This is a genomic window from Mesorhizobium sp. P3_A8 (assembly GCF_056402995.1).
Map to the genome: position 1 here is coordinate 1 of NZ_JBFUGI010000021.1, position 56,877 is coordinate 56,877.

Below are 56,877 nucleotides of genomic sequence, written 5' to 3' on the forward strand. Positions count from 1 at the left end.
GGATCAACGGTGGCCAGGCAGCCCGACCCGGTCCACCATCGCGCAGCGGGTTGAGTAGCTTCTCGAAGCGGTACCACTTCACCAGACCTGACAATCGATCGAGTGGCGAAGAACCGCCTGCCAACTTGCCGCCCAGAAAGGCTTCCGCCAAGCTCAACTGACCCGTCTGCTTCACTGCCATCGTGATTCCCTCCGAGCGTCAATCTCAGAGAATCACAACCAGCGAATTACGCAACAGGCCCGCAAGGAGGGAGATCGGCCGCTCGGCCGACCGCAGCGCCCCTGGCGCGGTTGCACGGATCGCCAAGACCGCCTAACAGAAGGCTGAAACCAACCTTAGGTGCAAATTCCGCATGGCCCTCAAGCTTATCGCGCTCGACGACCAGGATCTGAGCATCGTTTCGGCTCATGTCCAGGACGCCGTCCTGAAAGTCAGCGACCTCGAATACCTGCCTGCGGCCAAACGTTTCGTGCTGACCATGAACCGTTTCGTCTGGGAGGCGAAGTCGGGCCTGTTTCGCCAGCACAATGAGCGGCGGCAGGCCGTGCTGCATTTCGACCGGGTGCTCGGCGCCAAGACCAACGGCATTGCCCGCAACAAGCCGGCCGAGGTGCTGTCCCTGCTGGCGATCAGCTTCATCGAGATCAGCAAGCCTGCCGGCATCGTCGAGCTGATCTTTTCAGGCGGCGGCACGATCATGCTCGATGTCGAGTGCATCGAGGCCCGCCTTGCCGACATCGGCGGCGCGTGGGAAGCCACGTCGCGTCCCGTCCACAAGGCTTGAGCGCCCCATGGCCATCACGCTTGCCCACTCCGATGCCGATTTCGAGCAGCGCTTCGCCGCTTTCCTCACGACCAAGCGGGAAGTGTCCGCCGATGCCGAGGCCGCGGTGCGCGCGATCATCGCGCGGGTCCGCGCCGAGGGCGATGCCGCGCTGATCGACTATTCCAGCCGATTCGACCGCGCCGACCTCAAAAGCGTCGGCATTGCCGTATCGAAGGACGAAATCGCCCGCGCCTATGACGGCGCCGATGCGCAGACGATCAAGGCGCTCGAATTCGCGCGCGACCGCATCCGCGCCTATCATGAGCAGCAGCTGCCGAAGGACAATCGTTATACCGATGCCGCCGGGGTCGAGCTCGGCTGGCGCTGGACGGCGATCGAAGCCGTCGGGCTCTACGTGCCGGGCGGCACCGCAAGCTATCCAAGCTCGGTGCTGATGAACGCCATACCGGCCAAGGTTGCCGGCGTCGACCGCATCGCGATCTGCGTGCCGGCCTCGGGCGGCGCCATACCGCCGCTGGTGCTGGTGGCGGCCGATATTGCCGGCGTTTCCGAGATCTACCGCGTCGGCGGCGCCCAGGCGATCGCTGCCCTTGCCTATGGCACCGAAACGATAAAGCCGGTGGCCAAGGTCGTCGGCCCCGGCAATGCCTATGTGGCGGCGGCCAAACGCCAGGTGTTCGGCACGGTCGGCATAGACATGATCGCCGGACCCTCGGAAGTGCTCGTGGTGGCCGACGGCAGCAACGATCCGGACTGGATCGCCGCCGACCTGCTCGCCCAGGCCGAACACGATGTGTCGGCGCAATCGATCCTGATCACCGATGATCCGGCCTTCGGCAAAGCGGTCGAACAGGCGGTCGAGCGCCAATTGCAGAGCCTGCCGCGCAGCGAGACGGCGGCGGCGAGCTGGCGTGATTTCGGCGCTGTGATCCTGGTCCCGACCATCGAGGCCTCGCTGCCGCTGGTCGACCGCATCGCCGCCGAACATGTCGAGCTTGCCATCGACGATGCCGAAGGTTTCCTGTCGCGGATGCGCAATGCCGGTGCCGTCTTCCTCGGCCGCCACACGCCGGAGGCCATCGGCGACTATGTCGGCGGCTCCAATCACGTGCTGCCGACAGCACGCTCGGCACGCTTCTCGTCGGGCCTGTCAGTGCTCGACTTCGTCAAGCGCACCTCGGTCCTGAAACTCGGGCCGGAGCAGTTGCGCATGCTGGCGCCGGCGGCGATCGCGCTCGCCAAGGCGGAAGGGCTCGACGCGCATGGCCGCTCCGTCGCCATACGGCTGAACATGTAGGCTGAGATGACGGGCTCCGATCAAACCCGCGCAAAACTGATCGATGTCGAACTCGATGAATCGATCGGCCGTTCGACGCCCGATGTCGAGCATGAGCGGGCCGTGGCGATCTTCGACCTGATCGAGGAGAACCGTTTTCAGCCCGTCAACGACAGCGGCGCCGGTCCCTACCGGCTGAAACTGTCGCTGGCCGAGCAGCGTCTGGTTTTCGCCGTGGCACGCGAGGATGGCACCGCGGTGGTCACCCACATCCTGTCGCTGACGCCGCTTAGGCGCATCGTCAAGGATTACTACATGATCTGCGAAAGCTATTATGACGCCATCCGCTCCTCGACGCCGAGCCATATCGAGGCGATCGACATGGGTCGGCGCGGTTTGCACAATGAAGGGTCGCAGACGCTGATGGACCGGCTCTCCGGCAAGATCGACATCGACTTCGACACGGCGCGACGGCTGTTCACGCTGGTCTGCGTGCTGCACTGGCGGGGCTAGTCCTGGCACCCCTGCCCCGATCGATCCTGTTCCTGTGCGGCATGAACGCCGTGCGCTCGCCAATGGCCGAGCAACTGGCGCGCCAAATGCTGCCCGCCACCATCTTCGTCGCCTCGGCCGGTGTTCGCGCCGGCGAGCGCGACCCGTTCGTCGATGCCGTGCTGGCCGAGGAGGGTCTCACGCTGGGCGAGCGTCATCCGAGGACGCTTGACGACCTCGAGGACGACTATTTCGACCTGATCGTCACACTGGCGCCTGAGGCGCACCACGCCGCACTGGAGCTCACCCGCTCACTTGCCGTCGAGGTTGAATACTGGCCGACGCAGGACCCGACCGGTGCCAGTGGCACGCGTGAGCAGATCATGGCCAGCTATCGCGACGTGCGCGAGCGGCTGAAAGCCCGGATCAGCCGCCGGTTCGTCGCTCTGGACCGTCCGGATTAAGCGTGTTCACAAGCGAACGATTATCATATAGGTTCCGCCGAAATTCCGGCCAGGCGCCGGAACTGTAATCCAAGCAAAGGTATCGAATGCCGAAGGAAGAAGTCCTCGAGTTTCCGGGTGTCGTGACGGAATTGTTGCCGAACGCGATGTTCCGGGTGAAGCTCGAAAACGAACACGAGATCATCGCCCATACGGCCGGCCGCATGCGCAAGAACCGCATCCGCGTGCTGACCGGCGACAAGGTTCTGGTCGAGATGACGCCATACGACCTGACCAAGGGCCGCATCACCTACCGCTTCAAGTAAGATCAAGGCTCGACTGGTCCGCGATGAGCATTTTGCAGAAGCTGGTGCTTGCCTCGGGTTCGCCGCGCCGCATCGAACTCTTGCAGCAGGCCGGCATAGAGCCGGACCGTATCCTGCCAGCCGACATCGACGAAACGCCGCTGCGTGCCGAGCATCCGCGCTCGCTGGCCAAACGGCTGTCGAAGGAAAAGGCCGAGAAGGCGTTCGCGTCGCTGAAGACCGAGACGGACTATGCGCCAAGCTTCGTGCTGGCCGCCGACACGGTGGTTGCGGTCGGGCGACGCATCCTGCCCAAGGCCGAAACGCTGGATGACGCCGCCAACTGCCTCGGGCTATTGTCCGGCCGCTCGCACCGGGTCTACTCCGGCATCTGCCTGATCACGCCGGGCGGCAAGCTGCGCCAGCGGCTGGTCGAGACGCGGGTGCGTTTCAAGCGGCTGCCGCGCGAGGAAATCGACGCCTATGTCGCCTCGGGCGAGTGGCGCGGCAAGGCCGGCGGCTATGCCGTCCAGGGCCTCGCCGGCTCATTCGTCGTCAAGCTGGTCGGCTCCTACACCAACATCGTCGGCCTGCCGCTCTATGAGACGGTGGCGCTGCTATCGGGCGAAGGCTTCAAGATCCATCAGAGCTGGCTGTCCGCCCGGCCATGACTTCCGATCCCAAAGTCACGCCGCTGCGCCCAAAGCGCCCCTGTCCCGAATGCGGCAAGGCCTCGGCACGCGACACTTTTCCGTTCTGCTCGACGCGCTGCAAGGACATCGACCTCAACCGCTGGCTGAAGGGGGCCTATGTCATCAGCGCCCGCGACGATGAGGAAGAGACGGACGCAGAGGAACCGAAGTAAGGTGAGCGCCGCCGATCAGGCGGCCTCGGTCTTGCGCCCCACGCGCGCCCAGGCCGGCAGCCAGTCGCCATGAGCGGTGAGAAGCTCGTCGACCAGTGACCAGATCTGATCGAGATCCAGCTCGGCCGCCGTGTGCGGGTCCATCATCGCCGCATGGTAGATGTGCTCGCGGTTCTCGCTCATCAGTGCCCGCACCGTCAGTTCCTGGACGTTGATGTTGGTGCGGATCAGCGCCGTCAGTTGCGGCGGCAGGTCGCCTATATAGGTCGGCTGGATGCCGGAGGCATCGACCAGGCACGGCACTTCGGCGGCGCAATCGCGGGGCAGCGAGGTGATGCAGCCATTATTGCGGACATTGCCGTAGATCACCGACGGTTCGCCGGTCCAGACCGAGTTCATGATCGAGGACGCATATTCCCGGGACTGCTCGACCTCGATGTTGTCGGCCGAACGATAGGCTTCAGCCTGGCCTTTCCAACGCTCGATCTGTTCGATGCAGCGTTTGGGATATTCATCGAGCGGAATGCCGTATTTCTCGATCAGATCGGGGCGGCCTTCCTTGATGAAATAGGGCGTGTATTCGGCAAAATGCTCCGAGCTTTCGGTGACGAAATAGCCGAGCCGGGTCAGCATCTCGTAGCGAACCTTGTTGGGGCAGCGCGGATTCCAGCCCGGCTTGGGCGCGCGGCCTTCCCGGTAGGCGCGCACCAGATCGGGATAGAGGTCGCGGTAGGAACCGTCGGGCTGGCGGTGCTCGAATTTCAAGTAAAAGGCCATGTGGTTGATGCCGGCCGAGCGATAGCGGATCTCGTCGTAGGGAAGGTCGAGATCGTGGGCCAGTTCCATCGCCGTGCCCTGTACCGAATGGCAGAGGCCGACCTGCCTGATCTCGGGATATTTCTCCGATATCGCCCAGGTGTTGATCGCCATCGGGTTGACGTATTGCAGCATGATCGCTTCGGGGCAGACGGCGAGCATGTCCTCGCAGACCTTCCACAGATGCGGCACGGTTCTGAGGCCCCGCATGATACCGCCGACGCCGAGCGTATCGGCGATCGTCTGGCGCAGACCGTATTTCTTCGGCACCTCGAAGTCTGTGATCGTGCAGGGCTCGTAGCCGCCGATCTGGAAGGCGACGACGACGAAGTCGGCGCCGGCAAGTGCCTTGCGCTGGTCGGTATAGGTTTCGGCCCTGGCCTTGACCCCAAGCGTCGAGATCAGCTTGTTGACGACAACGGCACTCTCTTCCAGCCGCTGCGGGTTGAGATCCATCAGCGCGATCGTCGCACCCGAAAGGGCTGGCCGCTGCAGCACGTCGCCGACAATGTTCTTCATGAACACCGTCGAGCCGGCGCCGATGAAAGTGATCCTGGGATGTCTTGCCATGCTGGTCTCCGGGGTATGTTCAGGCCACGTCGAAGGCGGCCCTGACGAGCCGTTCGGTGTAGGCGGTCTTGGGATGGGTGAGGACTTCGTCGACGGGCCCCTGCTCGACGATCTTGCCGTTCTGCATAACGATGACGCGGTGGCACAGCGCGCGCACCACTTTGAGGTCGTGCGAGATGAAGAGGTAGCTCAGGCCGCGCTCGTCCTGCAGCTTGCGCAGCAGGTCGATGATCTGCGCTTGCACGGAAAGGTCGAGCGCCGATGTCGGCTCGTCTAGCAGGATGAATTCGGGTTCGAGCGCGATGGCACGGGCAATGGCGACGCGCTGCCGCTGGCCACCGGAGAATTCGTGCGGGAACCGCGACAGGATATCACCGGGCATACCGGCGCTGACCAGTGCCTCACGCACGCGGTCGACCCGCTCGGCCCGCGTCGCGCCGATGCTGTTGACGATCAGCCCTTCCTCGATGATCTGGCCGATCGTCATGCGTGGATTGAGCGAGGAGAACGGATCCTGGAAGACGATCTGCATGCGCGAACGCAGCGGCCGCATCTCGTTGCGTGACAGGCCGTGGATCGGCTTGCCGTCGAAATGGATCTCGCCACGCTTGGCGTCGGTCAATCTCAACAGCGCCTGGCCAAAGGTGGTCTTGCCGGAGCCGGATTCGCCGACCAGCCCCAGCGTCTCGTGGCGGCAAAGCTTAAGGCCGAGATCGTCGACGGCGACCAGTTCGCGCCAGTCCGGCTTCAGGAAGCTGCCATGGCGCAGCATGAAGCAGACGCGCACGCCATTCGCCTCGAGAATGGTGCCGCTGCCCTCGGGCAGTGGCTGCGGCAGGCCGCGCGGCTCGGAGGCGAGCAGCCGCTGCGTGTAGGGATGCTGTGGCTCGGCGAACAGCCGTTCGGTGACGTTGTGCTCGCACATCTCGCCATGCTGCATGACATAGACGTAGTCGGAGAATTTGCGCACGACGGTGAGGTCGTGGGTGATCAGGATCACCGCCATCCGCAGCTCTTTCTGCAGATTGCGGATCAGGTTGAGGATCTGCGCCTGGACGGTGACGTCGAGCGCGGTGGTCGGCTCGTCGGCGATCAAGACGTCGGGATTGTTGGCCAGCGCCATGGCGATCATCACGCGCTGGCGCTGACCGCCCGAGAGCTGGTGCGGGTATTGCTTGAGCCGCGCTTCCGGTTCGGGGATCTGCACATGCCGCAGCAGCTCGAGCGCCCGCGCCCAAGCCGCCTTGCGGCTCACCTTGCGATGCACCCGGATTGCCTCGACGATCTGGCTGCCGACCGTATAGATCGGGTTGAGCGAGCTCATCGGCTCCTGGAAGATCATCGAGATCCGGTTGCCGCGCAACTTGCGCCGCTCGCGCTCAGGGAATTTCAGGATGTTCTGTCCGTCGTAGCAGATGCTCGATCTCGGCGACATGGTGGCCCGCCTGGACAAGAGCCCCATGACGGCGCGCGCCGTCACCGATTTGCCGGAGCCGGATTCGCCGACGATGGCGATCGTCTCGCCGCGATAGAGCTGGAACGAGATGTCCTTGACCGCTTCGACGACACCGTGCTCGACCTTGAAGGCGACCTCGATGTTGCGGGCGTCGATGATCGGCTGGTCCTGGCGCCCGTTATGGTCGAGGCGGAAGGCTGGTGCGAAGGGCTCGGCGAGTACGACGGTCATCCCAGCCACCTCAATACGGATCGACGGCGTCGCGCAGGCCGTCGCCCAGCGCGTTGAAGGCAAAGACGGTGGCGAGCACGAAACCAACAGGCGACAGGATCCAGGGATAAGTGCCGATGACGGAGTAGGTCGCGGTGTCCTGCAGCATCAGCCCCCAAGAAATCAACGGCGGCTTCACCGCAAAGCCGAGGAACCCGAGAAAGGATTCGAGCAGCACCACCGTCGGGATCGCCAGCGTCACGGCGACGATCACATGGCTCATCACATTGGGAAAGATGTGCTGGAGGATGATGCGCCGGTCGGTGGCGCCGACCGCCATGGCGGCGCGCACATATTCGATGCGCGCCAGCGCCAGCGTCTTGCCGCGCACCTCTCGCGACATCTGCGCCCAGCCCAGGGCCGACATGACGATGATGACGAAGGCGAGGAAGACATTCGTCGGCGCGGTGACCGGGATCAGTGTCGTCAGCGCCAGATAAAGCGGCAGCTGCGGGAAGGCGAGCACCAACTCGACGAAGCGCTGCATCCAGACGTCGAACCTGCCGCCGAAATAGCCGGAGACCATGCCGACAGTGGTGCCGATGACGGTGATGATGAAGACCACCGTCAGCGCGATCATCAGCGAGACGCGCGAACCGTGAATGGCGCGCGACAGCACGTCGCGGCCGAACTTGTCGGTGCCGAGGAAATGCACCGGCTGGCCGTCCGTCGAGGCGAAGAAATGCCGGTCGGCCGGGATCAGCCCGAAAAGCTTGTAGGGCGCGCCCTCGACGAAGAAGCCGAGCAGCCTTGGATGGTCGTAGTCGGGACCGACGATCGGCTGGAAGGTGACCGGATCGAGGTCGGCCGAATCGGACAGCGCATAGACCCGCGGCCGCGCGACGAAATTGCCGTCCTTGTCGTGGAAGGAAGGCAGCTGCGGCGGGGCGAAGCCGACATCGGTCGCCTTCGGGTCCATCGGCGCCAGGAACTCGGCGAACACGGCCATCACCAGCAGCAGCACGACCAGCCAAAGCCCGGCCATGCCGGTCCATGAGCGCTTCAACCGACGCCAGACGAGCGCCATGTAGCTCTCATTGCCGCGCGCCGGTTTGGTGACGATAGGTCCTTCGGCCGGCAAGGGTGGCGGTGATGGATCGCGCGCCAGCATCTAGCTCTCTCCGTACTGGCGGATGCGGGGGTCGAGCAGGACGAGCAGCATGTCGGCGATGATGTTGCCGACGATCAGCGTCGCCGAGAGCACCATCATGAAGGTGGCGGTGACATAGACGTCGCCGACCGCCATCGAGCCGACGATCGCCGGGCCGACGGTCGGCAGCGCGAAGATGATCGCCGTCTCGATCTCGCCGGTGAGCATATAGGGCAACACCACGCCCTGATACATGACGAGCGGGTGCAGCGCGTTGGGCACGGCGTGGCGCATGACGACGGCGGCGCCGGTGAGGCCCTTGGCTCTCGCCGTCTCGACATATTGGGCGTTGAGCGTATCGAGCAGATTGCCGCGCATGACACGCATATTGTAGGCGAGGCCGCCGAAGGTGGCGATCGCCACCACCGGCCAGACATGCTTGACCAGGTCGACGAACTTCGCCCACGACCATGGCGCGCCGCCATATTGCGGCGAGAAGAAAGAGCCGATCTCCGACACGTTGAACTGGAAGACCAGGAGATAGACGATGATGAGCGCCATCAGGAAGCGCGGCACCGTCATACCGAGGAAGGAGATGGCCGACAGCGTCGTGTCGATCCAGGTGTATTGCCTTGTCGCCGCCCATATACCGAAGGAGATGCCGAGGACCGAGGCGAGGATATGGCAGACCAGCGCCAGGATGAGCGTGCGCGGCAGGCGCTCGCCGACGACGTCGGCCACCGGCTTGTTGTAGTAGAGGCTGTAGCCGAAATCGCCGCGGGTGACGATGCCGCCGATCCAGTTGAGATACTGGACGGGCAGCGGCTTGTCGAGGCCGTGCTCGACGCGGTAGGCCTGGGCCTGCGCATCGGCCTCGGCGAAGGACGCGCCGCCCTGGTTGATCAGCTGCGAGCGGATGTAGTCGGCATAGTCGCCCGGCGGCGCCTGGATGATGGCAAAGGTGACGAGGCTCAGGATGGCGAGGACCGGTATTGCCGACGCTATGCGCATAGCCAAGAATCGCAGCATGGACGGTCCGCTTCCTCATCTCGCCGGACGCTCCCATTGAGGGACGTTCGAAGGGTTGGTCTGTCCCGGCCGCGCCAGCAGCGCGGCCGGGTCTCTCTTGGTCAGGGGAGGTAAACCTACATCGGACCCTTGTCTCCAGGCTTGCCTGGAAGCTCCTGCGGGAACAGTTCGTATTTCGCCTGCTTGTCAGCCTTGACGAAGACGCGTTCGCGGATGATCGAATCCTCGGCCCAGTTGAACATGAAGATCGGCGTGCCCTGCGGAATGTTCGAGAAGCGCTTGTTGACGATCAGTGCGCCGGGATATTCCGTCAGGCCGACATTGTAGACGTGTTCCGTCGAGATCTTCTGGAAGTCTCTCATCAGGCTGGCGCGCTTGTCATTGTCCTCCGACGCGACGAACTTGTTGACGATGTCGACAAGGTCCTTTTCGAAAGGCATCAGGTCGACCTCGCCACTTTCCGGTGCGCGGTGGTTCCAACTGGTCTTCGGGCCGACCGGCGCGAGCTGTTCGGTGTTCTGCACGACGGAGGTCAGTTCCTGGTCGTTGCGCCTGATCAGCCAGTCGAAGCGGCCGGAATATTGCGAGGCATCGCGCTGGGTGCCGTTGAGACCGTTCAGCACGACCCGAATCCCAAGCTTTTCCATTTGCGCGACGACGCCTTCGGCGAGGCTCTTGTCCGTGCCGTAGTCGTTGTTGACCAGCATGACGATCTCGACGTTCTTGCCGCCCGCGGTGCCGGCCGGGAAGTTCACGAAACCGTCGCCGTCGGTATCCTTGAGGCCGGCCTTGGCGAGCTCGGCCTTGGCGCCCGCGAGGTCGAAGGGATAGTAGACGGTCGATTTGCGGTCATAGAAGCTGGTGCCCGAGGAGAAGCCACCGGGGTAGATGGCGGTGAACGGCCCCTTGACCAGGGAGTCGCCCAGCGCCTTGCGGTCGAGCGCCATGGTGACAGCCTTGCGGAAATCCTCGTTGCGGTTCAGCTCACGGACCGCCTGGCTGCGCTCGTCCGGGTTGCCCCAGCCATTGGCGGAATAGTTCAGGCGCAGATTGTAGCCGATGAGGCGCGGGCCGAAGGCGAGCCGTGCTGGCGCGTTCGCCTCCGCCGCACGCTTCAGCGAGGCGACGAAGTTTTCCGGTTGCTCCAAATTGGAGAAGTCGGCCGAGCCGGCGACCGCCTGGACGTCGCGGTCGGCCCAGGTCGACAGCTTGTACTGCAGCTCGTTGAGGTAAGGCAGCTGGTTGCCCTTCTCGTCGACCTTCCAATAGTAGGGGTTGCGGCGCATGACGACGATGTCGTCCGGCCGGTACTCGACCGGCACCCAGGCGCCCATCACCGGCATGTTCATATATTCCGGCGGGAAGGCGTTCTTGAACTGGTCGTAGGTGTTCTTCGAATATTTCGGATGCTGCGGCTTCAATATGTGGGCGGGGCCGGGGCAGAAGGTGCCGTAGGCCATGGCGTAGAGATACTGTTTCGGGAAGGCGTCCTTGAAGGTCCACTCGACGGTGTAGTCGTCGATCTTCTTCAGCGTCGTGCCGACGCCGAAGGTTTCCTGCGTCGCGCCGTTGAGCGGCGAGACGTTCGGATCGACGACCTCGTCATCCCAGTAGAACATGAGATCGTCGGCGTTGAAGGCAACGCCATCGGACCATTTGGCGCCCTCGACCAGATGCATGGTCAGCTTGTGGCCGTCCTTCGACCAGTCCCAGCTCTTGGCCAGGTTCGGCAGCGGCTCGGTGTCCTTGGCTTCGACCTGGAACAGCGGCGCCGTGCGTGTCAGGCACTCGGAGAGGCCGATATCGATGCCGCCCCAGCCTTGCGTCTGGCCGGCGCCATAATTCCAGCCTTCCGGCCGCCCGCCAATGACATGGCGCATCGTATCACCATAGACGCCGATGCCATCAGGCATGTTGGCCGTCTTGAAGACCAGCGGCTCCTTCGGCAGCCTGTCCTTCACCGGCGGCAGCTTGCCGGTCTTGACGTATTTCTCGGTCACCCAGTCCGGCTCGTGATATTCCGGCAGCGCCTTGAACTCCAGGATGGAGTCGCGCGCCACGTACTTGATCTTGCCTTCGGCCGGAAATGTCGCCGGCGTCGGCGGGACCGTCGGTTCGGAAGCGAAAGCGTTGAGTGCCGGAACGGAGACGCTCAGCGCCAGTCCGGCGGCAATGCCAATGCTGCGTAGGTTCCTCATTAACTCCTCCCTCGTGTTCAGATGTTTGCTGCTCGTCTTCTGCCTGGACGCCTGCTGCGGTGGACCTGCCTCCCGTGGATCCGCCGCCGCGCCCGGGTTTCAGCCGGTTTGCTTCAGCGCGGCCTTTTCGGCGCGCAATTCCTCGATCGAGCGCACATTTCGCCGCGCCGCACCGGCCCATTCGCGGGTCTTGACCACGGATTTCGACAGCCGCTCCTTGGCCGCCGGAACCGCATGCGCGTATTGCGGCAGCCAGGCGGCCTGGGCGACGACCATTTCGTCGACCATCTGCCAGACTTCCTCCGGCGTCGACACCGCACCGACCAGCGGGTCGTGCAGCACGGCAAGCTTCAAGAGATCGATGTCGCCTGATATCGCGGCATGGACCGACATGCGCTGGACATTGATCGAGGCGATGCAGGTGGCCGCACAGGCTTCCGGCAGCGTGATGCCGGCGGCCATGTTGATGCCGAAACGGTCGACGAAGCCGGGCGACTCGATGATGGCGTCCTGCGGCAAATTGGTGATCACGCCGTCATTCCTGACGTTGAAATGGCCGCGATAGACGCGGTTGGTCTCCAGCGCCTCCAATATGTGGCTGGCATGCTCGTTGGAGCGTTTTGTGGGATCGATCGGCTTCGACGCCGCTTCGAGGAATTGCGGATACTCGGTCTCGAACCAGTTGCGGGTTTCGGTGGAGTGGCGGAGATAGCCGCCGGTCTCGCCATGAATCCAGTCCGACATGTCGATCCAGCGGGTGATCTCATCGGGCCGCTTGCGGTACCAGGGCAGATATTCCGACAGATGGCCGTTGCTTTCGGTCGAATAGACGCCGAAGCGCTTCAAGACATCGATGCGCAGCTTCTCCTGCTGCGAATAGACCGGATGCGCCTCGAAGGCGGCAATCAGCTCGTCCTTGCTGATCTTGCGGCCGTTCAGCCGCAGATCGATGAACCAGGTCTGGTGATTGATGCCGGAGCAGACATAGTCGAGCTCGTGCCTGGACTTCGCGCCCAGCACCTCGGCGATCTGCTCGGCGCCGTGCTGGACGCCGTGGCAGAGGCCGACCGTGTCGACCTTGCCATACTCGATCGCTGCCCAGGTGTTCATCGCCATCGGATTGGCATAGTTGAGGAACTTGGCGCCGGTCGCGGCGACCTCGCGGATATCCTTGCAGAAATCGAGGATGATCGGGATGTTGCGCTGGCCATAGAGGATGCCGCCGGCGCAGATCGTGTCGCCGACACACTGGTCGATGCCGTATTTCAGGGGAATGCGGATGTCGTCGGCATAGGCCTCGAGACCGCCGACCCGGACACAGCTGATGACATAGCGCGCGCCTTCGAGCGCCTTGCGGCGATCGGTCGTCGCCGTCACTTTTGTCGGCAATCCGTTCGCCTCGACGATCCTGTCAAGGATCGCCTTGATCATTCCGAGATTGTGCTCGCTGAGGTCGGTCAGCGCGAATTCGATATCCTTGAATTCGGGCACGCACAGTATGTCGGTGAATAGTTTCTTGGTGAATCCGACGCTGCCCGCGCCGATGATAGCGATTTTGAAACTCATCAGCCGCACCTCATCTTGTTCGAATGATAGGCCGGGAATGACAGGGGCGGGCTGCAGCCACATGCCATGACATGTGTGCGCGACAAGCCGGATTCCGGCCTGCCAACCTCCCTGTCCACTCCTCGCCTGCGGATCTCTCTCGCTTTTCCGGGGCGATTATGCCCTTATTCACGAGCGCGACCAGAGAAGGATTGTGCTTTCAAGGGTAATTTTGTGCTGCGGGATTTGATCGCCAACGGACAGTCGATGCGCACGATCTCGCTGCCACGCGGGCGCCAGCGCCTGCATGCCATGCCGACCAGCACCGGCTATGAGGTGCGCGAGGACGAGACCTACGACTGGGACGGGCGAAAACGTGGCCAGACGCCATTCACCGTGCTCCAGCACACGATCAGCGGAACCGGCCGGCTGCGCTACGAGAACCGCAACTACCGCCTGCAAGAGAACGACACGCTGCTGGTGCTGGTGCCGCACAACCACCGCTACTGGCTGGGTAGCGACGAGCGCTGGGAATATTTCTGGATTTCGATGAATGGCGAGGAGGCGCTGCGCATCCACAAATCGATCCTCAGCGTCTCCGGTCCGGTGTTCCGGCTGAAGCCGACAACGATCGATCACCTTGCCGATTGCAGCCTGCGTCTGGTCAAGGGGGCGGCGTCGCCGGGTGCCGCTTCCGCTATCGCCTACGAGGCGGCGATGGCGCTCTATGACGATGTCTTCGGCTCGCATGCCTTTGCCGAGAAACAGAGCGCCATGCAGCCGGTCATCGACCATATCAACGCCAATCTCGACAAGCCGCTGCCGGTGGCGGATCTCGTCCAGATCAGCGGGCTCAGCCGCGCCCATTTCTCGCGCTGCTTCGCCGAGAGCGAAGGCCTGCCGCCGGCCGAATTTGTGCTGCAGCAGCGCCTGCAACGGGCGGCGAAGCTGTTGACCAAGGCGGACTTCCTGCCGGTGAAGGAAGTCGCCATCCTATGCGGCTTCGAGGATGCGAACTATTTTTCGAAGGTCTTCCGCCGCCTCTACGGCACCACGCCCAGCCAATTCCGCACCACCGGCATGTATGCCAATCTGCGGACCCCGGCCAGGCGCGGCGTCAGGATGTCTGACGACGAGACCTGACGCCGCTTTGAGGCCTGTTTTATCAGGCCGCGTGCAGGCTGCCGCCGTCCAGCCATTCGAGATCGGCCGGGGAAAGCGCGATGTCCAGCGCCCGCAGGCTGTCTTCCAGTTCGCCCAACGTACGCGGCCCGATCAGTGGAACCGACGGGAAAGGCTGCTTGAGCACATAGGCCAGTGCAATATGGATCGGGCTCTTGCGCAGTCTGGCGGCGAGCTCGATGGCGCGGTCGCGGCGGCCGAAATTGCGCTCCGAATACCAGACCCGTACCAGTTCCTCGCTGTCGCGCCGGTCGCGCCCCGCGCGGTCGGTGAAGAAGCCGCGGCCCTGGCTCGACCAGGCGAAGTTCGGCATCTGCCTGGATGTCAGCCAGGCTTTCCAGTCATCGGTAGAGGAGGTGACGCAACCCGCCCAGATCGGCTCCAGCATTTCGGCCAGCGAAAAATTGTTGGAGAGGGCGCCGGGCTTCTGCTTGCCGGTGCGCTGCGCATAGGCAATCGCCTCGTCCATGCGCTGCATCGTCCAGTTCGAGCCACCGAACGGGCCACGGATGCGACCGGCCTTCACCTCACGGTCCATGGCATCGACGAATTCGCCGACCGGCACGTCCGGATTGTCCCTGTGCATGAAATAGATATCGACATGGTCGGTCTGCAGCCGATCGAGCGACTGGGCAAGCTGCTTGCCGATCACGTCGGGATAGCAGAGCGGCGAATGCGCGCCCTTGGCAATGATCACCGACTGCTCGCGCACGCCGCGGTTTTTCAGCCATTCGCCAAGCAGCTTTTCGGTGTAACCGGCGCCATAGACAAAACCGGTGTCGAAGAGATTGCCGCCGGCCTCGAAGAAGGCATCGAGCAGGATCGAACCCGAGGAAAAGGTGCGGAAATCCTCGAAGCCGAGCGCCACCACCGACGCCGGCTTCGCCAGGCCGGGGATGGCGCGCTTGCCGATAGCGGTGCCGCCGGAACGCAGAGGCCGGCCGGAGATGGTGCTGGTGCGCAGCGGCGCCTTTTCGATCTCATACTCCAGCCCGACGGCAGCGCGCCATCTGTCGAGCACGCGCAAGGTGCCGAGACTGTCGGCCCAGTCCATGCCCGGCCAGGCGAATTCCTGCCGCCCGGCAAGGATCGCCTCGCCGGCGCCGTCGACCTCGAAGGAATAGACATGGCGCTTTTCGTCGACGCTGATCGTCTCGCTAGAACCATCCGATCTGATCACGTCGATCCGGCCGAGGCCGACATCGCGATTTCCCCCGGCGAACCAGAAGTCCGGCACTTCGACGCGGCCCTTGGTGCCGAGGATGCGCAGGACATTGTCCTGGTTGAGCGAGATGCTGCAGGAGACCTCGGCGACGATGCCGCCGGGAAAATGCAGCAGCGCCGAGGCCCATTCATCGACGCCGGACTGGCCAAGATGAGCGGTGCCCACGACCTTGTCGGGCTCGGCGAAGGGAAGTCCTGCTGCCGCCCCGGCAATCAGCCGCGCCATCGAGACGGTATAGCCGCCGACATCGAGGATGCCGCCGCCGGCGGAATCGTTGGCGTAGAGCCGGTGTTCCGGCATGAAGCCCGGCATGGCGAAACCGAAGCTCGACTTGATCATCCTGATCTCGCCAATGACGCCGGACTTGATCAGCTCCACCAGCTTCAGCGTCTGTGGATGCAGCCGGTACATGAAGGCCTCACCGAGAAAGGTGCCGGCCTTGCGCGCGGCATGCATCATGGCGTCGGCCTCGAAGGCGGTCAGCGCCAGCGGCTTTTCGCACAGCACATGCTTGCCCGCTTCCGCCGCCCTGATCGCCCATTGCGCATGGCCGGGATGCGGTATCGCGATATAGACTGCATCGATTTCGGGATCGGCAAGCAGCGCTTCATAGCCGTCGACAATGCGGGCGCCGGGAAATTTCTCGGCGAGGCCCGGCTTGGCGGGATTGCGCGCGCCGATGGCGACCAGTTTTCCGGTGCGCGAAGCGGCCACGCCGCCGGCGAAGGCCTGGGCGATGCTGCCCGGGCCGAGAATGCCCCAGCGAATGGGCATGGTTGCGGTCATTGTCATCTCCTTGAAGTCTGGATGGGGACGGCCCGGTCAGCGCAGCCGCAGCCCTTTTTCGTCGAACAGGTAGGATTTGCGGATGGAAACGGTGACCTCGGACGTGGTCGGAACCTTCGCCGCGTCGCGCTGGATCACCACGTCTTCGCCATGGGCCGTTCTGGCGTAGATAAAGCTCGTACCGCCGAGATGTTCGACCACGTCGATGGCGACGACAAGATCGGTGTCGCCTTCACCGGCATCGCCGAAATGTTCGGGCCGCACACCGACAATGACCTTGCTTCCGATTTTGGGGCTGCCCACTTCGGACGCAGCGCCTGTCAACGGCTGGATGATGCGGGTCTTCTCCTGGCCCGCCAGTTCGACCACGACCCCACGCGCATCGTGCCCGACGATTTGCGCCTTGATGAAGTTCATCTTCGGCGAGCCGACAAAACCGGCCACGAACTGGTTGTCGGGATCGTCGTAGAGATCGAGCGGCCGGCCGATCTGCTCGATGTGGCCGGCGCGCAGCACGACGATCCGGTCGGCAAGCGTCATCGCCTCGGTCTGGTCGTGCGTGACATAGATCATCGTGGCGCCGAGTTCCTTGTGCAGGCGCGAAATCTCGACCCGCATCTGGACGCGCAGTTCGGCATCGAGATTGGAGAGCGGCTCATCGAACAGGAACACTTGCGGCTCGCGCACGATGGCGCGGCCGATGGCGACGCGTTGGCGCTGGCCGCCGGAGAGTTTCTTCGGGCGCCGGTCCATCAATTCGCTGATGCGCAGGATTTCGGCCGCGCGCTTCACCCGCCGGTCGGTGTCGGCCTTCGGATTGCCGGTCATGCGCAGGCCGAAAGAGAGGTTCTGCTCGACGCTCATATGCGGATAGAGCGCGTAGGACTGGAAGACCATGGCGATGCCGCGGTCGGCAGGCTCGACATCGTTGACCAGCTTGCCGCCGATGGCGATCTCGCCGCCGCTGATGTCCTCGAGCCCGGCGATCATCCTGAGCAAAGTGGACTTGCCGCAGCCGGACGGCCCAACGAAGACGACGAACTCGCCGTCCTTGATGTCGATGTTGGCGCCATGGACGACTTCGAAGACGCCGAAGCGCTTGACGACATTGTTGAGCGTGACCGTTGCCATGCTGCCCCTTACTTGACTGCGCCGGCGGCGATGCCGGCGATGAAATGGCGCTGCAGGAGCACGAAGACGACGAGCATCGGCACGGTCAGCATCACGGCCCCCGCCATGATGCCTCCCCACGACACTTTGGTGAGGCCGATCAACGTACCGAGCGCCACAGGTGCGGTCATCGAGCCCGGCTGGCTGTTGATCAAAAGCGGCCAGAGATAATTGTTCCAGGAGGCGAGGAACAGGATGATGGCGAGCGCCGCCAGCATCGGCCGCGCCAGCGGCAGCGCGACGAACAGGAAGATGCGCCACTCCTTCACGCCTTCGACGCGGGCGGCGTCGAACAGATCGTCTGGCATCATCGAAAAACTCTGGCGCATGAACAAGACGCCCAGCGAATTGAACAGTGGCGGCACGATCAGCGCCACCCAGGTGTTGGCGAGCTGAAAGTCGCGCGCCACCATGATGAATTGCGGGATCAGCACCACGGCATAGGGCAGCGTGATGGTGCCGAAGATGATGCCGACGACAACGCCCTTGCCGAAGAACTGGTAACGCGCCAGCGCCCAGCCGGCCATCGACGTCAGCAGCACCGACAGGACGGTGTATGTCACCGCCACGGAGACGGAGATGCCGATGGCGCCGACGAAGTTGGTGTCGCGCTGCAGATTGTTGAAATTGTCGACGAAATTGCCGTGTGGCAAAAGCTCGATGCCGGGGCTGAAGATACCGTTGTCGGGCATGGTCGAGAACACCACCATCATCCACAACGGGAACAGCCAGATCAGCGCCAGCGGCGTCAGGAAGAGATGCAGTGCGATGCTGCGCCTGAGGCGGGCGGAGGAGAGCGAGCTCATTGCTTTTCCCTCGTCAGCCACAGCTGCACCAGCGTGATCGCGATCGCCAGGCCCGCCATGGTGTAGGCGACGGCCGACGCATAGCCGAAATTGAGCGACCGGAACCCCTGGCGGTAGAGCAGCAGGCCAAGCGTCTCGGTACCGCCGCCCGGTCCGCCGCGCTCGGTGATCAGGAACGGCTCGGTGAACAATTGCATGGTGCCGATGATCGACAGCACCAGGCAGAACACGATGACCGGCTTCAACAGCGGCAAGGTGATGTAGAAGAACTGCTTGAGCTTGCTAACGCGGTCGAGCGTCGCCGCCTCGTAGACATCCTCGGGGATGGATTGCATGCCCGCCAGAAGGATGATTGCGTTGTAGCCGGCCCAGCGCCAGGTGACCGCGATCATGATCAGCGCCATGGCCGGCGTGACATTGGAGAACCAGTCGATCTTGGGCAGCCCGACGCTGTTCAAGAGCTTGTTGACGATGCCGAAATCGAGGCTGAACATCAGCCGGAACACCGCCGAATAGGCAACCTCGCCGACGACGACCGGAGCAAAGAAGGCGAAGCGGTAAAGTCCCCTCGCCTTCAGCAGCGGTGAGTTCAGGAGCACCGCCATCACCATGGCCAGCGCGATCATCACCGGCACCTGGATGACGAGGATGAGCAGCGTGTTCTTCAGCGCGTTGAAGAAGGCCGGATCGCCGATCAGCCGGCCCCAGTTGAAGCCGGGCGCGAAGCGCCAGGGCACGGTGCGTGTCGCCTGGAACGAGATCATGAACGAGGATATGATCGGCCACACCCAGAAGATGGAGAAGATCAGGAGGTAGGGCGCCAGGAAACGATAGGCCGTGGCGTTGCGGTTGCGCATCTTCCTCCTCCTCCATCATATCAGGTGTTTCAGACAAGCTCGCAGGCGGAGGGTCCGGGCGGCGCGAGCCGTCCCGGACCCCGTCCCTGGGAGGTTATGATTTGACCGGCAATCCGGTCGCTGCGGCGATCTGTTTTGCGGCGTCGTCGAGTGCTGCCTTGGCGTCGGGATAGCCGCCGCCCAGATATTTGGTCTGCACCGCGCGAACGATGATTTCGGCATCGCTCTGGAACTGCGTGCCGCGGCTGGGGACGACTTTGGGCAAGGTGCCCAGAATATCCTTCCACACCGCCTGGCCACCCCAATAGGGCAGGCCTTGGCTGACGTAGGGATCGTCAAGCGCCGAGACCAGCGAGGGGACGAGGCCAAAATCCTTCAGCATGGTGATCTGGCCTTCATTGGTTCCGAGCGTGTATTTCAGGTACTCGTAGGCCGCTTCCTTGTTCTTCGAGGCCGAAGTGATGGCCAGCGACGAACCGCCGAGATTGGCCGCGCGTGGACCATCAGCGGTCAGGCTCGGCATCAGGTAGACGCCCCATTTGCCGTTTTCGCCGGCCGATTCGGTGCGGATCGTGCCTTCATACCAGCCGCCATAGATTTGGGTGGCGACGGTTCCGGCCGTGTTGTTGGTGATCTTGGTGCCCCAGTCGGCGGACGAGACGATGCCGGCGTCCTTCATCTCCTTGACCTTGGTCATGGCGTCGACGCATTTGGGTTCGTTGACCGTGATCGACTGGCCGTCCTCGGCGAAATAGGCGCAGCCCTGCTCGTTGGAAATCATGCGGAAGAATTCGCTGTCGCCGTTAAAATCGGCATTGGTCATCGAGACGCCCGGATTGGCGGCCTGGATCTTCTTGCCGGCGGCGATGAAATCGTCCCAGGTCTTGATCGATGCCGGGTCGACGCCGGCCTTTTCGTAGAAATCGCGGCGATAGAAGGCGGCGACCGGGCCGGAATCCCACGGCATGGCATAGGCCTTGTCGCCGACCTCGAGCTCGGTGCGTTTGAAATCGGGGAATTTCTTCTGGTCTTCCGCCGTGTAGCCCAGCGTGTGCAGGTCGACGAAGCAGTCGGGGAACTGGCTCCAGTAGTTCTCGGCCTCGCCGTTCTCGATGGTGACGATGTCGGGCAGGCCGACGCCGCCGGCGGCACAACCGGCGATCGACTTGTCATAGGTCGGCTGGTTGCCGAGATCCTGGACCGTGACCTTGATGTCGGGATGCAGCTTGTTGAAGCCGGCAACCGTCGCCTTCAGCGAAGAAGCGGCCACATTCCAGCTCCAGATGGTGATTTCGCCGGACTGCGCAAAGGCCGGGGCTGAGCCCAGGGCAAGCGCTAGCGCGGCGCATGTCAGTGTGATGCGCATTGAAATCCTCCCATTTCATTTGCTCTCTCTGCGAGCCGGGCTAGACTATGCAGCGCGGAAGGCTTGTCGCCGACAAAGGGAATACGGAATTGGCGGAAAGTAAGATGCCGGAACGGCCGTTTTACCAGCCAGGCGCCAGCAGCGTGGAAGGCCTGCCGCTGCTCTTGCAGATGTTTCACACCGCGCCGCTGGTGATGCTGAAGCCGCATTGGCATGCCCAGGTCGAGGTGAATTTCATCGTTCGCGGCAGCGTGCACTACCGCATGAACGATCATGAGATTTCGCTTTCGGCCGGCGAGATGTGCTTCTTCTGGGGCGGCCTACCGCACCAGATGGACGATCTCTCAGACGACGCCATCTATGCCGGCGCGCATCTACCGCTGGTGCATTTCTTCCGGCTGCATCTGCCAGCTGACATCCGCCACCGGCTGATGACCGGCGCGACGCTGGTGACGAGCTCCACCGATCAATCCGACAACGACAATTTCGCCCGCTGGAACCGTTATGCCCGCTCGGGCGATCCGGCCAAGGCCGAGCACGCCGTCAACGAACTTCTGCTGCGGCTGGAGCGGGTGCGGTTCGAGCCTTACCGGCTGGTGCCCGAAACGGCAGCCGGGCAGGAAGCCGGCAGCCCGTTCGACCAGCAATCGTCGCGCAATGTCGGGCGCATGTGCGATTTCATCGCCGAGAATTTTCTCTACGACATCGACTGCGTGAACATAGCGGCCGCCGCCGACATCCATCCCAAATACGCCATGAGCCTGTTCAAGAAATCGACCGGCATGACGCTCAATGAGTATGTCAACCTGCTGCGGCTGAGCTACGCGCAGGCGCTGCTGATGCACCAGGACGCCAATGTGCTGCGCGTCGCCATGGACTCCGGTTTCGGCTCGCTCAGCGCCTTCAACAAATCCTTCCGCAAGCTTGCCGGCATGACGCCTTCCGATTTTCGCAGAGGCCTGCCCAGCGCTAGATAGGGCGATGGCCCGTTGCCGCTTACCTGTTGACGCGAGCGTATTGCGGCATCTCGATCGTCGGCTAAGAACGGATCCGGCAGTTGCAGTGCGCCATGGCGGCTCCGGGACAGAGGCCAAAGGGCCGAAAGGGGCCAGCCCGCGCGCCATTCCCGTGATGAAAGCGCCTGAGGAAGCCGGCCTTTCCACAGCCTCGCTTTTCCTGCCGTAAATCGCCACCTAGGCGCTGGACAGGCCGAATTCCCGTGCTATAACCCACGCGCTTTCAAGGGGTGCCCCACGGTGCCTTGATGAAATCCGGTTCACGCAATTTCGTTTGCCGGAACAGGCCCAGATAGCTCAGTTGGTAGAGCAGCGGACTGAAAATCCGCGTGTCGGTGGTTCGAATCCGCCTCTGGGCACCATCTCCCTCCTGAACACATTCAAACGCTTGCCTCATATGGGATCGGGCTCTTCCGCGCCATTCGTGATCGGTCGTCGTCGGAACCAACCCGATCATCAGCGGTTAACGAAGCGAAGGGACCGCAACCAATGGGAGCGGGACAATGGACCTGCTGGATATGGAACTGGCCAAGGCTCGTCAGAGTGTCGGTCGTGCCAAGTTAGATCTCGAGCGCGCCGAAGAGTTGCTCGAAGAGGAGTGCGGCGTTGGCATCAGCTTGGCGTTGTGCGGTCGGATACGGTCCGCTCAACGTCGGGTGAGCGAGGCCAAACGGCGGATGGTGAAGATCGACCCACCAGCCCGGAAGGCTTCTGCACGATGATCACGACCCACTCGGAGATCGCCAAGCACGGCGAGGTATATCGCGCCGCCAGGCTGGAGCATTTGGCCAGGCAGATGATGCGCCACATCGAGCGCACCGACGCCTCGGCACAGGAGGTCGAGCAAGCGCTGGCAAAGCTGGCTGAGGCAAATATGGCCGAGCGGCATTAGCGGCGTCCCGACTGTCAACATTCTCCCTAGCACCCGATTGCCAGTGTCTGCCGATCCTTCCGAACCATCGCCTGTAGTCTGACGAAACAACTTTGCTCTCACCGGACCACATCCGGATTCAGTTTGCTTGGCACCCCATCAACCCTAGGGCAAACTTCCTGCGGGGCTGCAGGAGGTGAAATGAAAGCACGCGCAGCGACGCTCGGGGATCTCGAGGATGTCTTTCATGGCCTGTCCAAGCGGATGTCGGACGAATACGCGGCGGCCGGCAAGGACAGCAAGATCGCCTACGACAATCTGATGATGAATTTGAAGGAAGGCCGCGCGCACGCGCTTGTCGAGGGCGAGAAGGCCGTGGCGATCGTCGCATGGCATGAGAACAGCGATGCCGCCGATACGCTGTTTGCCGCGCAGGAGGATTTCTTCCGGGGCTCGACCGTGCGTTTTTGCAAGCGGCATATCAGGCACATCCAGGCGCTTGCCGGCAATCTTCCCATCCATTCGCGCAGCTGGCTGCAGGGGCCTGATGTCGCCAGATGGTTCGGCGTCATCGGCTATGTCGAGCACGGCCAGGAGAATGGTGCCAATCTGTTTGAACTGCCGCCGGCGCACGCCAGCTAAGGCACCCTGGCTGGCGGCAGAGGTTCCTCCTTGCCGCAAACGCCTGATGTACCTCGCCATCGCCCGCGCAAGTTCGTCGATGCGGGTCACCTCTTCGGCTCCAGGCGCTTTAACCGATGGGGCTCCAGGCGCTTTAACTCGTTGGCCTTGCGAATTGCACACTCGGCCGGCTTGGACTGCCTCAGCAAGCGGCTTGCGCAGGGCGACGATTGGCGGGATGTTATTGGGGGCAACCGGGGCCAAACCGGCAGGCCGAGATCGATATGGCTGCTGGAAAATGTCGCGAGCTTGCATCGCCTTTCTTACCTTTGTTGGCTTGCTGACCCCGGTGGAGGCAAGCGAGCGCATGTCTCATCTGCTTGACCGCTCCAACCTGCCGATCGCCTATTTTCGCGAATCGGATCTTGTGACCGCATACACGACTGCAATGGCGCGCTTCCGTCTGCAGTTCGCAGGGCGTGCCGGCGAAACCAATCTTGCGGTCTCTCTCGAACCGTTGCTTTTGCGAGCGGAATTCCGTGCGCGAACATGGCGCTCGGCGGACGGCAGCTTGTTGCAAGGTTTCGCTGGCAAGGGCGGCTTCCGGTTGACTATCGGGAACTGCCTGGCGCGAATTTGCGCTGCCAGCGAATGCAGCGATGCCGGTTGGCCGGTTTACGCCTGCAGCGACGGACGCAAGCGCAAGATGTCCGTCGCGGATTTTGTGACGGCAAGCTTCGATGGCGTCCCTTATCGTCGATTGAGCGCCCCTCCTTCACAGGAATGATGGCGCGAGGCCTGTTGATCTACCGCCCGAAGATGGCTTTCATCAGCGGCAGCCTGAAGCGGCCACTCGAAGGGCGCGGTGCGGCTTCTCTCGCAATCCCGCGGCGCTTCTCCTGCGCGATCGACTCCAGTTCCCGGAACAATCCAGCGTCATAGAACCGAAAGGCCTCGACTTTTCGGAACGCCTTGACACCGGCATTGGCGGTCCATTCCTCGCCGCCTTGCTTGGTGACGGCGACGTGGGTTTCGTTCTTCACAATGCGCGCCAGGCGCTCTTCATCCGGTTTCTCTCCGGGTGCAAAGAACGGGATGACCCTCCGCATGGTCCCTTGCGCGTCGGACACAAAATCCTCGTACCCCACCAACAGACGCTCGAATTTAATCCGGCTATCCACCCACTTTGCCATAAAGGCAGCCCATCCATCACTTCGGATGAGTGCGAATTCCTTAAAGCTTTCCTTCGTGTCCTGCCCGCCGTCGAGGAGATACAGTTCAAAGTCCGACACGGTTCCAGGCATGAACGAGCGATGCTGGACCAGATAAGGAACATCCGGCAGGATCCGCCCCGATAGATCGAAATCATGGTTCTTCGAGAATTTGACCCCCGGTCGGATGCACGGGAAGGTGCGGCAACAATCGGGATTATCAGTGGGGTAAAACAGGCAGTAATTGAAATCGTTGCCGAAATAGCTTTGGGCAAGCCGATGCATCAGGTGATGTCCACTGCGTGGCCAGCTTATGCCGGCGACGTATCTGATTTTCACTTTGGATGATCCCCGAGTCTGCCCTCTTTTGATATCGATCTAGCTAGCTGGCGAACCCGGAGAAGTCTACCGACTTTGACGGGTACCTCCTGACATTAGGACCATTGTCCGGTGGAATTGGCCAAGCTTGGGCCAGCACCCCAACATTCGAAGAAGCTGATCCGGCGCGATCTCCAAACCGCCCGTCCGCCCTGTCGAGAAAGTCAGCCGGCCTGGCGGAGCATCCGAGGTTCATTGCCGTTGATTTCCAGACGCTTCCTGCGACTATCGGCATATGCGCTTGCGGCAGATGAAGGTCGAAACAATGCAATACGACTATTCCGATCACGTCTTCGTCGACCTCGTGCCTGAGCAGTTTGGTCCGCTGGACACCACCGTGGCGCGATATCGTGGGCTTGTCGCCACCGCCTTTCGCTATCGATCCGGCGTTGCCGGTCTTCGCATCAGCAATGCGAAGGGTGAAATCGTCATGCTGCCGTTCCAGGGGCAGCAGATTTGGGACGCAACGTTTCTCAACCGCTCGCTTACCATGCGTTCGATGTTCGACGAGCCGGTCGCGACCCGGGACTATCTCTCCAACTATGGCGCGTTTTTCCTTCACTGTGGCGCCACTGCGATGGGGAATCCGGGTCCCGACGACCACCATCCGTTGCATGGCGACCTGCCCAATGCACCCTATGGCGATGTCCAGCTGATCATCGGGGACAATGCCGAAGGGCCGTTCATGGCCTTGACCGGACGCTGCCGGCAGACCGTCGCCTTCAGCCACGACTATGTGATGCAACCGACCGTGCGGCTGCAGCGCGACGCCACGAGCGTTGCTCTCGACATCGCCATCACCAATCTGAAACGCACAGCCATGGAGCTGATGTATCTGGCGCACATCAATTTCAGACCGGCGGATGACGGCCGTCTGGTCGACAGCGTGGTCGATGATTGCGCGGACATCGTCGTGCGCCAGGTGCTGCCACCCTTTTTCAAGCCAAGCGAAAGCTACCTTGCCTATCGCGACGCCATTGTCGCCGATCCGTCGCGCCATCGCACACTGAGCAAGGGCGAGCCGATCGACCCCGAACTCGTGCTGACGATGAAAGCCAAGGCGGACGCCGAAGGCTGGGCGCACGCCTTGCAGGTGCATCCGGACCAGACGGCGGATTTCGTCAGCTTTCGTCCATCCGAGCTCAACTATGCCGTTCGCTGGATCACGCGCGGCGCCGACCAGGATGCACTCGGCCTCGTGCTGCCTGCGACCGCCGAGCCCGATGGCTATCTCGCGGCCAAGGAAAGGGGCCGCTTGGTTTGCGTCGCTCCGGGCGAAACATTCCACTGCGGCTTGCGCTTTGGCGCGATGATCGCTGAGGAGGCCGCAAGGCAGGAACAGTTGATTTCAGAGATTCGGGCCGGGGTCGCCTAGCGTTCATCACTCACCGCGAACGCCGCCTGCACCGCGCGGTTGACCGTCACCGGCAGGATCGACATGTGGTTTTCGCCTGCATGCAGCTCGAAGCTCGCGCGCACCCCGGGCAGCGCACCAAGGCGCTCCGCTATCGACCGCGCGAATTCATCGGTGCGTGTCAGCTTCTTCTGCTCGATGCGTTTTTCCTCGTCCTGCGCTCCGATCTGGAACGGCGCCAGCTTCTCGGTCTCGTATTCGCCTGCCGACAGGATCACATCCACCGTCAGGCCATCGGGGACAGAAGCCTCGAAAGTTTCGAGAAGACGGTCGATGGCGCGGTCTTCCCAATAGATGGCGGGGCTGGCGGCGATGAAGGTGCGGAACGACAGCGGGCGGGTGAACAGAGCGTAGAGTGCGAACAGGCCGCCGAAGGAATGGCCATAAAGCGCCTGACGCTTCTCATCGATCCTAGCCCGGCTGGCGACCCATGGCTTCAGCTCATCCTCGATGAAGGCCAGAAAATCCCCTGCACCGCCGGTCCTGACCTCAGGCGTGCCCTCGTAGAAGGGCGGATAGGTCTTGCCCGGCGGCGGGCCAAGGTCCCAGGAACGGCGCAGCGGGTTATAGGCGCCCGCGACGGGATAGCCGATGGCAACGATGACACCCCAGCCGACATTGGTGCCCAGGGGATAGAAGGCCTGCGCGCGTATGGCATCAACCGCCGTGCCGATGACGGCGTTGCCGTCGGTCATGTAGAGCACAGGCCAGCCGGCGTCGGGCGCCGGCCCTGACGGCACATGGATGAAGACCCGCCAAGGGGCGCCACCCGCGCTGGAACCAAGATCGTGGACGGTGGTGTCGGCGATCGAGGCTGGCGTCGACTCGGACATGATTATCTCCACAGGGACAAAAAAGTCAGCGGCGGCGCAAGAGCCACATCAGCACCAGGCCGCCGATCAGCGTGGCGACGAGGCCGGCCGGGATCTGGCGCGGAAAGATGGCGGTGCGGCCGAGCCAGTCGGCGCAGACCATGATCAGCGCGCCCACGAGCACCGCGCCGATGGCTTGCGGCAGCGCGCGCGATAGACCGAGGCGGCGGGCAAGGTGCGGCGCCATCAGGCCGATGAAGGTCAGCGGCCCGACCACAAGCGTCGAGGCGGCGGTGAGTGCGGCGACCATCAACAGCACCAGAAGCCGCGTTGTCCGTAGACTGACGCCGAGGCTTTGCACCGCAGCGGAGCCGAGCGGCAGCATGTCCAGCCAGCGCATCAAGAGTGGCGCTACCAAGAACAGGCAAATGGCGATCAACGAGGTGAAGAACGCCGAACCCGCGTCGACGCCATAGGTCGAGCCGGTGAGCCAGTTGAGCAGCAGCATGGCGCGTGGGTCGCCGGTGGCGGTCAGCACCAGGATCAGCGCGTCGAACAAAGCGGTCAGAGCGACGCCCGCCAGCAGCAGCCGCTCCGGCGCATAGGCGGCACGGCGGCCGATCGCCAGCGTCACCATCAAAGCGGCGAAGGCACCGATGGTGGCGGCCGCGGTCTGCGTCGGACGGCCGGCATCTGAAAGCGAAAACAGCGCCACCATCATGCCGAGCGCGGCGCCGGCGCTGATGCCGAGCACTTCGGGGCTGGCCATCGGATTGCCGGTCAGCCGCTGCATCATCAGGCCGGCCAGCGCCAGCATGGCGCCGGCGGCCAGCGCGGCGGACACTCGGGGCAGTCGCCAAGACAACAAGGGTTGCAGCTGGTCGCTGGAGGCGAATGTCCAACCATGTGGCCCCGGCGCATAAAGCAAGGCCAGCCCAAGCAGCAGAAGCAGGAGGCCGCCGTTCGCCGCCAGCACGAGGCCGGTATGACGGGCGCGCGGCAGGTGCTGCGACCCGAGTGCCGGCGTTTCCAGGCCGAGCGCCAGGCGCGGCAGCAGCCAGAGCAACAGCGGTGCGCCGAGAAGCGCTGTCATCGCGCCGGTCGGCAGCAGATCGCCCTGCGGTCCGGTCGCGACCTGCACGCCCTGATCGGCCGCCCACAGCAAGCCGCCGCCGATGAGCGGCGCCATCACCAGTTGCTGGCCGAGCCGGCGGGCGCCGCCGATGCGGGCGAGCGTCGCGGCGGCGAGGCCGACGAAGCCAATGACGCCGACAGCGGCAACGACAAAGGCAATCAGCGCGACCGCCGCCGCCAGTCCGGCAAAGCGATAGGCACCGAGCGGGACGCCCAGGCTGCGCGCGCCTTCATCGTCGAGGCCAAGCAAGGTCAGCGGCCGCACCATCAGGCCGATCAGCAGCGCGGCGGCACCCAGGCGGGGCAAGAGCCACAGCGTCGTCGACCAGTCCTGCTGGCCGAGCGAGCCGGCGCCCCAGATGAACAGGCTGGCCAGCCACTCATGCCGCAGCACCACCAGGGCAGCACCAATAGCGCCGGCGTAGAGGCTGACGACGAGCCCCGCGAGCACCACCGAGAGTGGCGACAGGCCCTTGTGCCAGGACAGCGCGAAGACGGCGGCGAGAGCCGTGAAGGCGCCGGCAAGCGCCACCCATTCGCGGCCGAAGGCAAGCAGCGACGGCGCAAGCAGCGTCGCCAGCGCCAGCGCCAGATGGGCGCCGGCCGAGACGCCGACGGTTTCGGGAGAGGCGAGCGGGTTGCGCAGGACCTGTTGCAGCACCGTCCCGGCCAATCCGAGGGCCGCGCCGCAGAGAAGGCTGACGGCGAGCCTGGGCAGGAAGGCGTAATGGACGAGCACCTGCCGCATGTCGTCTATATCGGGGCTGGCGAGCGCATCGAGCCAGAGCGCCGGCGGCAATTGCACGACGAGGTTGGAGAGGGTCGCTGCCGCTGCAGCGCCAAGAAGCACGACGCAAAGCAGAATCGCACCCAGGGGATATCTGTCTGAAATGCGAGGTGCCGACGCACGACTGGAGACGAGGCTGGTGTCGTCGGACAAGATTGCTTGCTGCTCAGCCACCGGCGTGCTCCGCCGTCAGCGCCGCGGCCAGCAGCCGGGCAAAGCGGCTCGCCGAAGGCAGCGCGCCGAACATCAGCGCTGGGGCAAGGCGCATGATCGAGTGGTTGCGCACGAAAGGCATGGCGTTCCAGACCGGGCTTTCGGTCAGCGTACCGGTTGCCCCTTCGGGCAAGGGTTCGAGATAGGCAAGACGCGCATCGCTTGACGTCGCCAGGCCGTCGATGCCGACGGTTGCAAATCCCCAGTAATTTGTCTCGCCAGTCCAGGCGTTGCGGATGCCGATGCGGTCGAAAACCGCCTGAAACAGGCTCTTTTCGCCATAGATGCGCACATTGCGCGGGTCGAGGAAGTTGACGACGTAGATCGGCCGCGCCGAAAGCGGTTCCAGCTGCTGCCTGACCTCGGAGAAATAGGCCTCCGTCGCTGCGATCAGTGCTTCGCCTTCGATTTCCTTGCCGACAAGTGCTGCCAGTTGGCGGGTCGCCGCGATCGCGCGCCGATAAGGCTGGCCATCCGGCGTGTAGATGCCGATCGTCGTCACCGGCGCCACGCGTTCGAGCAGCGGCTTGATGCCGTCGAGATAGGGAGTGGAGAGGATGATGTCGGGGCGAAGCTGCTGCAGGAATTCGAGATTTGGCTCCAGTATTGTGCCGATATCGGCAACCTGCGGCGGCAGTGGCGGCTCGACCACCCACTTCTCCCAGATTTCGCGGTCGGCGACGGCGATTGGCGTAACGCCGAGCGTGAGCAAGGTCTCCGCCAGCCCGTCGTCGAGGCAGACGATACGCAGCGGTTTAGCCGCGGCCGCCCGTGGCATGAGTGCGGCCAAGGGCAATCCAAACAGCGCGACCGCGCCGCGCCGGGTTATCCAGCCGCGTGCGCGATTGGCCGTCCTGCCGGGCCGGTTTTCCTGGTCTGTTTCCAATTTGGCGTGCCTGTCTGGAACTCTGGCCTCGAGCGGCCCATGCCGGTTGACTATGAAACATGACTTTCATAGTCAACATTAAAGACCACCAGGAGTGAACAATCCAGCGGTCGCATGTCGGATGCTGCGACTCCCCGCCGCAGTCGCGCAGCGCATGCCGGCGCCGAATTGATCGGCGGCATCATCTTTTCCCCGAACTCGGTCCATATGGAATGATATGGCGGCGTGCCATCCGAATGCGGACGCGTGTTGCATCCAAGCCAGGCGCCCGAAAAATCGGTGACAAGTGCCGCCGGAACGTGTTGAAGACGACCGTCAACACAGAGAGGGACGTGCGATCGGGTTGCACTCGGCAAGTGTTGATGGTTTGTTGCCCGTCAGCGGAGAACGAGTGATGCGAGAATCCATCGGTCAAGACGAATATGGGTCGGCGAATCCCTTCGATCCGGACGACCTGCCCAATCTGAACGCGATCGGGCCAGCCATGGGCGGCGGCAACGACTTCGAGAAGTATGCGGTAGCTGTGATCATCGTGTTCGGCGCGCTGATCATTGGCGGGCTGATGGCCGCGTCGATGACCTTCGGCCATCGCAACGGGTTCCTCTTCGCGCTTGGCGGCGCCACCTCGGCCTGGATCTCCGGAAACGCGCTCCTGCTCGACCGGCCGCGCATCTACGCGCTGTTCGTCGGCATCGCCGCCCTGATGCTGATTGCATCGACCATCACGCTGGTGACCTGACGGCCCTTGCCGGGCCGCGACCCAGAACCTCTCCGAGAGTCCAGACCGATATCAATATCCGAGCGCTTCGCCCGATGCCGCTCGGCTGTCGATGGCGCCATTGTAGCGGGCGCCGCCGCCCTTCTCGATTTCCGCCAGGCTATTGCCGCCGACGAGGATGCCGGCCGCCTGGCCCCAGGTCTGGTCACCGAGATCAAGATGATAACCCATGCCGGCCAGCAGTTTTTCGGTGTCCGGCGACAGGCCGAACGGCTCGACATAGACCGTGTCAGGGAGCCATTGATGGTGGATGCGCGGCGCGTCGATCGCTTCCTGGATATTCATGCCGTGGTCGATGACATTGACGATGGCTTCCAGCGTAATGGTGATGATGCGCGAGCCGCCCGGGCTGCCGATGACCATGAACGGCTTGCCATCCCTGGCGACGATGGTCGGGCTCATCGATGACAGCGGCGTCTTCTTCGGCTGGATGGCGTTGGCCTCGCCCTGGACCAGACCGTAGAGGTTGGGCACGCCGGGCTTCTGGGTGAAATCGTCCATCTCGTTGTTGAGCAGGATGCCAGTGCCGTCGGCGACCACGCCGGCGCCGAAGGAGCCATTCAGCGTGTAGGTGACCGCAACCGCGTTGCCGTCCTTGTCGATGATCGAATAATGCGTCGTCTCCTTCGACTCGCCAAAACCCTTCGGCATCAAATCCTGCGAGACGCCGGCCCGGAACGGGTCGATCTTGTCGCGAATATCCTTGGCGTAGGCCTTGTCCAGCAGCTTCGAGACCGGATTGTCGATGAAATCGGGATCGCCGAGCGCCGAATTGCGGTCGACATAGGCGTAGCGCATCGCTTCGACCATGACATGCACCGTCTCGGCCGACCCGGCGCCGAGATAGGATAAGGGATAGCCTTCGAGCACGTTGAGGATTTCGCAGATGATGACGCCGCCGGAACTCGGCGGCGGCGAAGACGTGATCTCGTAGCCGCGATAGGAGCAGGTCACGGGTTTCAGTTCGCGCACCGCATATTGTTCGAAATCCTGTTTGGCCAGGATGCCGCCCTTGGCGCCGCTCGCCTTGACGATGGCGTCGGCGATGGCGCCTTTGTAGAAGGCATCGGCGCCTTTTTCAGAGATGGCCGAGAGCGAGGCGGCAAGGTCAGGCTGGGTAAGCCGCTCGCCGATGCCATAGGGCTGGCCGTCGGGCTTGAGGAAGGTTGCGGCCGCGGCCGGGTCTTTCGCCAGCCGGTCCGCGCTGCCCGCAAAAGAAGCGGCATCGCCCTGATTGAGGATGAACCCATCCTTGGCATAGGCGATTGCCGGCGCCATCAGATCTTGCCGAGAGAGCGTGCCGTATTTCTCGCGCGCCATCTCGAAACCGGCCACCGAACCCGGCACGCCGACGGCGAGATAGCCGTCCAGGCTGGCGCCCTTCACCGGATTGCTGTCCTTGTCGAGATACATGGTCTTGGTGGCGGCCAGCGGCGCGCGCTCGCGAAAGTCTAGAAAAGTCGATTTGCCATCGGCGAAACGGATGGTCATGAAGCCGCCGCCGCCGATATTGCCGGCATTGGGATAGACGACGGCCAGCGCATAGCCGACGGCGACCGCCGCATCGACGGCGTTGCCGCCCTTCTTCAGCACCTCGACACCGACTTCCGAAGCCAGATGCTGGGCCGTCACCACCATGCCGTGCTCGCCCTTGGCCGGCGCGGGTGACGCGGCAAAGGCACTCGTCAATGGCGCCAGGGCGAAGGTGATGGAAAGACTGGCGGCGATCAATATCCGACGGGTGAGGTGCATGGCGGGTTCTCTTGGCGGGGATGCCTAGAAGACCGTGTTGGATTGATCGAGTCCACTGACAATTGAAGGAGCTTGAGAAAGAGCCCCCCTCACCCGGATTGCCAACCGAATTGCGAAGAACAATTCGGGGCAATCCGACCTCTCCCCGAGGGGAGAGGAGGTTGTCAGTGCCGGCGCAAGTCTCTTCTCCCCATCGGGGAGAAGGTGGCCGCGGAGCGGCCGGATGAGGGGGACTGGCTCGGCCTAGACAATCCCACCAGAACCGCCGGCGACAGCCGGGCGTTCGGCCGCGACCTTGGCGCGGTAGCCCGCAGCCCGGTAGGCGGCGACGGGATCGATGGCGCCGCCGGTGTTCAGCCGCGCCATGGCGAGAATCGGCTCAACATCGGTGCGGTAGGCGCTTTTTAGCGTCTGCGTTGCCATCAGTGCGTCATTGCCATCCTGGAAACCTTCGAGCGCCTTGCGGTCGACCAGCAGGGCCTGCGCATAGGCGCGCTGCACCTCGACCGCCGACAGCATCAGGCTTTCGATCGGATCGGTGACGTTGTGGCTCTGGTCGAGCATGTGGGCGGGATCGAAACCCTCGGCACCGGACAGCTCGGCATCGACCAGCTCGTTGAAGACGAGGAACAGTCGGTAGGGGTCGATCGACCCGGCGTCGAGATCGTCGTCGCCATATTTCGAATCGTTGAAATGGAAGCCGCCGAGTTTTTTGAACTGGATCAGCCGCGACACGATCATCTCGATGTTGACGTTGGGAGCGTGGTGACCAAGGTCGACCAGGCAGAACGCCTTGTCGCCCAACTCCTTGGCTATGAGGTAGTTGGTACCCCAGTCCTGCACGACGGTGGAATAGAAGGCCGGCTCGTACATCTTGTGCTCGGTGAACAGCTTCCAGTCCGCCGGCAGTCCGGCATAGACCTCTTTCATGGCGTCGAGATAGCGCTCGAAGGCTTTGGCGAAATTGACCTGGCCGGGAAAATTCGAACCGTCGCCGATCCACACTGTCAGCGCCTTCGAGCCAAGCGTCTTGCCGATCTCGATGCATTCGAGATTGTGCTCGACCGCTTGCCGGCGCGTGCCGGCGTCGGCATGCGACAGCGAGCCGAATTTGTAGGAGAGTTTCTGGTCCCTGGCATCCGAGAAGGTATTGGAATTCATGGCGTCGAAGCCGAGACCGAAGCGCGAGGCGGCCTGCTTCAGCCGGTTCGGGTCGGCCTTGTCCCACGGAATGTGAAGCGAAACAGTCGGCGTCGCCTGCGTTAATTGGCTGATGACGGCGCAATCCTCGATCTTGTCAAAGATGTCGCGCGGCTCGCCGGCGCCGGGAAAGCGGGCAAAGCGGGTGCCGCCGGTGCCGACGCCCCAGGACGGGATGGCCACGGCGAATTTCTCGACCTTGTCGCGGATAGCGTCGATGGCAATGCCGCGGCGGTCGAGGCGTTCGCCGAGCGAGGCGTAGTCACGATCGAGGTTGGGTTTGCGGGCGGCGTTGTGGCTGGCGACGAGGTCGGCCGAGATGATGGTTTCGGACAAACTGCTATTCCTCCCAAATGCGTTGCATCAGCGCTGCCCCTCATCCGGCCCTTCGGGCCACCTCTCCCCGTATAGTGACGGGGAGAAGGGAAGCGCTCGGCGTCAGCTCAGCGCGTAAAGCTCTGCGCGTTGCCGGCGTCGACGTTGATGATGTTTCCGGTCGATTTGGCCGACATGTCGGAGGCGAAGAAATAGATCGCTTCGGCAATGTCTTCCGGAAACACCGAGCGCTTCAGCATCGAGCGCGAGCGGTAGTGCTCTTCGAGGTCGTCGGTCGACATCTTGTAGGCGGCGGCGCGCTGTTCCTTCCACTCGCCGGTCCAGATCTTCGAGCCGCGTAGCACCGCGTCCGGATTGACGACGTTGACCCTGATCTGGGCTTCCGCACCCTCCAGCGCCAGGCAGCGGGCGAGATGGATTTCGGCAGCCTTGGCGGTGCAATAGGCTGCGGCATTGGGCGATGCGGCAAGTCCGTTCTTGGAAGCAACGAAGACGACGTTGCCGCCGATCTTCTGCACCCGAAACAGCCGGAACGCTTCCCGCGAGACCAGGAAATAGCCGGTCGAGAGGATGTCCATGTTCTTGTTCCACAGCGCCAGCGTGGTTTCCTCGATTGGCGCCGAAGAGGCGAGGCCCGCGTTGGAGACCAGAATATCGATGCCGCCGAACTCGACCGCCGTCTCGGCAAAACCGGCGACGACCTGATCCTCCGATGTGACGTTGATCAGCACCGGCCGGACGAAATCCTTGCCGTAGGCTTTTGCCAGCTCGTCATTGGCGCTGGCGAGCGCTGTTTCGTCGATGTCGGCCAGCACGACGCAGGCGCCTTCGCGCAGCAGGCGGTTGGCGGTCGCGCGGCCTATGCCGCCGGCACCACCGGTGACCAGGGCGATCTGGCCGGCAAGCGACTTCGGCTTCGGCATGCGCTGGAGCTTCAAATCCTCGAGCAGCCAGTATTCGATGTCGAAGGCTTCCTGCGCGGGCAAGCCGACATAGGACGAGACGGTCGAGGCGCCGCGCATGACGTTGATGGCGTTGACGTAGAACTCACCCGAGATGCGGGCGGTGGCCTTGTCGCCGGCAAAGGTGAACATGCCGACGCCGGGCATCAGGTAGACCACGGCGTTGGTATCTCGGATGGCCGGCGAATCCGGATGCTTGCAGCTGTCGTAGTAGGCCTGGTATCCGACACGATAGGTGGCAACATCGTCGGCGAGGCTGGCGATCACCGCATCGACATCGGGCTTGGCCGGATCGAACTCGATGACCAGCGGGCGGATCTTGGTGCGCAGGAAATGGTCGGGGCAGGAGGTGCCGAGCGCCGCCAGCGGGCGCAAATCCCTGGAATTGACGAATTCGAGGACGGCGGCGGAATCGTCGAAATGGCCGAGCTTGTGGCTCTTTTCGGAGATCAGGCCACGAATCCTGGGCATCAGTTTCGCCGCGATGGCGCGGCGTTCAGCGGCGTCGAGCGACTTGACCGCTTCGCCGCCGAATATAGCGAGGCCTTCGGAGCGACGCTCGAACCACTCGATCGCCTGGTTGATCACCGAGATCGTCGTCTCGTAGCATTCCTTGGGCGTATCGCCCCAGGTGAACAGGCCGTGGCTTTCCAGGATGACGCCCTTGGCGTCGGGATGTTCGAGGCAGAATTTCTCCAGCCACAGGCCGAGTTCGAAGCCCGGCCGCTTCCACGCCAGCCAGCCTATGGCATCGCCGAAGATCTCCTTGGTCAGCGCCCTGGAATCCTTCGCCGCGGCAATCGCGATGATGGCGTCGGGGTGCATGTGATCGACGAAAGGCTTCGGCACATAGGCGTGCAGCGGCGTATCGATCGAGGCCGCGCGCGGATTGAGGTTAAAAGTGCAGTGCGGCAGGAAGCCGACCATCTCGTCCTCATGCTCAACGCCGCGATAAAGGCCTTTCAGCGCGCGCAATTTGTCCATGTAAAGCGTGGCGAAACCATCAAGCTTGATCGAGGCGCTGTCGCCGCCGGAGCCCTTGACCCACAGCACCTCGACGGTCTCGCCGCTGAGCGGATCCTTCTGCCATATCTTGGAAGAAGTGTTGCCGCCGCCATAATTGGTGACGCGCTTGTCGGAGCCGAGCGTGTTCGAGCGATAGACCAGAAGCTCGGGGTCGCTCATCCCCTTGGCTTTCGCATCATCCCACAGATTGGCAAGGCGCGAGCCGGAGCGCTTGTCGAGCATATGTATCCTCCCTGGGACGCAAAAAGCGGCAGTCCATTTTCTCGGGAATGTCTACGCAAGCAGAGCTGATGTCAATCACAAACGATCAAGATCGATCATATTGCACTGCACAATGAAATTATTTGATCGGAAATGATTGACACTGCTCGTTTTGAGTGCCTAGATGGCCAGGCAGGGAGGAACCATGCACGAAAAAGAGCGCCACAGGATCATTCTGTCCGCCGTCCAGGAAAAACCTGTGGTGACGGTGCAGGAGATGGTCGACCTGACGGAGTCCTCCGAGGCGACGATCCGGCGCGATATCGCGGCTCTTCACGTGCAAAAGCGCCTGCGCCGGGTGCGCGGCGGCGCCGAGGCAATCTCGCCGCCACAGTTCATCGGCCTGGCCGGCCGGCCCTTCTCCGTCAACGAAACGATCAACGCTTCGCAGAAGCGGGCGATTGCACGAGAAGCGGTCGAGCTTTGTGGGGATGGCGAGCCGATCATCATCAATGGCGGCACCACCACCTTCCAGATGGTGCATTTCCTGACCGGCCGCCGCATGCCGATCTTCACCAATTCGTTCCCGATCGCCGAGCATCTGCTCAAACACTCCAAGAACACGGTGATGCTGTCGGGCGGCACGATCTATCGTGAGCAGAACATCATCCTGTCGCCCTTCGACAATGACGTGACGCGCAATTTCTATGCGCGCCGCATGTTCATGGGCGCTCAGGGGCTGGGGCCACTCGGGCTGATGGAAGGCGATCCGCTGCTGATCCAGGCTGAGCAGAAACTGATCGACCAGGCTGACGAGCTGGTGGTGCTGGTCGACTCCTCGAAATTCCGCAAGCGCTCCAGCCTGATCCTGTGCGGCCTGTCGCGCATTGCCACCGTCATCACTGACGACGGCATCGAGGATCGCGAAGCCAAGATGTTGGAGACCGCAGGCGTGACGCTGATCGTCGCCCGCAAGTCGGCAAAGGAAGAATCTTCACTGCAGGCCTGAGGCACCCTCACGCCCGCAGCGACGATGGAATGCAACGCTCAAGGGAGGATATTCGATGAGCTTTCTGAAGAAATTGATGGTTACGGCGGCCTTTTCTGCCGCCATGTTCGTGAACGCCGCCTATGCCGAAAACGTCAAGATCGCACTGGTGGTGAAGTCGCTCGGCAACGGCTTCTTCGACGCCGCCAACAAGGGCGCCGAAGAGGCGGCCAAGGAACTCGGCGATGTCGACATCATCTACACCGGCCCAACCAAGGCGACCGCCGAAGCGCAGATCGAAGTGGTCAATTCGCTGATTGCCCAGAAGGTCAACGCCATCGCCATTTCCGCCAATGACGCCGACGCGCTGGTGCCGGTGCTGAAGAAGGCCATGGAGCGCGGCATCACCGTCATCTCCTGGGATTCGGGCGTCGCCAAGGAAGGCCGCCAGCTTCACCTCAACCCGTCCGACACCGGCCTGATCGGCGAGACCATCATCAAGCTTGCCGCCGACTATCTGCCTGAGGGCGGCGACGTCGCCATCCTGTCGGCGTCCTCGACCGCGACCAACCAGAACGCCTGGATCGACGCGGCCAAGAAAATCCTGCCGGAGAAGTTTCCGAAGATCAAACTGGTCGCCACCGTCTATGGCGATGACGACTCGGCCAAGAGCACCGACGAAGCCAAGGGCCTGTTGAAGTCTTACCCGAACCTCAAGGCGATCATCGCGCCGACCACCGTCGGCGTCGTTGCCGCCGCCCAGGTCGTCACCGACGAGAACCTGATCGGCAAGGTCAATGTCACCGGCCTCGCGCTGCCGTCCGAGTTCAAGAAGTTCATCGACAACGGTGCTTCACAGGCCGTGGCTCTTTGGAACCCGATCGACCTCGGCTACTCCGCCGTCTACCTCGCCCATGACCTGGCGGTGAAGAAGGAAGAGGCCAAGCCCGGTGCGACGCTGTCGATCGGCCGCGTCGGCAAGGTTACGCTCGACGACAGCAATTCGGCTGCGATGGCTCCGCCCTTCCAGTTCGACAAGTCGAACATCGAGAAGTTCTCCAAGATCTATTGATCTGAAGCCACTTCACGCTGTCGCGGCGGGGCTCACGTCCCGCCGCGGCTTTAAACGGACCTTAGTTTCAGGGCTTGATACGGATATGGACACGACAGCCCAGCACGGCACGGCAAAGGAGGAGAGGCCTCTGGCCTCCACACCACGCCTGACGCTGTCCGGCGTCTCCAAGAGCTTTCCCGGCGTGCGGGCGCTGCACAATGTCAGCCTGTCGCTCTATCCCGGCGAAGTGACGGCGTTGATCGGCGAAAACGGCGCCGGCAAGTCGACGCTGGTCAAGATCATGACCGGCATCTACCAGCCCGACGCCGGCACGATCAGCATTGACGGCCAGGCCGTGACACTGCCCAGCGCGCATGCCGCCTTCGGCCATGGCGTCACTGCCATCCATCAGGAAACCGTGCTGTTCGACGATTTGAGCGTCGCCGAAAACATCTTTCTCGGCCATGCGCCGCGCTCGCGTTTCGGCACCATCGACTGGCGCACGATGCGCAAAAATGCACGTGAAGTGCTGGACACCATGCATGCCGGCCATATCGACGCCGACGCACGACTGAAGGACCTCGGCATCGCCAACAAGCACCTGGTCGCGGTGGCGCGGGCCATGTCGATCGACGCGCAGATCGTCATCATGGACGAGCCGACGGCAGCCCTTTCGATGAAGGAGATCGAGGAGCTCTTTTTGCTCATTGAGTTCCTCAAGAGCGAAGGCAAGGCGATCCTGTTCATCAGCCACAAGTTCGACGAGATCTACCGCATCGCCGACCGCTACACCGTGTTCCGCGACGGCGAGATGGTCGGCGAAGGCCTGATCAAGGACGCCAGCCAGAGCCAGATCGTGCGCATGATGGTCGGCCGCTCCGTCGACCACATCTTCCCGCAGCGCAAGGCCGAGATCGGCGCCCCGGTGCTGTCCGTCTCCGGCCTGTCGCACCCGACCGAATTCAACGACATAGGCTTCGAACTGCATAAGGGCGAAATCCTCGGCTTCTATGGCCTTGTCGGTGCCGGGCGCAGCGAGGTGATGCAGGCGATCTCAGGCATCACCCGTACGTCAGTCGGCACCATCACGCTAGACGGCAAGATGATCGCGCCCAAATCGGCGGCGGATTCGATCGAGGCCGGTATCGTCTACGTGCCGGAAGAGCGCGGCAAGCAAGGCGTGGTGATCGGTCTGCCGATCTTCCAGAATGTCTCGCTGCCTTCGCTCAAGCGCACGTCCAAGTCAGGCCTGCTGCGACTGTCGGAGGAGTTTGCACTTGCCCGCTCCTACACCGAGCGGTTGGACCTCAGGGCGTCCTCGCTCAGCCAGGATGTCGGCACACTGTCGGGCGGCAACCAGCAGAAGATCGTCATCGCCAAATGGCTGGCAACCGCACCCAAGGTGATCATCCTGGACGAACCGACCAAGGGCATCGATATCGGCTCCAAGGCCGCCGTGCACGGCTTCATGGCCGAACTCGTAGCTCAAGGCCTGTCGGTGATCATGGTGTCGTCGGAACTGCCGGAGATTCTCGGCATGTCCGACCGCGTCGTCGTCATGCGCGAAGGCCTTGTCGCGGCCGTCTATGACAATACGGGACTGGACGCCGAGACGCTGGTCCGCACGGCAGCGGGGATCGCGGCATGAAGGCTCTTCTGAAGTATCGCGAAATCTGGCTGGCTGCGGCGATCATCGTTTTGATCGGGCTGATCTCGACCCGTTTCCCGGCCTTCGCCGACCCGGGCAATCTGCGCCAGGTGTTCAACGACACCTCGATCCTGATGATCCTGGCGCTTGGCCAGATGGTGGTCATCCTGACGCGGTCGATCGACCTGTCGATGGCGTCCAATCTCTGCTTCACCGGCATGGTGGTGGCGATGCTGAACGCAGCGCATCCGGCGATCCCGATCCCGCTGCTAATCGTCATCGCGCTCGCCGTCGGCCTGGTGCTGGGCGCCATCAATGGCCTCCTGGTGTGGCGGCTGAACATTCCATCGATCGTGGTCACTTTGGGCACGCTGACCATCTATCGCGGCGCCACTTTCGTTCTGTCAGGCGGGGCCTGGGTCAATGCCGACAAGATGAGCCCTGAATTCATCGGCTTCCAGCGCGCGGCCTTCCTTGGCATTCCGGTGTTGTCGTGGATCGCGATCCTGGTCATCGCGTCGTTCTTCGTGCTGATGACGCGCACGGCGCTCGGCCGCTCGATCTATGCCATCGGCGTCAATCCGACGGCCTCGGTCTATACCGGCATCGATGTCGGCCGGACCAAATTCATCGTCTTCTGCATCTCCGGCATGATCGGCGGGCTTGCCGGTTATCTCTGGATCTCGCGCTACGTGATCGCGTCGGTCGAGGTCGCCAACGGCTATGAGCTCAACATCATCGCCGCCTGCGTCATCGGCGGCATTTCGATCGCGGGCGGAATCGGCTCGGTCGGCGGCGCGGTGCTCGGCGCCCTGTTCCTCGGCATCATTTCCAACGCACTGCCGGTGATCAACATCTCGCCCTTCTGGCAGATGGCGATTTCGGGCAGCGCCATCATCCTGGCCGTCGTGCTCAATGCGCGCGGCGAACGCCAGCAGGGCCGTATCATCCTGCGAAAAGTGGAGGCGGCATGACCGACGTCCCTGCCCCGCGCCACATTCCCGACCGGCTCGACAAACCGTTCCGCTCGGCGATCTTTTCCTGGGAGGCGCTGCTGGTCGTGGTGGCCGTCGCCATCTTCGCCATCAACAGCTTTGCTTCACCCTATTTCCTCGACCCCTATTCGCTGTCGGACCTGACCTTCAACTTCACCGAGAAGGGCCTGATCGCCTTCGCCATGGCGCTGCTGATCATTTCGGGCGAGATCGACCTCTCGGTCGCCGCCATCATCGCGCTGGCCTCGACGATGATGGGCATGGCGGTGCAGGCCGGCGCCGGAACACCGGTCCTCGTGCTGATCGGCATCGTCGTCGGTCTCGGCTGCGGCGCCTTCAACGGGCTGCTGGTGACCAGGCTCGGCCTGCCCTCCATCGTCGTCACCATCGGCACGATGAGCCTGTTTCGCGGTATCGCCTTCATCATTCTCGGCGACCAGGCCTACAAGGGCTATCCCGAAAGCTTCGCCTTCTTCGGCCAGGGCTATGTCTGGTGGGTGGTGTCGTTCGAACTGGTGCTCTTCCTCATCGCGGCCGTCGTCTACTGGTTCCTGCTGCATCGCACGAGTTTTGGCCGCCGTGTCTTTGCCATCGGCAACAACCCGATAGCTGCGCAGTTTTCGGGCGTGCGCGTCGGCCGTATCAAATTCATCCTGTTTTGCCTGACCGGGCTGATGTCGGGCATCGCCTCGGTGCTGATCACCTCGCGGCTCGGCTCGACAAGGCCGTCGATCGCGCAGGGTTATGAACTCGAAGTCATCACCATGGTGGTGCTCGGCGGCGTCAGCATTCTGGGTGGCGCCGGCAGTATTGTCGGCGTCGTGCTCGCCGCCTTCATCATGGGGCTGGTGACCTTTGGGCTCGGCCTGCTCAACGTGCCCGGCATTGTCATGTCGATTTTCATCGGCCTGCTGCTGATCATCGTCATCGCCCTGCCGATCGTCTGGCGGCGCCTGCGCGGGGGGCGGTGATGCCGGAGAAATATGCGTTCAAGATGAAGCTCAAGCCGGGCATGAGGGCTGAGTACAAGAAACGCCACGACGAGATCTGGCCATCGCTGGTCGCGCTGCTGAAGCAGGCCGGCGTATCCGACTATTCCATCCATCTCGACGAGGAAACCAACATCCTTTTCGGCGTGCTGTGGCGGCGCGACGACCACGGCATGGCCGACCTGCCGAAGCATCCGGTGATGCAGCGCTGGTGGGCAGATATGGCCGACATCATGGAAACGAAACCGGACAATGAGCCGGTGGCCGTGCCCCTGGAAACAATGTTCCATATGGCATGAGTGCTCTGCGCCATATCGCCGTCATCGACATCGGCAAGACCAACGCCAAGGTGGCGCTGGTCGATCTCGTTACGCTGAGCGAGGTGGCGCTACGCCGCATGGCGAATGCGCCGCTGCGGCACGCGCCCTACCCGCATCACGATGTCGAGGCGCTGTGGACGTTCATCCTCAACAGCTTGGCCAGCCTCAACCGCCAACAGCGCATCGACGCCATTTCGATCACCACCCACGGCGCAACAGGCGCGCTGGTCGATGCCACGGGTGAACTCGTTTTGCCTGTCCTCGACTATGAATTCGACGGCCCCGACAGGCTGGCTGCCGACTATGACGCGATCCGTCCGCCCTTCACTGAAACCGGCACGCCACGGCTGCCGCTCGGCCTCAATCTCGGCGCGCAGTTCTTCTGGCAGCAGAAGCGTTTTCCGGCCGAGTTCGCCAGGGCTGCCGCGATGCTGATGTACCCGCAATACTGGGCGTTGCGGCTCACAGGAGTGACCGCCAACGAAGTAACGTCGCTCGGCTGCCACACCGATCTGTGGAACCCGTGGAGTGCTGAGTTTTCGACGATGGTCGACCGTTTGGATTGGCGCGACCTGATGGCGCCGGTGCGGCCGGCCAGGGATCGCCTTGGCCCGATCCTGCCTGGGCTGGCCGCACGAACCGGCCTTGATCCGCAAACACCTGTGTTCTGCGGCCTGCATGATTCCAACGCCTCGCTGCTGCCGCATCTCCTGTCCGACGCGCCGCCCTTCTCGGTCGTCTCGACCGGCACCTGGGTGGTGTCTATGGCCGTCGGCGGCAGAGAGATTGCACTCGACGCGGCGCGCGATACGCTGGTCAATGTCAGTGCGCTAGGTGAGCCCGTGCCGTCGGCCCGTTTCATGGGTGGCCGCGAGTTTTCGCTGCTCACTGCGGACAAGCCGCAGGATTGCAGCGGCAGCGATGTGCTGGCGGTCTTGGCAGGCAAGACCTTGCTGCTGCCGTCCACCCAGCAAGGGTCAGGGCCGTTCCCGCATCATGCCGCGACGTGGCTCAATGCCGACGGCATCGACATCGGCCGGCGTTTTGCCGCCATCTCGTTCTATCTGGCGCTGATGACAGCGACCTGTCTCGATCTGATCGGCGCCGACGGCCCGACCACTGTCGAAGGGCCGTTTGCCCGCAACCGGCTGTTTGTCGGCATGTTGGCGGCAGCGACCGCCCGCAGCGTCGTCGCATCGGAGGCCGCCACCGGCACCAGCATTGGCGCGGCATTGCTGGCATCGGCGGAGGTAACGACGCACGGCAAGGGCGAAAGAATAGAGCCGCCAACCGACGCGGTCTGGGCCGAATACGTCAGCGCATGGCGCGCGGCGGTCAAAGCGCTGGGGTGATCACAGGATCCGCTTGCCGAAGGCAGACATGACGAAGTTGACCGTGTCGGTGCCGATCCGAGGCTCCAGATTCGCGGTCAGGCCAGAAACATCCATCGACAGCAGGCCGCCGGAGAGCGCGATCGCCTCCATTGCCTGATGAGTCTCGCGCACCGTCAGCCCGCCGGAGCCGGCGGCCCAGCCGGCGAATTCGGTGGCCGTCGGGGAATAGCTGACATGGAAGCCCTGGGTGCCCGAGGTGGCGATGCGGATCGCCTCGTGCATCAGGTCGCGCATGCCCATGGCGTCGATGTCGGTCATGGTGAAGGCCGACACACGCGAATCTTTCAGCACCCGCGCCTCGGCCGGGTCGGCATGGCGTAGACCGACGATGACGACATTTTCGGGCGACAGCTGCGGCTGCAGCGCGCCGGCCTTATGGTCGAGACCAAGGGTGCGCGCCAGCACCGACGCTTCCGGCAGGTCAATGCCGTCCTCATCCTCGGGCATCAGGGCGGCGATGGAATCGATCCAGATCAGGCCGAAAGAATGGGTCGCGCGCGCCGTCGCGGTCAGCGCCTTGTGAGCGACGCGACGGTCGGTGCCAACACTCAGTCGGATCAGCCCGGAGGGTGGCCGCTCGATGTCCGCCAGTTCGACGACGTCGAAATTCATCGCCTCCAGCCGCGCGCCGGTTCCCTCGCGAGCGAGGATGCCGGCGGCTTCCTGCTCGGCCGAGATCGACACCATCTTGCGGTCGGAAAAATCGGCGACGTCATGCATCGGCGCCTTCTCGACATATTCCGAGGTCATCGCCAGCAGCATGGCGCCGTAGCTCATGCGGAAGGCGACGCGGTCGCCGACGGTGGGCCGCGGATCTGCATCCTGCACGTCGAGCAGCAGGTGGTCGCTGGAGGCGCCGAGCACTCGTATCCCTTTTGCGATGGGAGTTAGCCCTTCGACCAGCACGTCTTCGCGGCCGATGTTGGCGATGGCGCGCAGCCGGTCGCCTTCGTCCGGGAAAACAGGCTGGTTGCCGAAAGCGTCGTAACCGGACTCGCCGATCGGCCGCGACGGCTTGAGCTTGACCTCGATGATATCGCTGGTCAGGCGGCAGGCATCTGGTTCGAGTTCCGGCCACGGCACATCGCGGAAGGTTTCGACGCCGCCTTGCAGGATCGCCTCGCCGACCCTGAGATTGTTGATACCGGCCGGCAGTTTGCCTTCGAGCAGCAACGTCAGCGAGGACGAAGCCCCGCCTGAGATCCAATCGAGGCTTTTGCCCGACAGGCGCTCGGTCTTGTAGGCATGAGCGACGAGTTGGCCAAGATTCTCCGGTGTCGGCATGATGGCGCCGAAGCAGCCGAGATTGGTGCCGATCCCGGCGATCCGCACGCCCTTGAACTCGAGGATCCGTTCGACGGTGGGAATCAGGTCGCTCGGCCAGATGCCTTCACGGAGATCGCCAAGGTCGATCATCAGCATGATGTCGTGGACGCGGCCCATGCGCTCGGCGATGCGCGAGATCTCGCGAATGGTGGCGAGTTCCGACTGCAGGCTGACGTCGACGGTGCGCACCACCTCCTCGACACGCGCCATGGGCGGGCTGCGCAGCAGCATGATCGGCGCGTTGATGCCGCTGTCGCGCAACCGGCGGATGTTTTCGAAACGCGATTCGGCGATGCCGGCGACACCGCCGCGCAGCATGGCGCGCGCCACTTGCGGCATGCCGCAGGTGCCCTTGGTGACACCGAACACCTTGATATCAGACAGCGCACAGCGGTCGACGATGGTGCGGGCGTTGCGCTCGATGCGGCCAAGGTCGATGGCGACTTGCGGTCCCGACATTTTTTCACTCAGGGTTTGTAGAATCTGTCCGTCAGATGCATCGTCCAGATCGTCGTCAAAACTTGTCAAACTTGGCGCGGTGACGGTCTCAATGTTGGAAACCAGAGCAATTGTGTGTGGGCACGTCTTTCGATCGGAGAGGCCGGTAACACTGGTCGTTCATCATTCCGATGGTGAGTGGCAACTGACGTGCGGCGAACATGATCACCCCGCGGACTGCGGAGATTTCGAAGTCGTCGGTTTCGGCCATTTGACCGCAAGACAGGACAATCTGGCACAGATTGGCCAGCTTGAGCGCGGATGGCTTGCTGAATGGGTGCAGGGACAATGGACTCGATGCCAGCACGACGATTAGTGCTCCCTCAGTTGACGTAGACCAATCCCTGCGGGTCGATCTCCGGCTTGCGGCCGGCAACGAGGTCGGCCAGGAATTTGCCCGAGCCGCAGGCCATGGTCCAGCCGACATGGCCGTGGCCGGTGTCGAGATAGAGGTTCTTGTAGCGCGCCTGGCCGATGACCGGCACGGAGTTCGGCATCATCGGCCGCAGGCCGGCCCACAGTACAGCTTTCGTCTCGTCGAAGGCGCCGGGGAACAGATCCTTTCCGGTCCGGAACATGGTGGCGAAATCGCTGGGTTTGTGGGTGCGGTCGAAGCCGGTGAATTCGGCGGTCGAAGCCAGCCGCAGTCGATTGCCAAGGCGCGAATAGGCCATCAGCTGGTCCTCGTCGGCGCCACCCATGGTCGGCCCTTTGCTCTCGTCTTCCAGCGGAATGGTCGCTGTATAGCCCTTCACCGGATAGACAGGCAGGTCGATGCCACACCGGCGGCCGAGCAGGCCGCTTTCCGGCCCCATCGAAATGACCACGGCGTCACCTGTAACCGGCCCGGCCGAGGTCATCACCGCGCGCACGCGGTCGCCGTCGATATCGAGGCCTTCGACCGTGGTGTCGAACAGGAATTTGACGCCAAGCTTTTCGCGCGCATAGGCAGCGAGATTGTCGACGAAGATCCTGGAATCGCCGGTCTGGTCGATCGGCGAATAGACGCCGCCGGCGATCTTTTCCTTCACCCCGGCAAGACCCGGTTCGAGCTCGACCAGCCGGTCGCGGCCGACAATCTCGATCGGCAGGCCATGCTCGGCCAGATAGCGATAATTGTCGGTGCCGGTGTCGAGGCTGTGCTGCGAGCGGAAGAAATAGAGGATGCCTTTCTTGCGCTCGTCATAGTGGATGCCGGTGTCGGCCGAGATTGCGTTGATGCAGTCGCGCGAATAGAGCGCCAGGCGCAGTTTGACCTGGCTGTTGGCGCGCAGCCGCGCCACCGTGCACTGGCGCAGGAAGCGCAGGCTCCAGGCGAGGAAATAGGGATCGAAGCGCAGCCGCACCTTGATGCCGAGATCATGGTTGTAGAGCGCGCGCAAAAAGGTCTTCAGCGCCGCCGGCGAGGCCCAGGCGGTGGCATCGCCCGGCGACACCAGGCCGGCATTTGACTGGCTGGTGCCGCGCGCCGGCGCCGCATGGCGCTCGACCACGGTGACCTCGTGGCCATCGGCAGCCAGATAATAGGCGGCCGCCGTACCGACAACGCCGGCTCCAAGCACCACTATCTTCATGCCATCCCCCCCAAAGCTGTTCGCGGCGCAGCGCCTCCACGCTTGCCGCGAATGCCTTCCATAGCGCGTCGCCGCTTGCCTTGCGAGCCCTTGGGGAACCTGGCTCAGCCGCGCACGGAGTTCTTGCTGGTCAGGATGCGCTCCCAGGCGAGCGCGTCGGCAACGATCTGGTCGAGGTCGTCGCGTTGCGGCGTCCAGCCGAGTTCCGCCCGGGCGAGGTCCGAATTGGCGACCACGGCTGCCGCATCGCCAGGACGCCGGTCGCCCATCTTGACTTCGAAATCATGGCCGAAGGCACGCCGTACGCTGTCGATGACCTCGAGCACGGAATAGCCATGGCTGTAGCCGCAATTGGCGACGAGGCTTTGTCCCCCGGCGCGCAGCCGTTGCAGGGCCAGACGATGCGCCGCCGCAAGGTCGCTGACATGGATGTAATCACGCATGCAGGTACCGTCGGGCGTCGGATAGTCGGTGCCGAACACCTGCATGAACGGGCGCTTGCCGAGCGCAGTCTCGCAGGCGACCTTGATCAGATGGGTGGCGCCGGGCGTCGACTGGCCGGTGCGGCCCCTCGGATCGGCGCCGGCGACGTTGAAATAGCGCAGCGCGGTGTAGCGTATGGGATGCGCTGTCGCCGCGTCGCGCAGCATCCATTCGCTCATCAGCTTGGACAGGCCGTAAGGCGATTCCGGCGACAGGCGGGCATCCTCGCGCACCGGCTCCAGCCCGGCGCCGCCATACACGGCAGCGGTCGAGGAAAAGATGAAATGGGGCACGCCTTCGCGCACCGCGGTTTCAATCAGCGTGCGCGTCTTCGAGGTGTTGTTCTCGTAATAGGCGAGCGGGTCGGCGACCGATTCCGGGACCACGATGGAGCCGGCGAAATGGATGATGGCGTCGACATGATTGTCCCGGATGATCGATCCGACCAATTCCTTGTCGGCGACATCGCCGACGACGAGCTTTGCCTCCGGTGCCACCGCCCATTCGAAACCGGTGGAAAGCCGGTCGAGAACGACCACGCTTTCGCCGGCATCCAGCAATTCCCAGACCATGTGGCTGCCGATATAGCCGGCACCGCCTGTCACCAAAACCGTCATCCGCATCCTCGCATCTCAAGATTTATCGGAAACTGTCTCAAACACCGCTCTACTGGAAAGCCTGCCGCATGGCCATTAGAACCCTTGGTAACCGGCGTTCACCAAATGTGGCATCGTGCTGAAACAAAGTTGATCCACATCAAGGGAATAGGCCACGATCCGTGGTCGTTAGGAACAGGTTCGGGGCGTGGCATTTTGACCAAAACGGCCCGGTGGACGACCAATAGGGCAATGATTATGATCCCGCGCAAAATTGGGAAGCCGACATGAACTACCAGCGGTTCTTCGAAGAAGCGATCGATCAGCTCCACGCGGAGCGTCGCTATCGTGTCTTCGCCGACCTTGAGCGTATCGCAGGCAAGTTTCCGCGCGCCATATGGCGTTCGAATGGCCGTGCCGAGGAAATCACCGTCTGGTGCTCCAACGACTATCTCGGCATGGGCCAGCACCCCGATGTCATCGCCGCCTTCCAGGAAGCGGCCGGCAAGATGGGTTCGGGCGCCGGCGGCACCCGTAACATTTCCGGCACTTCCAACCCGCTGGTCGAGCTCGAGCATGAGCTTGCCGACCTGCACGGCAAGGACGCGGCACTGGTCTTCACCTCCGGCTTCGTCTCCAACGAAGCGTCGATTTCGACCATTGCGCGGCTTTTGCCGAACTGCCTGATCATCTCGGATGAACTGAACCACGCTTCGATGATCGAGGGCGTGCGGCGCTCGGGCGCCGAGAAGAAGATTTTCCGCCACAATGACGTCGCGCATCTGGAAAGCCTGCTGCAGGCGGCAGGGCGCGAGCGCGCCAAGCTGATCGTCTTCGAAAGCGTCTATTCGATGGACGGCGACATCGCGCCGATCAGAGAGATCGTCGAACTCGCCGAGCGCTACAACGCCATGACCTATATCGACGAGGTCCATGCCGTCGGCATGTACGGGCCGCGCGGCGGCGGCATCACCGAGCGCGAGGGCCTGGCAGACCGCATCGACATCATCGAAGGCACGCTCGCCAAGGCGTTCGGGACGCTGGGCGGCTACATCACCGGCACCAGCGCTGTCATCGACGCGGTGCGCTCCTATGCGCCGGGCTTCATCTTCACCACGGCATTGCCGCCGGCGATCGCCGCCGCGGCCACGACATCGATCCGCCATCTCAAGCGCTCGCAGGCCGAGCGCGACGCGCAGCAGCAGCAGGCGAGCCGAACCAAGCAGATCCTGTCGGCGGCCGGCCTGCCGGTGATGGAGTCGCCAACCCATATCGTGCCGGTGCTGGTCGGCGATCCGGAACTCTGCAAGATGGCCAGCGATCGCCTGCTTGGCGTGCACGGCATCTACATCCAGCCGATCAACTACCCGACCGTGCCGCGCGGCACCGAGCGGCTGCGCATCACGCCGACGCCGTTCCATTCCGACACGCTGATCGCGGGACTGCAGGACGCACTGGTCGAGACCTGGGATGCGCTGGGCATTCCCTACGGCTCCGCCGGCCGGCCCACTGTCGCCAAAAGCGATCGGATCGTTCCGCTGCTGGTGCCCAAGTCAGGCGGCTGAAGCCGGATTGAAACTCTACTCCGGCGGCCATCTGGCTCGCCGGAGTAGTTTTTGGATTCGTTAGCGGCTCAAACAGTCTTCATCCACTTTGCCAGCCGGTGTGCGGCTTCCTCGACCTGGTCGAGGCGGCGGTGGAAGCACAGCCTGAGGAAGGCTTCGCCGCCGGGACCGAAGGCTGTGCCCGGCGCCAGGCCGACATTGGCCTTGTCGACGATGTCGAAGGCGGCCGTGCGGGAATCGACGATGCCGTCGACGGTGAAAAACAGGTAGAAGGCGCCTTGCGGCACGGTAAACCTCGCGCGGCCGGTGGCGCCAAGAATGCCGCAGACCAGGTCGCGCGCCTTCCTCGCCCGCTCCACTTGTTCGGCAACGAAGCCATCGCCCTCGTCAAGGGCTGCGATCGCGCCGCGCTGCATGAACTGGGCGACGCCAGAATTCGAATACTGGATCAGGTTCTCGAACACCTGCTGCAGGGACGGATGCGTCTTGATCCAGCCGACACGCCAGCCGGTCATCGACCAGTTCTTGGAAAAGGAGTTGACGAACAGGATGCGATCTTCCGCCGTGGCGATGTCGAGGAAGGACGGCGCGCGCCCATGGCCATAGTGGAACCGCGAATAGATCTCGTCCGCGATGATCCAGACGTTCCTGGCGCGCGCGAGATCGAGGATCGCCTGCAAGGTCTCGTGATCGGCGGTCCAGCCGGTCGGGTTGGACGGCGTGTTGATGAACAGCGCCTTTGTGCGCGGCGTGATCGCCGCGGCGATCTTCTCGACGTCGCAGGACCAGCCATTGCCGGAATGGTCGAGCGTGACCGCTACCGGAACGGCTCCCGACAGGGCCGCGGCGGCATCGAAATTCGGCCAGGCCGGCGACAGATAGATCACTTCGTCGCCGGCACCGGCAAGAGCGGTCAGCGACATCTGGATGGCATGCATGCCCGACCCGGTGACGATGAACTGTTCCTCCGGGAAGGTCTTGCCGAAATGCCTGGCGTAGTAGCGTGACAGCGCCTGCCTCAGATCGGGAATGCCCCGCTGCCAGGTGTAGAACGTCTCGCCACCGGCCAGCGCCTTCGAGGCGGCATCGGTGATGAAGGCGGGCGTCGGCAGGTCGCCCTCGCCGGCCCAGAGCGGAATCAGACCCTCGCGAAGGCGGCCGTAATTGACGACGGCGACAATGCCGCTTTCCGGTGCGGCACGCGCTTCAGCGCGAAAGCTGTCGATCAGGCTCATGGATAAATCCGTTTCCTCTCAGTTTTGTCGCTCTTTACCAGATGCGAGAACAGAAAACCCCGGCCGCGAACGACCGGGGTTTTGGTCCAGCAATCGTTGGCCGAATTATCGCTTGGCGAGCAGATCGCGGATTTCAGTGAGCAATGCGACATCTGCGGGGGGCGGTGCTGCTGGCGCAGCAGGCTTCTCGCGCTCAAGCTTCCTACGCAGATTGTTCACGGCCTTGACCATCAGGAAGATGATGAAGGCAAGGATGACGAAATTCAGCACCACCGTAATGAAGCTGCCATAGGCAAAGACGGCACCCTCTTTCTTGGCCTCGGCCAGCGAGGCCGAATGGACGTTCGAGGACAATCCGAAGAAGTAATTGTTAAAGTCCAGGCCGCCGAAGATCGCGCCGACGATGGGCATGATGATGTCGTTGACAAGGGAATCGACGATCTTGCCGAAGGCCGCGCCGATGATGACGCCGACGGCCAAGTCCATCACATTGCCCTTGGAAATGAATTCCTGGAATTCTTTCAGCATTCGACCCTCCTTGTCATGACCGGCCGTGCTGCCGTTCCGTCCTTACGGCATCGACCCGGGAGCAACATAACAAAAACCTGAGGTTGCAACATGGGCAAAAAGGAGAAAACAACCGCTTTCTCCTTCCGTCGCGGCACCTGGGGCGGCAGTGTCGTTATGCTGACGCCTTTGCCGAACTTGACGCGTAACGTGCAAGGAACGTGAAATTTCATATCCCCACGATGCAAATCGAGACAGATACGGCCGATGGTCGTTCACTACGGCCAGCTCAGCTTGAATGCTCAGTATGAGCGGGAAAAGCTCATCGAGCGAACCAAGGAACGGCAAAGCCAACATTGAATTTCTGGAAATCATAGGCGTTTTCGCCTATAGTATGCTCATGAACATTCTCGAAACCATCAGCATTGACGTTTACCCGTGGGCGGCTCCGACAAAGGAGCAACGCGCGTGGTTTGACGCGCTTTCGCCCGATGAGAAGCGCAAAGCGATTCTGGCGGCCATCGACGAAGGCTTTGAGAGCCCCGGCAGCGAAAAGTCGATCGACGACATCATTCGGGAAGCGCGTGCCGAACTCCCGCATGCGCCATAGGATAACGCATCGCGCCGAACGCGATCTCAAAGACATTTACCGCTACACCTTCGAAAACTTCGGCCACACTCAGGCCGAAAAATACCTGCGTGAACTCGACGCGGTGTTTGAGTTGCTCGGCGACTATCCGAGCATGGGCCGGTTCTATGAAGGCAGGACCCATCAGTTCGTCCACGGCAGGCACATCATCCTCTACCGAATGGGTTTGGAGGAGATCGTCATTGGCCGTATTTTTCACGGCGCTCAGCGGCGATCTTCATCATAACAATATCGACGCGCCGATCTGATAACCGTCCTACACAGTTCGGCGTCGTGGAGGGAGCGGATGCGCCAAATCGATCTGCGTTCCGAAATACACCGCAAGGTCATTCCGCCCCATGGCCGATTGACGTGGGGCTGGCATTCAAACGAGAGCAATTGCCCATCCGCCGGCGGTCGAACCGGTGCTCGCGCGCTCCGGCGACGATAAGGGCGAGATACCAGTCGGAAGGAACGAGCGTGAGATCGGGCTTCTCCGCCAGGTAAACGGTAGAGTCTCTTTGGAATCATGCCGTCGCACTGGAAACTCATCCTTTCTGTAGTAGCCATTTCCGAGTCCCTCCGCCTCATCCAGATCGCCGCGTTCATGCACGGCAACCTCGAAAAGTACGCCCGGCTGCCTGATCCTCTTTCTCGCAGGGACCAAGTGCCCTTTGCCCGATCCGTCGAAGCTGGGCTTCGAAAACGTAAGGCGATGGCCTTCGGCGAAGGCAACACATACGGGCACAGTGCTTTTGCACCGCGCCTTGGCGGCCTGTCTGAATGCCGTGGCCGCGATCATGCTGCCAAAGCCGCAATGGACTCGGGGCTCAAGCTGTGATTGCGTTCAGACAAGCCGGATAAAAAGACGGCAAAGGAGGAAATTCCAGGCGTGCAGGGCTTGTTCATCGTCATCATTGCGATCGCCTATGTGACGCTGCTGTTCGCCATCGCCAGCCTGGGCGACCGCCGCTCGGCGATTTCAGGGCCGAGCCGGGCGCGGCCTTTCATCTACGCGCTCAGCCTTGCCATCTACTGCACCTCGTGGACCTTCTTCGGCTCGGTTGGCCTGTCCTCCGAACGCGGCCTCGAATTCCTCGGCATCTATACCGGCCCGGTGCTGGTGTTCGTGTTCGGCTTTCCCTTGCTCAACCGCATCGTGCGGCTGGCCAAGACCGAGAAGATCACTTCCATCGCCGACTTCCTCGGCGCGCGCTACGGCAAGAGCTTTACCGTCGCCGCCATCGCCACGCTGATCGCCACCATCGGCGCGGTGCCCTATATCGCCCTGCAACTGAAGGCGATCTCCGGTTCGGTCAGCCTGATGGTCGAGCATTATACGGGATCGCCGCCCTCCTTCGATCCGTTCGTCAGCGATATCTCGCTGGTCGTCGCCATGCTGCTGGCGCTGTTTGCGGTGCTGTTCGGGACCCGCCATGCCGACGCCACCGAACACCAAGACGGGCTGGTGCTGGCGGTGGCGGTCGAAACTGTGGTCAAGCTCGCCGCCTTTCTGGCGATCGGCCTGATGGTCACTTTCCTGATCTTTGGCGGCCCCCGCGACATGTTCGCCAAGCTGGCGCAGAATACCCAGGTCCGGCAGGCGATGGGCTACAACACCTCGCTCGCCACCTGGCTGGTGCTGACCGGCCTCAGCGGCTGTGCCATCATCATGCTGCCGCGGCAGTTCTACGTCACCATCGTCGAGAACCGTGGTGAGGCCGAACTGCGCACCGCGACCTGGGTGTTTCCACTCTACCTCGTGGCGATCAACCTGTTCGTGCTGCCGATCGCGTTTGCCGGCCTGTCGCTGGTCGGCACCGGCACCAGCAGCGATCTCTACGTGCTGTCACTGCCTCTGTTCAGCGGCCATGATGTGCTCGCCATGGCCGCCTTCATCGGCGGGCTGTCGGCGGCAACGGCCATGGTGATCGTCGAAAGCGTGGCGCTGTCGATCATGATTTCCAACGACCTCGTCATTCCGCTGTTCGTGCGCCGCCTGCTCAAGACCTCGACCTCGGAGAGTGAGGACTGGTCGACGCTCATCCTCAATGTGCGGCGCGGGGCGATCTTCATCCTGTTGTTTATCGCCTTCCTCTACTACCGCGAGAGCACCAACAGCGCGCGCCTATCATCGATCGGCCTGATGTCCTTCGCGGCGATCGCGCAGTTCGCGCCGGCGCTGGTCGGCGGGCTGATCTGGCGCGGCGCCAATGGCCGGGGGGCAGCGCTCGGCATGGTCGCCGGCATCATCGTCTGGGGCTATACGCTGCTATTGCCGTCACTTGTCGCGCCCGATACCGATATCCTCTTGCACGGGCTGTTCGGCTTCGAGGCGTTGCGACCGCAGGCGCTGTTCGGCACGGTGGCCGAACCACTGAACCACGGCGTGTTGTGGAGCCTGTCGATCAACACGCTGTTTTTCGTCCTTGGCTCGCTGTCGCGCGCGTCGGTGCCGCTGGAACGCATCCAGGCGTCGATCTTCGTGCCAAGGGATGCCGGCCCGATGCCGAGCCTGCGCCGCTTCCGCACCGCCATCACCGTCAACGACCTCAAGGACACGATCGGGCGCTACCTCGGCGTCGAGCGCACCGAGCGCTCGTTCCAGTCGTTCGAGAAGACCAACGGCACCACGCTGCTCGGCAAGGAGCAGGCGAGCATGGACGTCATCCGCTTCTCCGAGCAGCTTTTGGCGAGTGCCGTCGGTTCCTCCTCGGCGCGGCTGATCCTGTCGCTGCTGTTTCGGCGCCATGACCGCGAATCCCGGGATGCCTTCCGCCTGCTCGACGACGCCACCGAGGCGCTGCAGCACAATCGCGACCTCCTGCAGATCGCGCTCGACCAGATGGAGCAAGGCATCACCGTCTTCGATCGCGATTTCCGCCTGATCTGCTGGAACCGCCAGTACCGGGCGCTGTTCGACCTGCCCGACGAGATGGGCCAGGTCGGTGTCTCGCTCGACCAGATCCTGCGCCATCTCGCCGAGCGCGGCGACATCCCCGCCGATCAGCGCGTGACGATGCTCAACCGGCTGACCAGCTTCGTCAGCCCCTGGCAGATGGAGCTGAAGACCAGCGGCCGCATCCTGGAGCTGCGCTCCAACCCGATGCCGGATGGCGGCATCGTCGCCACCTATGCCGACATTTCCGGGCGCGTCGAGCAGGATCTGGCGCTGAAGCGGGCCAATGAATCGCTGGAGCAGCGGGTCAAGACCCGCACCATCGAGTTGACCCGGGTTAATGAGGAGCTGGCGCAGGCGCAGATGCTGGCCGAGGAGGCCAATCTCGGCAAGACGCGCTTCCTCGCCGCCGCCGGCCACGACATCCTGCAGCCGCTGAACGCCGCCCGGCTCTATTGCTCGTCGCTGATCGAGAAGGCCGGCAAGGGTCCAGCCGGCAGGGCCGCGGTCAACATCGAATCCTCGCTGGAATCGGTCGAGACCATTTTGGGCGCCGTGCTCGATATCTCGCGCCTCGACGCCGGTGCGATGAAGCCGGACGATACCGCCTTCAACCTCGACGGATTGCTGCGCCAGATCGGCAATGATTTTCGGCCAATGGCAGCCGAAAAGAAGCTCGGGCTGACCATCATGGCCTCGTCGCTCACCGTGATGACCGACCGCAACTTGTTGCGCCGCCTGATCCAGAATCTGGTCTCCAACGCGATTAAGTACACCCGCCGGGGCCGCATCCTGGTGGGCGTGCGGCGGCGCGGCGAACTGGCGGAAATCCAGGTGATCGACACCGGCATCGGCATCGCCGGCGACAAGCTGAACACCGTCTTCCATGAGTTCACCCGGCTGGATGAAGGCGTGCGCGAAGCCGAGGGCCTCGGTCTCGGCCTGTCCATCGTCGACCGCATCGCTCGCGTGCTCAGGCTCGAAATCCGCATCTTCTCCAATCCTGGCAAAGGCACCCGCTTCTCGGTCATCCTGCCGGTGGCGGCGGTGGCGGTACCGCGGCGCGAGACCGAGAAAACACCAGCACGCGCGGCTTCTTCGCTTGCCGGGCTGACCGTGCTTTGCATCGACAACGACGCGCGTATCCTCGACGGCATGCGGTTGCTGCTCGAAGGCTGGGGGTGCAGCGTCGACACCGCCTCGGGGTCAGGGGATCTTTTGCGGCCCGGCGCACGCCGGCCCGACATCGTGCTTGCCGACTATCACCTCGACGGCGCCACCGGGCTCGATGCGATCAGGACTCTGCGCGCAGCCTACGGCCAGGACTTAGCTTGCGTGCTGGTGACCGCCGACCGTTCCAACGAGGTGCGCGCAGCAGCAAGCGAACTCGACGTCCCGGTGATCAACAAGCCGCTGAAACCGGCGGTGCTGCGCTCGATGATGGCCAGGGTCAGGCCGCTGGCCTCGGCGGCGGAGTGATGCCAAAGAGGCGGGCCGGACAGCGCCGGCGACCTCAGCCGCTGTGGCCCAGACTTTCGAGGTAAGCGCAGAACATGTCGGCCATTGCGTCGGCATAGGTTTCGATCTCGACCGGTGTTCGCGGACTTCCCGAAAAGTCCTTTCCCACCGCGCTGAGTGTGGTGATGATCAGCTCGCCCGCCAAGGTACGGACGGCGTCTGAAGCCTCAGGCAAAGCCTCCCGCATAAATGTCTGGACAGTTCGCTCTCCCGAGACTCTGGCCTCGTGCGCCTCTGGCGCGTCGCGGTAGAGAGGGGCGGCGTCATTGAGCGCGACACGCACCGCAGCCTCTTCGCACTCCGAGCGGATGAAGGCGTGGACAAGGCGACGCAGCCGTTCGAGCGGCGGGCGTTGGTCGTCCTCGAGTATGGTGCGCAGCAGGCCACCCGTCTGCCGCCATTCATCGCTCTGCAGCCGGAACAGGAGTGCCGCCTTGTTGGGGAAATATTGGTAGAGCGAGCCGACGCTGACGCCCGCCTTTTCCGCGACGCGCGTGGTGGTGAAACGCTGTGCGCCTTCGCTCGCC

General features: G+C 63.0%; 51 protein-coding genes, 1 tRNA gene and 1 pseudogene (1 of these 53 only partly in view). 28 read left to right on the forward strand and 25 right to left on the reverse strand.

Annotated elements, in window-relative coordinates; translation table 11 throughout:
- A pseudogene (locus AC1DX4_RS32450) lies at nt 1-181 on the reverse strand (IS5/IS1182 family transposase); the annotation flags it as partial.
- A gap of 172 nt (nt 182-353) precedes the next feature.
- Here AC1DX4_RS32450 and AC1DX4_RS32455 point away from each other — a divergent pair.
- The 7 genes from AC1DX4_RS32455 to yacG all read left to right on the forward strand — a co-directional run bounded on the left by AC1DX4_RS32455 (nt 354) and on the right by yacG (nt 4,169).
- The gene (locus tag AC1DX4_RS32455; protein ID WP_095198254.1) at nt 354-785 is read left to right on the forward strand and encodes a DUF2948 family protein; all 432 of its coding nucleotides are present in this window, start codon (nt 354-356) and stop codon (nt 783-785) included.
- Between the two features lie 7 nt (nt 786-792).
- A complete protein-coding gene (gene hisD, locus AC1DX4_RS32460; protein ID WP_477224209.1) occupies nt 793-2,085 on the forward strand; it encodes a histidinol dehydrogenase in 1,293 nt (430 codons plus the stop codon).
- Nucleotides 2,086-2,091: 6 nt separating this feature from the next.
- Complete coding sequence (locus AC1DX4_RS32465) at nt 2,092-2,577, forward strand: UPF0262 family protein (RefSeq protein ID WP_172233972.1); 486 nt, start codon at nt 2,092-2,094, stop codon at nt 2,575-2,577.
- Nucleotides 2,565-3,020 (forward strand): arsenate-mycothiol transferase ArsC, encoded by a 456-nt coding sequence (locus tag AC1DX4_RS32470; RefSeq protein ID WP_477224274.1) that lies wholly within the window; start codon nt 2,565-2,567, stop codon nt 3,018-3,020. The genes AC1DX4_RS32465 and AC1DX4_RS32470 overlap by 13 nt, the downstream gene beginning before the upstream one ends.
- Before the next feature lie 86 nt (nt 3,021-3,106).
- Nucleotides 3,107-3,325, forward strand: coding sequence for a translation initiation factor IF-1 (gene infA / locus AC1DX4_RS32475; RefSeq protein ID WP_006200926.1), 219 nt, complete (start codon nt 3,107-3,109; stop codon nt 3,323-3,325).
- 23 nt (nt 3,326-3,348) lie between these two features.
- Nucleotides 3,349-3,975: a Maf-like protein gene (locus tag AC1DX4_RS32480; protein ID WP_477224210.1), complete on the forward strand. Its 627-nt coding sequence runs from the start codon at nt 3,349-3,351 to the stop codon at nt 3,973-3,975.
- Nucleotides 3,972-4,169, forward strand: coding sequence for a DNA gyrase inhibitor YacG (gene yacG / locus AC1DX4_RS32485; RefSeq protein ID WP_477224211.1), 198 nt, complete (start codon nt 3,972-3,974; stop codon nt 4,167-4,169). Before AC1DX4_RS32480 ends, yacG begins: the two co-directional genes overlap by 4 nt.
- A 15-nt stretch (nt 4,170-4,184) precedes the next feature.
- Here yacG and melA (AC1DX4_RS32490) read toward each other — a convergent pair whose 3' ends face one another.
- The 6 genes from melA (AC1DX4_RS32490) to melA (AC1DX4_RS32515) all read right to left on the reverse strand — a co-directional run bounded on the left by melA (AC1DX4_RS32490) (nt 4,185) and on the right by melA (AC1DX4_RS32515) (nt 13,164).
- Nucleotides 4,185-5,555, reverse strand: coding sequence for an alpha-galactosidase (gene melA / locus AC1DX4_RS32490; RefSeq protein WP_477224212.1), 1,371 nt, complete (start codon nt 5,553-5,555; stop codon nt 4,185-4,187).
- A 19-nt stretch (nt 5,556-5,574) separates the two neighbouring features.
- Nucleotides 5,575-7,242, reverse strand: coding sequence for an ABC transporter ATP-binding protein (locus AC1DX4_RS32495; protein WP_477224213.1), 1,668 nt, complete (start codon nt 7,240-7,242; stop codon nt 5,575-5,577).
- Between the two features lie 10 nt (nt 7,243-7,252).
- The gene (locus AC1DX4_RS32500) at nt 7,253-8,392 is read right to left on the reverse strand and encodes an ABC transporter permease (protein WP_477224214.1); all 1,140 of its coding nucleotides are present in this window, start codon (nt 8,390-8,392) and stop codon (nt 7,253-7,255) included.
- On the reverse strand, nt 8,393-9,400 hold the full coding sequence (locus tag AC1DX4_RS32505; protein ID WP_477224215.1) for an ABC transporter permease: 1,008 nt from the start codon (nt 9,398-9,400) through the stop codon (nt 8,393-8,395).
- Between the two features lie 116 nt (nt 9,401-9,516).
- The gene (locus AC1DX4_RS32510) at nt 9,517-11,598 is read right to left on the reverse strand and encodes an ABC transporter substrate-binding protein (protein ID WP_477224216.1); all 2,082 of its coding nucleotides are present in this window, start codon (nt 11,596-11,598) and stop codon (nt 9,517-9,519) included.
- Between the two features lie 99 nt (nt 11,599-11,697).
- Complete coding sequence (melA, locus tag AC1DX4_RS32515; RefSeq protein WP_477224217.1) at nt 11,698-13,164, reverse strand: alpha-galactosidase; 1,467 nt, start codon at nt 13,162-13,164, stop codon at nt 11,698-11,700.
- 66 nt (nt 13,165-13,230) lie between these two features.
- On the opposite strand from melA (AC1DX4_RS32515), the gene AC1DX4_RS32520 reads away from it, so the two are divergent.
- On the forward strand, nt 13,231-14,286 hold the full coding sequence (locus AC1DX4_RS32520; RefSeq protein WP_477224218.1) for a helix-turn-helix domain-containing protein: 1,056 nt from the start codon (nt 13,231-13,233) through the stop codon (nt 14,284-14,286).
- A 22-nt stretch (nt 14,287-14,308) separates the two neighbouring features.
- Here the strand turns inward: AC1DX4_RS32520 and AC1DX4_RS32525 are convergent, their stop codons facing one another.
- From AC1DX4_RS32525 to AC1DX4_RS32545, 5 genes are all read right to left on the reverse strand, one after another.
- Complete coding sequence (locus AC1DX4_RS32525; protein ID WP_477224219.1) at nt 14,309-16,336, reverse strand: aldo/keto reductase; 2,028 nt, start codon at nt 16,334-16,336, stop codon at nt 14,309-14,311.
- Between the two features lie 36 nt (nt 16,337-16,372).
- On the reverse strand, nt 16,373-17,467 hold the full coding sequence (locus tag AC1DX4_RS32530; RefSeq protein WP_477224220.1) for an ABC transporter ATP-binding protein: 1,095 nt from the start codon (nt 17,465-17,467) through the stop codon (nt 16,373-16,375).
- An 8-nt stretch (nt 17,468-17,475) separates the two neighbouring features.
- Nucleotides 17,476-18,312, reverse strand: coding sequence for a carbohydrate ABC transporter permease (locus AC1DX4_RS32535; RefSeq protein WP_027043406.1), 837 nt, complete (start codon nt 18,310-18,312; stop codon nt 17,476-17,478).
- On the reverse strand, nt 18,309-19,169 hold the full coding sequence (locus AC1DX4_RS32540) for a carbohydrate ABC transporter permease (protein WP_477224221.1): 861 nt from the start codon (nt 19,167-19,169) through the stop codon (nt 18,309-18,311). The genes AC1DX4_RS32535 and AC1DX4_RS32540 overlap by 4 nt, the downstream gene beginning before the upstream one ends.
- 94 nt (nt 19,170-19,263) lie before the next feature.
- The gene (locus AC1DX4_RS32545; RefSeq protein ID WP_477224222.1) at nt 19,264-20,535 is read right to left on the reverse strand and encodes an ABC transporter substrate-binding protein; all 1,272 of its coding nucleotides are present in this window, start codon (nt 20,533-20,535) and stop codon (nt 19,264-19,266) included.
- Between the two features lie 104 nt (nt 20,536-20,639).
- Between AC1DX4_RS32545 and AC1DX4_RS32550 the strand changes: the two genes are divergently transcribed.
- The 6 genes from AC1DX4_RS32550 to AC1DX4_RS32575 all read left to right on the forward strand — a co-directional run bounded on the left by AC1DX4_RS32550 (nt 20,640) and on the right by AC1DX4_RS32575 (nt 23,830).
- The gene (locus AC1DX4_RS32550) at nt 20,640-21,512 is read left to right on the forward strand and encodes a helix-turn-helix domain-containing protein (RefSeq protein ID WP_477224223.1); all 873 of its coding nucleotides are present in this window, start codon (nt 20,640-20,642) and stop codon (nt 21,510-21,512) included.
- A gap of 325 nt (nt 21,513-21,837) precedes the next feature.
- Nucleotides 21,838-21,913 (forward strand) — tRNA-Phe (locus AC1DX4_RS32555).
- 141 nt (nt 21,914-22,054) lie between these two features.
- Entirely contained in the window at nt 22,055-22,273 is a 219-nt protein-coding gene (locus tag AC1DX4_RS32560) for a hypothetical protein (protein ID WP_477224224.1), read from the forward strand.
- Nucleotides 22,270-22,443 carry a hypothetical protein gene (locus AC1DX4_RS32565; RefSeq protein WP_477224225.1) on the forward strand — a complete coding sequence of 58 codons (174 nt, stop codon included), beginning with the start codon at nt 22,270-22,272 and terminating at the stop codon, nt 22,441-22,443. Before AC1DX4_RS32560 ends, AC1DX4_RS32565 begins: the two co-directional genes overlap by 4 nt.
- A gap of 180 nt (nt 22,444-22,623) precedes the next feature.
- A complete protein-coding gene (locus AC1DX4_RS32570) occupies nt 22,624-23,064 on the forward strand; it encodes a hypothetical protein (RefSeq protein WP_477224226.1) in 441 nt (146 codons plus the stop codon).
- A gap of 346 nt (nt 23,065-23,410) precedes the next feature.
- Nucleotides 23,411-23,830: a hypothetical protein gene (locus AC1DX4_RS32575; protein ID WP_477224227.1), complete on the forward strand. Its 420-nt coding sequence runs from the start codon at nt 23,411-23,413 to the stop codon at nt 23,828-23,830.
- 19 nt (nt 23,831-23,849) lie between these two features.
- Here AC1DX4_RS32575 and AC1DX4_RS32580 read toward each other — a convergent pair whose 3' ends face one another.
- On the reverse strand, nt 23,850-24,593 hold the full coding sequence (locus AC1DX4_RS32580) for a hypothetical protein (protein ID WP_477224228.1): 744 nt from the start codon (nt 24,591-24,593) through the stop codon (nt 23,850-23,852).
- 289 nt (nt 24,594-24,882) lie between these two features.
- Between AC1DX4_RS32580 and AC1DX4_RS32585 the strand changes: the two genes are divergently transcribed.
- The gene (locus AC1DX4_RS32585) at nt 24,883-26,007 is read left to right on the forward strand and encodes a DUF4432 family protein (protein WP_477224229.1); all 1,125 of its coding nucleotides are present in this window, start codon (nt 24,883-24,885) and stop codon (nt 26,005-26,007) included.
- Here the strand turns inward: AC1DX4_RS32585 and AC1DX4_RS32590 are convergent.
- Genes AC1DX4_RS32590 through AC1DX4_RS32600 form a run of 3 tightly spaced genes read right to left on the reverse strand, consistent with a single transcriptional unit; the run spans nt 26,004 to nt 29,821 of the window.
- Nucleotides 26,004-26,879, reverse strand: coding sequence for an alpha/beta hydrolase (locus AC1DX4_RS32590; protein WP_477224230.1), 876 nt, complete (start codon nt 26,877-26,879; stop codon nt 26,004-26,006). The genes AC1DX4_RS32585 and AC1DX4_RS32590 overlap by 4 nt on opposite strands.
- 25 nt (nt 26,880-26,904) lie before the next feature.
- Nucleotides 26,905-28,953, reverse strand: coding sequence for a Fe(3+)-hydroxamate ABC transporter permease FhuB (gene fhuB / locus AC1DX4_RS32595; protein WP_477224231.1), 2,049 nt, complete (start codon nt 28,951-28,953; stop codon nt 26,905-26,907).
- Nucleotides 28,946-29,821 carry an ABC transporter substrate-binding protein gene (locus AC1DX4_RS32600; RefSeq protein WP_477224275.1) on the reverse strand — a complete coding sequence of 292 codons (876 nt, stop codon included), beginning with the start codon at nt 29,819-29,821 and terminating at the stop codon, nt 28,946-28,948. The genes fhuB and AC1DX4_RS32600 overlap by 8 nt, the downstream gene beginning before the upstream one ends.
- A 451-nt stretch (nt 29,822-30,272) precedes the next feature.
- On the opposite strand from AC1DX4_RS32600, the gene AC1DX4_RS32605 reads away from it, so the two are divergent.
- Nucleotides 30,273-30,617 (forward strand): hypothetical protein, encoded by a 345-nt coding sequence (locus tag AC1DX4_RS32605; protein ID WP_244661518.1) that lies wholly within the window; start codon nt 30,273-30,275, stop codon nt 30,615-30,617.
- 51 nt (nt 30,618-30,668) lie between these two features.
- Here AC1DX4_RS32605 and ggt read toward each other — a convergent pair whose 3' ends face one another.
- From ggt to AC1DX4_RS32620, 3 genes are all read right to left on the reverse strand, one after another.
- The gene (ggt, locus tag AC1DX4_RS32610) at nt 30,669-32,408 is read right to left on the reverse strand and encodes a gamma-glutamyltransferase (protein ID WP_477224232.1); all 1,740 of its coding nucleotides are present in this window, start codon (nt 32,406-32,408) and stop codon (nt 30,669-30,671) included.
- Between the two features lie 243 nt (nt 32,409-32,651).
- A complete protein-coding gene (gene rhaI / locus AC1DX4_RS32615; protein ID WP_477224233.1) occupies nt 32,652-33,944 on the reverse strand; it encodes an L-rhamnose catabolism isomerase in 1,293 nt (430 codons plus the stop codon).
- Nucleotides 33,945-34,051: 107 nt separating this feature from the next.
- The gene (locus AC1DX4_RS32620) at nt 34,052-36,154 is read right to left on the reverse strand and encodes a bifunctional rhamnulose-1-phosphate aldolase/short-chain dehydrogenase (protein ID WP_477224234.1); all 2,103 of its coding nucleotides are present in this window, start codon (nt 36,152-36,154) and stop codon (nt 34,052-34,054) included.
- A 184-nt stretch (nt 36,155-36,338) separates the two neighbouring features.
- Here AC1DX4_RS32620 and AC1DX4_RS32625 point away from each other — a divergent pair, with 184 nt between their 5' ends.
- The 7 genes from AC1DX4_RS32625 to AC1DX4_RS32655 all read left to right on the forward strand — a co-directional run bounded on the left by AC1DX4_RS32625 (nt 36,339) and on the right by AC1DX4_RS32655 (nt 43,479).
- Entirely contained in the window at nt 36,339-37,142 is an 804-nt protein-coding gene (locus AC1DX4_RS32625; protein ID WP_013897232.1) for a DeoR/GlpR family DNA-binding transcription regulator, read from the forward strand.
- A 55-nt stretch (nt 37,143-37,197) separates the two neighbouring features.
- Nucleotides 37,198-38,193: a rhamnose ABC transporter substrate-binding protein gene (rhaS, locus tag AC1DX4_RS32630; protein ID WP_027043425.1), complete on the forward strand. Its 996-nt coding sequence runs from the start codon at nt 37,198-37,200 to the stop codon at nt 38,191-38,193.
- Nucleotides 38,194-38,278: 85 nt separating this feature from the next.
- Entirely contained in the window at nt 38,279-39,823 is a 1,545-nt protein-coding gene (locus AC1DX4_RS32635) for a sugar ABC transporter ATP-binding protein (RefSeq protein WP_477224235.1), read from the forward strand.
- Nucleotides 39,820-40,797 carry an ABC transporter permease gene (locus AC1DX4_RS32640; RefSeq protein WP_477224236.1) on the forward strand — a complete coding sequence of 326 codons (978 nt, stop codon included), beginning with the start codon at nt 39,820-39,822 and terminating at the stop codon, nt 40,795-40,797. The genes AC1DX4_RS32635 and AC1DX4_RS32640 overlap by 4 nt, the downstream gene beginning before the upstream one ends.
- On the forward strand, nt 40,794-41,789 hold the full coding sequence (locus tag AC1DX4_RS32645) for an ABC transporter permease (protein ID WP_477224237.1): 996 nt from the start codon (nt 40,794-40,796) through the stop codon (nt 41,787-41,789). Before AC1DX4_RS32640 ends, AC1DX4_RS32645 begins: the two co-directional genes overlap by 4 nt.
- Nucleotides 41,789-42,106, forward strand: a complete 318-nt coding sequence (gene rhaM, locus AC1DX4_RS32650; RefSeq protein ID WP_477224238.1) for an L-rhamnose mutarotase — start codon at nt 41,789-41,791, stop codon at nt 42,104-42,106. Before AC1DX4_RS32645 ends, rhaM begins: the two co-directional genes overlap by 1 nt.
- The gene (locus AC1DX4_RS32655; RefSeq protein WP_477224239.1) at nt 42,103-43,479 is read left to right on the forward strand and encodes an FGGY-family carbohydrate kinase; all 1,377 of its coding nucleotides are present in this window, start codon (nt 42,103-42,105) and stop codon (nt 43,477-43,479) included. The genes rhaM and AC1DX4_RS32655 overlap by 4 nt, the downstream gene beginning before the upstream one ends.
- Here AC1DX4_RS32655 and AC1DX4_RS32660 read toward each other — a convergent pair whose 3' ends face one another.
- The 3 genes from AC1DX4_RS32660 to galE all read right to left on the reverse strand — a co-directional run bounded on the left by AC1DX4_RS32660 (nt 43,480) and on the right by galE (nt 48,019).
- Nucleotides 43,480-45,306: an alanine racemase gene (locus AC1DX4_RS32660; protein WP_477224240.1), complete on the reverse strand. Its 1,827-nt coding sequence runs from the start codon at nt 45,304-45,306 to the stop codon at nt 43,480-43,482.
- Between the two features lie 362 nt (nt 45,307-45,668).
- A complete protein-coding gene (locus AC1DX4_RS32665; RefSeq protein ID WP_477224241.1) occupies nt 45,669-46,919 on the reverse strand; it encodes a D-amino acid dehydrogenase in 1,251 nt (416 codons plus the stop codon).
- Nucleotides 46,920-47,023: 104 nt separating this feature from the next.
- Entirely contained in the window at nt 47,024-48,019 is a 996-nt protein-coding gene (gene galE / locus AC1DX4_RS32670; RefSeq protein WP_477224242.1) for a UDP-glucose 4-epimerase GalE, read from the reverse strand.
- Between the two features lie 266 nt (nt 48,020-48,285).
- Between galE and hemA the strand changes: the two genes are divergently transcribed.
- On the forward strand, nt 48,286-49,563 hold the full coding sequence (gene hemA, locus AC1DX4_RS32675; RefSeq protein ID WP_477224243.1) for a 5-aminolevulinate synthase: 1,278 nt from the start codon (nt 48,286-48,288) through the stop codon (nt 49,561-49,563).
- Between the two features lie 68 nt (nt 49,564-49,631).
- Here hemA and AC1DX4_RS32680 read toward each other — a convergent pair whose 3' ends face one another.
- Together AC1DX4_RS32680 and mscL are read right to left on the reverse strand one after the other, a co-directional pair.
- Entirely contained in the window at nt 49,632-50,798 is a 1,167-nt protein-coding gene (locus AC1DX4_RS32680) for a pyridoxal phosphate-dependent aminotransferase (protein ID WP_477224244.1), read from the reverse strand.
- Nucleotides 50,799-50,903: 105 nt separating this feature from the next.
- A complete protein-coding gene (gene mscL, locus AC1DX4_RS32685) occupies nt 50,904-51,326 on the reverse strand; it encodes a large conductance mechanosensitive channel protein MscL (protein WP_477224245.1) in 423 nt (140 codons plus the stop codon).
- A 286-nt stretch (nt 51,327-51,612) separates the two neighbouring features.
- Between mscL and AC1DX4_RS32690 the strand changes: the two genes are divergently transcribed.
- The 4 genes from AC1DX4_RS32690 (at nt 51,613) to AC1DX4_RS32705 (ending at nt 56,311) form a co-directional block, all read left to right on the forward strand.
- The gene (locus tag AC1DX4_RS32690; RefSeq protein WP_477224246.1) at nt 51,613-51,915 is read left to right on the forward strand and encodes a hypothetical protein; all 303 of its coding nucleotides are present in this window, start codon (nt 51,613-51,615) and stop codon (nt 51,913-51,915) included.
- Complete coding sequence (locus AC1DX4_RS32695) at nt 51,890-52,180, forward strand: type II toxin-antitoxin system RelE/ParE family toxin (protein WP_477224247.1); 291 nt, start codon at nt 51,890-51,892, stop codon at nt 52,178-52,180. The genes AC1DX4_RS32690 and AC1DX4_RS32695 overlap by 26 nt, the downstream gene beginning before the upstream one ends.
- Nucleotides 52,181-52,462: 282 nt before the next feature.
- A complete protein-coding gene (locus tag AC1DX4_RS32700; RefSeq protein ID WP_477224248.1) occupies nt 52,463-52,774 on the forward strand; it encodes a hypothetical protein in 312 nt (103 codons plus the stop codon).
- A gap of 51 nt (nt 52,775-52,825) precedes the next feature.
- Complete coding sequence (locus AC1DX4_RS32705) at nt 52,826-56,311, forward strand: PAS domain-containing hybrid sensor histidine kinase/response regulator (RefSeq protein WP_477224249.1); 3,486 nt, start codon at nt 52,826-52,828, stop codon at nt 56,309-56,311.
- 34 nt (nt 56,312-56,345) lie between these two features.
- Here the strand turns inward: AC1DX4_RS32705 and AC1DX4_RS32710 are convergent, their stop codons facing one another.
- Nucleotides 56,346-56,877: the 3' portion of a TetR/AcrR family transcriptional regulator gene (locus AC1DX4_RS32710; protein WP_477224276.1), read on the reverse strand. Its footprint extends 104 nt past the window's final position; the window shows 532 of its 636 coding nt (coding positions 105-636); the start codon falls outside the window, past its right edge; it ends in the stop codon at nt 56,346-56,348.

Excerpts from the sequence above, each read along its gene's own strand:
- AC1DX4_RS32575 (WP_477224227.1), top strand. The coding sequence starts at position 23,411 with ATGTCTCATCTGCTTGACCGCTCCAACCTGCCGATCGCCTATTTTCGC.
- AC1DX4_RS32635 (WP_477224235.1), top strand. The coding sequence starts at position 38,279 with ATGGACACGACAGCCCAGCACGGCACGGCAAAGGAGGAGAGGCCTCTG.
- AC1DX4_RS32495 (WP_477224213.1), bottom strand. The coding sequence starts at position 7,242 with ATGACCGTCGTACTCGCCGAGCCCTTCGCACCAGCCTTCCGCCTCGAC.
- AC1DX4_RS32620 (WP_477224234.1), bottom strand. The coding sequence starts at position 36,154 with ATGCTCGACAAGCGCTCCGGCTCGCGCCTTGCCAATCTGTGGGATGAT.
- melA (WP_477224212.1), bottom strand. The coding sequence starts at position 5,555 with ATGGCAAGACATCCCAGGATCACTTTCATCGGCGCCGGCTCGACGGTG.
- AC1DX4_RS32520 (WP_477224218.1), top strand. The coding sequence starts at position 13,231 with ATGACATGTGTGCGCGACAAGCCGGATTCCGGCCTGCCAACCTCCCTG.
- AC1DX4_RS32565 (WP_477224225.1), top strand. The coding sequence starts at position 22,270 with ATGATCACGACCCACTCGGAGATCGCCAAGCACGGCGAGGTATATCGC.
- AC1DX4_RS32645 (WP_477224237.1), top strand. The coding sequence starts at position 40,794 with ATGACCGACGTCCCTGCCCCGCGCCACATTCCCGACCGGCTCGACAAA.
- AC1DX4_RS32605 (WP_244661518.1), top strand. The coding sequence starts at position 30,273 with ATGCGAGAATCCATCGGTCAAGACGAATATGGGTCGGCGAATCCCTTC.
- AC1DX4_RS32525 (WP_477224219.1), bottom strand. The coding sequence starts at position 16,336 with ATGACCGCAACCATGCCCATTCGCTGGGGCATTCTCGGCCCGGGCAGC.
- hemA (WP_477224243.1), top strand. The coding sequence starts at position 48,286 with ATGAACTACCAGCGGTTCTTCGAAGAAGCGATCGATCAGCTCCACGCG.
- AC1DX4_RS32570 (WP_477224226.1), top strand. The coding sequence starts at position 22,624 with ATGAAAGCACGCGCAGCGACGCTCGGGGATCTCGAGGATGTCTTTCAT.
- AC1DX4_RS32480 (WP_477224210.1), top strand. The coding sequence starts at position 3,349 with ATGAGCATTTTGCAGAAGCTGGTGCTTGCCTCGGGTTCGCCGCGCCGC.
- AC1DX4_RS32590 (WP_477224230.1), bottom strand. The coding sequence starts at position 26,879 with ATGTCCGAGTCGACGCCAGCCTCGATCGCCGACACCACCGTCCACGAT.
- AC1DX4_RS32660 (WP_477224240.1), bottom strand. The coding sequence starts at position 45,306 with ATGTCGGGACCGCAAGTCGCCATCGACCTTGGCCGCATCGAGCGCAAC.
- mscL (WP_477224245.1), bottom strand. The coding sequence starts at position 51,326 with ATGCTGAAAGAATTCCAGGAATTCATTTCCAAGGGCAATGTGATGGAC.
- AC1DX4_RS32545 (WP_477224222.1), bottom strand. The coding sequence starts at position 20,535 with ATGCGCATCACACTGACATGCGCCGCGCTAGCGCTTGCCCTGGGCTCA.
- AC1DX4_RS32510 (WP_477224216.1), bottom strand. The coding sequence starts at position 11,598 with ATGAGGAACCTACGCAGCATTGGCATTGCCGCCGGACTGGCGCTGAGC.
- AC1DX4_RS32455 (WP_095198254.1), top strand. The coding sequence starts at position 354 with ATGGCCCTCAAGCTTATCGCGCTCGACGACCAGGATCTGAGCATCGTT.
- yacG (WP_477224211.1), top strand. The coding sequence starts at position 3,972 with ATGACTTCCGATCCCAAAGTCACGCCGCTGCGCCCAAAGCGCCCCTGT.
- rhaS (WP_027043425.1), top strand. The coding sequence starts at position 37,198 with ATGAGCTTTCTGAAGAAATTGATGGTTACGGCGGCCTTTTCTGCCGCC.
- AC1DX4_RS32500 (WP_477224214.1), bottom strand. The coding sequence starts at position 8,392 with ATGCTGGCGCGCGATCCATCACCGCCACCCTTGCCGGCCGAAGGACCT.
- rhaM (WP_477224238.1), top strand. The coding sequence starts at position 41,789 with ATGCCGGAGAAATATGCGTTCAAGATGAAGCTCAAGCCGGGCATGAGG.
- AC1DX4_RS32625 (WP_013897232.1), top strand. The coding sequence starts at position 36,339 with ATGCACGAAAAAGAGCGCCACAGGATCATTCTGTCCGCCGTCCAGGAA.
- AC1DX4_RS32640 (WP_477224236.1), top strand. The coding sequence starts at position 39,820 with ATGAAGGCTCTTCTGAAGTATCGCGAAATCTGGCTGGCTGCGGCGATC.
- AC1DX4_RS32560 (WP_477224224.1), top strand. The coding sequence starts at position 22,055 with ATGGACCTGCTGGATATGGAACTGGCCAAGGCTCGTCAGAGTGTCGGT.
- AC1DX4_RS32655 (WP_477224239.1), top strand. The coding sequence starts at position 42,103 with ATGAGTGCTCTGCGCCATATCGCCGTCATCGACATCGGCAAGACCAAC.
- infA (WP_006200926.1), top strand. The coding sequence starts at position 3,107 with ATGCCGAAGGAAGAAGTCCTCGAGTTTCCGGGTGTCGTGACGGAATTG.
- AC1DX4_RS32585 (WP_477224229.1), top strand. The coding sequence starts at position 24,883 with ATGAAGGTCGAAACAATGCAATACGACTATTCCGATCACGTCTTCGTC.
- AC1DX4_RS32535 (WP_027043406.1), bottom strand. The coding sequence starts at position 18,312 with ATGAGCTCGCTCTCCTCCGCCCGCCTCAGGCGCAGCATCGCACTGCAT.
- hisD (WP_477224209.1), top strand. The coding sequence starts at position 793 with ATGGCCATCACGCTTGCCCACTCCGATGCCGATTTCGAGCAGCGCTTC.
- AC1DX4_RS32505 (WP_477224215.1), bottom strand. The coding sequence starts at position 9,400 with ATGCTGCGATTCTTGGCTATGCGCATAGCGTCGGCAATACCGGTCCTC.
- AC1DX4_RS32550 (WP_477224223.1), top strand. The coding sequence starts at position 20,640 with ATGCCGGAACGGCCGTTTTACCAGCCAGGCGCCAGCAGCGTGGAAGGC.
- AC1DX4_RS32700 (WP_477224248.1), top strand. The coding sequence starts at position 52,463 with ATGCCGTCGCACTGGAAACTCATCCTTTCTGTAGTAGCCATTTCCGAG.
- AC1DX4_RS32680 (WP_477224244.1), bottom strand. The coding sequence starts at position 50,798 with ATGAGCCTGATCGACAGCTTTCGCGCTGAAGCGCGTGCCGCACCGGAA.
- AC1DX4_RS32530 (WP_477224220.1), bottom strand. The coding sequence starts at position 17,467 with ATGGCAACGGTCACGCTCAACAATGTCGTCAAGCGCTTCGGCGTCTTC.
- AC1DX4_RS32690 (WP_477224246.1), top strand. The coding sequence starts at position 51,613 with ATGAGCGGGAAAAGCTCATCGAGCGAACCAAGGAACGGCAAAGCCAAC.
- melA (WP_477224217.1), bottom strand. The coding sequence starts at position 13,164 with ATGAGTTTCAAAATCGCTATCATCGGCGCGGGCAGCGTCGGATTCACC.
- ggt (WP_477224232.1), bottom strand. The coding sequence starts at position 32,408 with ATGCACCTCACCCGTCGGATATTGATCGCCGCCAGTCTTTCCATCACC.
- galE (WP_477224242.1), bottom strand. The coding sequence starts at position 48,019 with ATGACGGTTTTGGTGACAGGCGGTGCCGGCTATATCGGCAGCCACATG.
- AC1DX4_RS32540 (WP_477224221.1), bottom strand. The coding sequence starts at position 19,169 with ATGCGCAACCGCAACGCCACGGCCTATCGTTTCCTGGCGCCCTACCTC.
- AC1DX4_RS32665 (WP_477224241.1), bottom strand. The coding sequence starts at position 46,919 with ATGAAGATAGTGGTGCTTGGAGCCGGCGTTGTCGGTACGGCGGCCGCC.
- AC1DX4_RS32465 (WP_172233972.1), top strand. The coding sequence starts at position 2,092 with ATGACGGGCTCCGATCAAACCCGCGCAAAACTGATCGATGTCGAACTC.